The organism is Hafnia sp. HMSC23F03 (assembly GCF_001816025.1).
GTDB classification, from domain to species: Bacteria; Pseudomonadota; Gammaproteobacteria; order Enterobacterales; family Enterobacteriaceae; genus Hafnia; species Hafnia paralvei.
In genome coordinates this window covers 1-57247 of the sequence record NZ_KV824230.1, presented here as the reverse complement: position 1 = coordinate 57247, position 57247 = coordinate 1, and the positions used below count along the sequence as shown (strand labels likewise).

Genomic DNA, 57247 nt, shown 5'->3' with positions numbered 1-57247 from the left:
GATACATCATGTAAGACAGCGCTGCGCCGCCAAACGCCCCTGCGATTTGCGCAATGCTGTAGGGAAGGACTTTCCGCGCAGGGAAACAGGCAAACAGCCACAGAGCAATAGTAATAGCAGGATTAAGATGAGCCCCAGAAATCCCAGCGGTCAGATAGACGGCCAGTGAAATCCCAAACCCCCACACGATACAAATTTCCCACAAACCAAAACTGGCACCGGCCACTTTCATTGCCGCCAGACAGCTAATACCAAAAAACAAAAACAGCCCGGTGCCAAGGAATTCTGCAATACATTGAGCTTTGAGCGAGTCGTTCATAGGATTACCCTGTTAGAAGTTATTATGATAAATAGGTTGTGTTCAGTAATGCACGCTCCTTGACGCCACCACTATAAAGAGGCCGAAAATGAAAGTGTTGTCGTGATTCACGATGAATCAAACAAAAAATAGAGTTCAAATAACAAATTATTGTCCTCGCACTGTGAAAAAAACCATTAAAATCCTGTAAATAAGCAACCTACACATTAATGAAATAATGTGATTTTCTTGTCATTTATTCTTTTCGTTATTGTAAGTACGCTCACAAATTCTCTTTTGGTGTGAACTCGCTCGCATATTTATATGTGTGTGTTTGTTTATCGCGCGCAATTACCAAAAAGAATATCCCGTGTCACGAACTAAATTGTAATTATGAAGTTCTCATAACCAATTATTACCACTTAAACTCTAGCGAACATGCTACAAAAACAATTAGTTAAAAAAAATCACAGCAATAATTTGTTATTTCGTCGCTAATCATTCCCACCAGTAAATTCAACACAACCATTCTTTTCCATTGCTTGTTTGTATATTCACTCTCAGCACGAACCTGACACGTTATTTATGAATATGACAATTCAAGCCAGAACACGGCATCTGATATTCCGTCGAGGTACTTATGCAACAAGAAGCACTAGGAATGGTGGAAACCAAAGGTTTGACCGCCGCCATTGAGGCCGCTGACACCATGGTGAAATCGGCCAATGTGACATTGGTGGGCTATGAAAAAATTGGCTCTGGCTTGGTCACCGTAATCGTACGTGGTGACGTCGGCGCCGTGAAAGCGGCCACAGATGCAGGCGCCATTGCCGCCGCCAACGTGGGTGAAGTGAAATCAACTCATGTGATCCCGCGCCCTCACACCGACGTCGAGAAATTTTTGCCAAAGGGAAATAGCCAATGAACAGCAATGACCTGGTCGATCAAATCATGGCGCAGGTGATAGCAAAAGTCAGCGAACACGCTCCGGCGTCTTCGATACAACCATCCTATAAACAACGAGATACGGCTATGGCTGAGAAAGCTTGCAGTTTAACGGAATTTGTTGGTACCGCCATCGGCGACACGGTCGGACTGGTTATCGCCAACGTAGACAGCGCCCTACTGGACGCAATGAAGCTGGAAAAACGCTATCGCTCGATCGGTATTTTGGGCGCTCGCACCGGCGCGGGGCCACACATTATGGCGGCGGATGAAGCCGTAAAAGCCACCAATACCGAAGTGGTCAGCATTGAATTACCTCGCGATACCAAAGGCGGCGCGGGTCATGGCTCGCTGATTATCTTTGGTGGCGATGACGTTTCGGATGTGAAACGCGCGGTTGAAGTGGCATTGAAAGAGTTAGACCGAACCTTTGGCGACGTTTACGCCAATGAAGCGGGCCACATTGAGCTGCAATACAGCGCTCGCGCTAGCCACGCACTGGAAAAAGCCTTTGGCGCACCGCTGGGGCGCTCTTGTGGCGTGATTGTTGGCGCGCCTGCCTCGATTGGCGTGTTGATGGCCGACACCGCCGTGAAATCAGCCAACGTTGACGTAGTGGCTTACAGCTCACCCGCACAGGGCACCAGCTTTAGTAACGAAGTCATTCTGGTTATCTCCGGCGACTCTGGCGCAGTGCGTCAGGCAGTCATTTCTGCCCGTGAGATCGGCAAAACGGTATTAGCAACCTTGGGTTCTGAACCGAAAAACGACCGCCCTTCTTACATCTGATGCCACAGTGAGGCTGTTTCATGAAATCGAAAAGATTTGAAGCATTGGCGAAACGCCCCGTTAATCAGGACGGTTTTGTCAAAGAATGGATCGAGGAAGGCTTTATTGCCATGGAAAGCCCGAACGATCCGAAACCATCCATCAAGATCGTCAACGGTGTCGTAACCGAGCTCGACGGCAAGCCGCAAAGCAGTTTTGACCTGATCGACCACTTCATCGCCCGCTACGGCATTAATCTGGAGCGTGCGGAAGAAGTGATGCAGATGGATTCCGTCAAACTCGCCAATATGCTGTGTGATCCCAATGTGTCACGCCGCACCATTGTGCCACTGACCACCGCCATGACACCGGCCAAAATCGTCGAAGTCGTCTCCCACATGAACGTGGTTGAAATGATGATGTCGATGCAGAAAATGCGCGCCCGCCGCACGCCGTCACAGCAGGCTCACGTTACTAACGTCAAAGACAACCCTGTACAAATTGCCGCCGATGCCGCTGAAGGCGCATTCCGCGGTTTTGATGAGCAAGAAACCACCGTAGCCGTGGCTCGCTATGCGCCATTCAATGCGATTGCACTGCTCGTGGGTTCCCAAGTCGGTCGCCCTGGCGTTCTGACACAGTGTTCTCTAGAAGAAGCCACCGAACTGAAGCTGGGGATGCTGGGCCACACCTGTTACGCAGAAACCATTTCGGTGTATGGAACTGAACCCGTCTTTACCGATGGCGATGACACGCCATGGTCTAAAGGTTTCCTCGCTTCGTCTTATGCATCACGTGGTTTGAAAATGCGCTTCACCTCCGGCTCAGGCTCCGAAGTCCAGATGGGCTACGCCGAAGGGAAATCCATGCTGTATCTGGAAGCGCGCTGTATTTATATCACCAAAGCCGCAGGGGTTCAGGGATTACAAAACGGCTCCGTGAGCTGCGTCGGTGTCCCTTCCGCAGTGCCATCAGGCATTCGTGCCATTTTGGCGGAAAACCTGATTTGTTCAGCGCTGGATTTAGAATGCGCATCCAGTAACGACCAAACCTTTACCCATTCGGATATGCGTCGTACCGCTCGCTTGCTGATGCAATTCCTGCCGGGCACTGACTTCATCTCCTCCGGTTATTCAGCGGTGCCTAACTACGACAACATGTTCGCTGGCTCCAACGAAGATGCCGAAGATTTTGATGATTACAACGTGCTACAGCGCGATCTGAAAGTGGATGGTGGCCTGCGTCCCGTACTGGAAGCTGATGTGGTCGCGATTCGTAATAAAGCCGCCCGCGCACTGCAATCCGTATTTGCTGGAATGGGGCTTCCGCCTATCACCGACGAAGAAGTGATTGCCGCGACCTACGCTCACGGCTCCAAAGACATGCCAGAACGCAACATCGTTGAAGACATTAAGTTCGCTCAGGAAATCATCAGCAAGAACCGCACCGGTTTGGAAGTGGTGAAAGCGTTGGCACAAGGCGGCTTTGAGGATGTGGCGCAAGACATGCTGAACATCCAGAAAGCCAAGATTGCCGGTGACTACCTGCATACCTCGGCCATCATCAAAGGCAACAACCAAGTGCTGTCCGCGGTGAATGACGTCAATGACTATGCAGGACCAGCGACCGGTTACCGGCTGGAAGGTGCACGTTGGGAAGAAATTAAAAATATTCCAAACGCGCTTGATCCGAATGAGCTTGGCTAAGGGGTTCACGAAATGGTGGATATTAACGAAAAACTGCTACGCCAAATTATTGAAAGCGTATTGCAGGAAGTGCAAGGAGACCAGAATACCGTCTCCTTTAAGCAAGAGAACCAACCTGCGCCAGCTGCTACCGCCGTTGCATCAGGGGATTTTCTCACTGAGGTTGGTGAAGCGCGTCCCGGCACCCAGCAGGACGAAGTCATCATTGCCGTCGGCCCCGCTTTTGGCCTGTCGCAAACCGCCAATATCGTTGGCATACCACACAAAAATATTCTGCGTGAATTAATTGCGGGTATCGAAGAGGAAGGCATCAAGGCGCGGGTTATCCGCTGCTTTAAATCCTCTGATGTGGCCTTTGTTGCGGTAGAAGGCAACCGCCTGAGCGGTTCGGGGATATCTATTGGCATCCAGTCAAAAGGTACCACGGTCATTCATCAACGCGGTTTGCCTCCGCTCTCTAACCTTGAGCTGTTTCCACAGGCTCCCCTGTTGACCCTAGAGACATACCGTCTGATTGGTAAAAACGCCGCGCGCTATGCCAAGCGAGAATCACCACAGCCGGTTCCAACCCTGAATGACCAAATGGCTCGGCCAAAGTATCAGGCCAAATCTGCGATTCTGCACATCAAAGAAACCAAATATGTGGTGACTGGTAAGAATCCTCAGGAACTCCAGGTGGCGCTTTAACAAAGGAAAACACGATGAATTCCGAAGCTATTGAATCCATGGTTCGCGATGTGCTGAGCAAGATGAACAGCTTGCAAGGCCAAACACCCGCGGCAGGTTCTGCTCCAGCAGCCAGTTCGCGTAGTGACGCCAAAGTCTCTGATTATCCTCTGGCGAATAAACACCCCGACTGGGTGAAAACCGCAACCAATAAAACGTTAGATGACCTCACGCTGGCGAACGTGTTGAACGGCAGCGTCACCTCACAGGATTTGCGCATTACGCCTGAAATCCTGCGCATTCAGGCATCAATTGCCAAAGATGCAGGGCGTCCTCTGCTGGCGATGAACTTTGAACGCGCCGCTGAGCTGACCGCGGTGCCCGATGACAAGGTGCTGGATATCTACAACGCCCTGCGTCCATACCGCTCCAGTAAAGAAGAGCTGAATGCTATCGCCGATGACTTAGAACAGACCTACCACGCGACCATCTGTGCCGCCTTCGTGCGAGAGGCCGCTGTTTTGTATGTTCAGCGCAAAAAGCTCAAAGGCGACGATTAATTTGGCGATATCGCACGGAGGGAGATATGTCGTTGGGGTCGTAGCGCGGTAATCCGCCCACTCTCCAAGACATGCAGCCCTTCCCCCCTCAACAAGAAATGAGGGGATTACTATCAGCAACTTAAGGCAGGAAATATGGGTCGGCATCGGTATATAGCAGGCGTGGATATTGGCAACTCATCAACGGAAGTGGCATTAGCGCAAATTGCAGCTGACGGTCAATTGCAATTTGTTGCCAGCGCGCTGACGGAGACTACCGGTATCAAAGGGACGCAACGCAACATTTTCGGCATCAATAAGGCGCTGAACCTGTTGGTGGAAAAAGCGGGGATCGCCCTGAGCGATATCAGCCTGATCCGTATTAACGAAGCGACCCCCGTCATTGGTGACGTGGCGATGGAAACCATCACGGAAACCATCATTACTGAATCCACCATGATCGGCCATAACCCCAAGACGCCCGGTGGACTGGGATTGGGCGTTGGGCTGACCATCACTATAGATGAACTGGTCACTCGTGATCCGACCCAGCCTTATATTCTGGTCGTACCGTCCGCCGTGGATTTTGCCGATGTCGCTGCCGTGGTCAATGCCGCCAACGGCGCAGGATACCGCATTACGGCGATTATCCTGCAACGTGATGATGGTGTGTTGGTGAGCAACCGCCTCACGCAACCACTGCCCATCGTCGACGAAGTGCTGCATATCGACCGTATCCCTATGGGCATGCTGGCAGCGGTTGAAGTTGCCATGCCAGGTCAGGTGATAGAAACCCTATCGAATCCTTATGGCATTGCCACGGTTTTCGAACTCAGCGCAGAAGAAACCAAAAACATCGTGCCAGTGGCTCGCGCATTGATTGGCACTCGATCTGCGGTCGTGGTGAAAACCCCCGCTGGCGATGTTAAAGCCCGTTCTATTCCAGCCGGACATCTGGAGTTATTTGCTGACGGACGCACTGTGCGAGTGGATGTCGCAACCGGTGCGGAGACCATTATGACGGCGGTGAACAGCTTCCGGCATCTGGACAACGTGAGTGGCGAGGCCGGCACCAATATTGGCGGCATGCTTGAGCACGTGCGTCACACCATGGCAGAGCTGACCAACAAACCAGCCAATGAAATCTTTATTCAGGATTTGCTGGCGGTGGACACCGCGGTACCGGTCAATGTCATTGGTGGTCTGGCAGGTGAATTCTCGCTCGAACAGGCGGTGGGTATTGCCTCCATGGTGAAATCTGACCGCCTGCAAATGGCGCATATTGCCAGCGAAATTGAAAAGACACTGAATATTGATGTGCAGGTCGGGGGGGCAGAAGCCGAAGCGGCGATACTCGGTGCGCTAACCACACCAGGGACGCGTCGGCCGCTAGCCATTCTCGATCTCGGGGCTGGCTCTACCGATGCCTCCATCATCAATGCGCAAGGTCAAATCGTCGCGACGCATCTGGCCGGTGCTGGCGACATGGTCACGATGATAGTGGCGTCTGAGCTCGATCTCCAAGACCGATACTTGGCCGAAGACATCAAGAAATACCCTTTAGCCAAAGTGGAAAGTCTGTTCCATCTGCGCCACGAAGACGGCAGCGTTCAGTTCTTCCCACAGCCGCTACCGCCAGAGGTTTTTGCTCGATTGGTGGTGGTAAAACCTGAAGGACTCGTGCCGCTACCCGGGAATTATGCGCTGGAAAAAGTGCGCAATATCCGCCGCTCAGCCAAAGAGCGGGTATTCGTTACCAATGCCCTGCGCGCACTACGGCAGGTCAGTCCGACCGGTAATATTCGCGATATCCCCTTCGTGGTTTTGGTCGGTGGGTCATCGCTGGACTTTGAAATTCCACAATTAGTGACCGACGCCCTCTCCCACTACAAGTTGGTGGCCGGTCGCGGCAATATCCGCGCCATCGAAGGCCCGCGTAACGCGGTCGCCACCGGATTGATTCTGGCTTATCAGCGGGAGAGTGGCCGATGAACTTCCCCAACGATGCGCCAGCCATTGTTATTAGCCTCACCTCATCAACGCCCGAGGCGATTTGGCATCAAGTCTTGTTAGGGATTGAGGAAGAAGGCATTCCTTGGCAATGCCAGCAAGACGATGACGGCGATGCAGTTCAACGTGCTTGGCAGGCAGCCACCCGCTCGCCGTTATTGGTTGGGCTGGCCTGTTCTGCCGACGAAATCATCGTGCATTTCCGAAATCTTCCCCCAGCTAGCCCGCTGTTTCGGCAGGCATGGGGGCAAGACGCAGACCAATTACGGCAGCTAGGCAACAACGCCGCCCGCTTGGTTAAAGGTTTACCGTTTAAGTTTTCACCCAAAAAGTCATTCCCACAACCCCGATGAAGGATAGAGAAATATGAATAATGCACTGGGATTAGTCGAAACCAAAGGCTTGGTCGCGGCAATTGAAGCGGCTGACGCCATGGTCAAATCGGCCAACGTACAGTTAGTTGGCTACGAGAAGATTGGATCCGGCTTGGTCACCGTCATGGTACGCGGCGATGTTGGCGCAGTTAAAGCAGCCGTTGACGCGGGTTCTGCGGCTGCCAGCGCGGTGGGTGAAGTGAAGTCTTGCCATGTGATCCCTCGTCCGCACAGCGATGTAGAAGCCATTTTACCGACCTCAGCCTAAGGGCAATAAGAGGAGCACAGCGTGAAAACGTCACTGGGTTTACTTGAAGTTAGTGGTCTAGCGCTGGCGATCGGTGCGGCGGATGCCATGGCAAAAGCGGCATCCGTCAGCCTGATTGATATAGAAAAAACCAACGGATCGGGTTGGATGTTAATCCGCCTGGCCGGTGATGTGGCTTCGGTTCAGGCGGCAATCAGTACCGGTGCCGCCTTTGCCCAACAACATCATGGTTTAGTGTCGAGCGCCGTATTGGCTCGCCCAGCAGATGCCTTGATGGCGCATTGGCAAGCACCCCAGCGTGAGTCGATAGCCACCGCCCCAACCACCTTGCGTGAACCAGCTCATGAGGTCGCCGCTGAAAGGGGTATCACTGAAATATGCGTACCTGAAAAAGTGGAAACAGCGGCTCCGCTTCCTGTCGATACCATCACCGACGAGACGAGTGACATCGTCATCGGTGAGGAACCACAGGATACACACGGTGAGGCTCCGCCAGCGCTGAGTGTGAGCTGCAATCTCTGTCTAGATCCGGCTTGCCGACGCCACAAAGGCGAGCCTCGCTTTCGCTGTATCCACGCGGCTAAACGAGGAAAAGTCTGATGGAAAAAACGTTACTGGAACCCGTTGTCAGTAAGATCCTCGACGAAATGCGTCTTCGTCCGATCCCGCTTGGGGTTTCCAATCGACACCTGCACCTCTCGGTGCAGGATTACCAACAATTATTTCCCAATCAGCCACTGATTGAGAAAAAAGCGCTGCTCCAGCCCGGTCAATTTGCCGCCGAACAAACGGTAACGCTGGTTGGCCCCAAGGGCAGCCTAAAAAACGTCCGAATTCTTGGCCCTCTGCGCAGCCACAGTCAGGTTGAGATCTCCCGTACCGATGCCCGCACATTGGGTGTTAATGCACCGCTGCGTATGTCTGGGAATCTGGACCAAACCCCCGCTATTCGGTTGGTCAGTCCGTACGGTGAACTGGAATTACCGCAAGGAGTTATTGTGGCGCAGCGGCATATCCATATGTCACCACTGGATGCCCTACTCTATCGCGTCAAACACGGTGACTGCGTGCAGGTCGCCATTCAGGGAAGCGGTCGCAGGCTGATCTTAGACGATGTTGCTATTCGGGTTTCCCCACAAATGAAACTGGAAATGCACATCGATACCGATGAAGCCAATGCCGCAGGCGCTGACGACCCAGCGGCTTTTGCCACGTTGCTACCTTCATCAGCACGGACACAGCAGCCATGAATCTCACTCAGGCGCAAACCGAACAACTGGTCAGCCAGATTGTCACGCGGTTGGTCGAGCGCGAACGCCGGGTTCACGCCTTGGTGTTGCCTCAGCTACGCGCCGGGCTCGACTCATCGGTATTCGTATTGCATGCCACTTTGCACCTGATGCTGCCGGATCTGGCATTTATCCGCCGGTTGGCGCACGACGAAACCCAATGTCCGGCCGTTGCCGCGCTGCACGAAGCATGGTCGTGGGGGATGAAAGTTCATATCAGTTTGCATCGCCAATTGTTACCTGCGCTACCCGCAGCGGCATTGCGTCCTTTGCCTCTGAGTTTCAGCGACAGTCAAGGCGTTGCGGTACGGCTGCATGCGGGTCAGGTATTGAGCTATCGAGATATTGCCGCACTGTCTCCCGGCTGGTTATTGATTGATCACCATACGCTGGTTACACCGCTGGCACAGGACACCTTGTCAGCCCGTCACATTCAACTGTTAAGGCAGGAGTAAAACATGCAACTGGCCCGAGTGGTAGGTTCTGTCGTCTCAACGCAAAAGTCCCCGACGCTGATCGGTAAAAAGCTGCTGTTGGTACGCCGTGTCGCCGGTGACGGCTCGCTTCCACCTGATAGCAATACGCCAGATGAAGTCGCCGTCGACTCGGTCGGTGCAGGTCAGGGGGAATTGGTGTTGCTTTCGGCAGGCTCCAGCGCCCGACGTGTTTTTGCCGAGCCGAATGATGCCATCGATTTGGCCATCGTCGCCATCGTCGATGAATGCTCTTACTGATGAGGCGGTGAGTTTATGAGCATCTATACCAAAACCGGTGATGCCGGCACAACAGCCCTTTTCACCGGACAACGGGTGAAAAAAAGTCACCCTCGAGTGGAAACCTACGGCACGTTGGATGAACTGAATGCGGTGCTCAGCCTGTGTGCTCGCGTAGCACAAGGCGTTGAAAATCTTCAGTTGCTTGATGCCGTACAACACCAGTTATTTTACTTCAGCGCCGAACTGGCCAGCGTTGGCATAGACACCCCACCCGATGGGCAAAAAAGCATTACTGAGCAGGATATTCACGCACTGGAACAGGCCGTAGATCGTTGCATGGCACAGTTGCCGCCGGTACACGGTTTTATTCTGCCCGGAAACACTGAGGCGGGCAGCCGCTTACATTTTGCCCGTACCCTCGCACGGCGCTGTGAACGACGCCTGATCGAACTAGCCGAACAAGTTCCCGTACGCCCGGTGTTATTGCAATACCTAAACCGTTTATCCGATTGCCTGTATGCCTTGGCCCGCGACGAAGATCAGCGCCAACAGTTACAGCAAATCGCCCAAACCGTGGCGGCCCGTTATCTGGCAGCAACAACAGAGAAACCAAAATCTATGATCGCTCATCCTTCCGCAGATGAACTTGGATTTTCCGATGTTCATCAGATCGTTAAGCAGGCAGTTGATGCTGCCATAGCACTAGAGATCGCCGTCGTCGTGGCACTAGTCGATCGCCACGGCAACATGATGATGACCTACCGCATGCCCGATGCCCTGCTGGTTAGTAGCGAACTGGCGCCTAAAAAAGCCTGGACCGCGGTCGCGTTGAAAACCGCAACCCACCAGCTCAATGCCGCGGTTCAACCGGGAGCCGATCTGTACCAACTAGAAGCCAGTACGGGTGGAAAAGTGGTCAGCTTTGGCGGGGGCTACCCCTTATGGCGCAATGGCCAATTGGTCGGTGGGTTAGGGATAAGCGGCGGCAGCGTTGCACAAGATATGCACATCGCAGAAGCGGCCATGTCGGCTTTACATTTGAGGAATGAATAATGAATACCAATGAACTTGAATCTCTCATTCGCACTATCCTCACCGAGCAACTGATGCCCGCAACCGCGTCGGCTTCCAACGCTATTTTTGCAAGCGTTGATGAAGCGATCAATGCCGCTCATCGCGCATTTTTGCGCTATCAGCAAAGCCCAATGAAAACGCGCAGCGCCATTATTAGCGCTATCCGCGAGCAACTTAAACCACAGCTATTGTCACTGTCTGAACGCGGTGCCAATGAAACGGGCATGGGCAATAAAGAAGATAAGTTTCTAAAAAACAAAGCTGCGCTGGAAAACACCCCCGGGATTGAAGATCTGGCCACTACCGCGCTGACGGGTGACGGCGGCATGGTGCTATTCGAATACTCACCGTTTGGCGTCGTGGGTTCGGTCGCCCCCAGTACCAACCCGACCGAAACCATTATCAACAACAGCATCAGCATGTTAGCTGCAGGTAATGCCGTCTATTTCAGCCCACATCCTGGAGCTAAAGACGTTTCGCTGGATCTCATTGCCCAAATAGAAGAGATCGTCTTTAGCAGCTGCGGTATTCGCAATCTGGTGGTGACGGTCGATAACCCGAGTTTTGAAGCCACACAACAGATGATGGCACACGACAAAATTGCGCTGCTGGCGATTACCGGCGGGCCGGGCATTGTGGCCATGGGGATGAAGAGCGGCAAGAAAGTGATTGGTGCCGGTGCTGGCAACCCACCTTGTCTGGTGGATGAAACCGCCGAATTGGTGAAAGCGGCGCAGGATATCGTTGCCGGTGCTTCGTTCGACTACAACCTACCGTGTATTGCAGAAAAAAGTCTGATTGTGGTGGAGAGCGTTGCTGACCGTTTATTGCAACAAATGCAGGCCTTCGATGCATTGCTCATCAGTCATCCGCAAGAAGTCGACAGCCTGCGTAAAGCCTGCCTAACACCACAGGGACATGCTAATAAGAATTTGGTGGGTAAAAACCCTGCTGAGCTGCTGAAAGCGGCGGGGATCACTTGCCCAGCTAAAGCACCTCGCCTGTTACTGGTAGAGGTTGCGGGTAACGATCCACTGGTCACTAGCGAACAGTTGATGCCGCTGTTACCGGTCGTGCGGGTAAAGGACTTTGATGCAGGGCTAACACTGGCGCTGCAGGTTGAAGGGGGTCTACACCATACGGCGACCATGCACTCGCAGAATGTTACCCGACTGAATCTGGCCGCTCGTCTGTTACAGACCTCTATTTTTGTGAAAAACGGTCCGTCCTACGCTGGAATTGGCGTCGGCGGTGAAGGCTTTACCACCTTTACCATCGCCACCCCAACCGGAGAAGGCACAACCTCGGCTCGTACTTTCGCGCGCCAACGTCGCTGTGTGCTGACCAACGGTTTCTCCATTCGCTGAGCGAGGACACATGAAGACTTTTTTCCTGCAAACACGCATTTATAGCGGGGAAGGCAGCCTGAAAGCGCTGCAACGCTTCCATCAGCGAAAAATCTGGATCATTTGCGACGGTTTTCTGGCGACGTCACCCGTGCTGGATCACCTTAAGCAAGCGCTACCGGCTGACAATCATATTAGCCTGTTCAGCGATATCACCCCAGACCCCAGCATCGCTACGGTGGTTAAGGGGATTGAACAGATGCAAGCGCTACGCCCCAATATTGTCATCGGTTTTGGCGGTGGCTCAGCGCTGGATGCCGCCAAGGCCATTGTCTGGTTTAGCCGCAAACAAGGGCTGGAGATAGAAACCTGTATCGCCATCCCCACCACCAGCGGAACAGGTTCGGAAGTCACCAGCGCCTGCGTGATAAGCGATCCGGAAAAAAGTATTAAATATCCTCTATTTGACGATGAAATCTATCCAGATATCGCCATTTTGGATCCGTCTCTGGTCGCCTCCGTGCCACCGGCGATCACCGCGAATACAGGGTTAGACGTGCTGACACATGCGCTGGAGGCCTATGTGTCACCGCATGCCAGCGATTTTACCGATGCCTTAGCTGAAAAAGCCGTACAACTGGTATTTCGTCATCTGGCAACCGCCTGTCGTAAAGGCGATTGCTTGATCACTCGCGGAAAAATGCACAATGCTTCGACGCTGGCTGGAATGGCATTCAGTCAGTCCGGTTTGGGGATCAATCATGCCATTGCCCATCAATTGGGCGGTCAATTTCACATTGCGCACGGGCTAGCAAACGCCCTGCTGCTGGCACCGGTGATTCGCTTTAACGCTATCGATACGCGTGCACGTAAACGCTATGCACGGCTGGCAAAACTGTGTCACTTCAGCCCAGCGAATGCCGACGATCGCGCTGCGGTTAATCAGTTAATTCACCAAATAGAATTGCTGAAGCGCCAATGCGGAATACCTCAACCGCTGACCGCAATGAAAGTCACCGAACGCCAGTTGCAACAGCGTATTCCAGACATGATTACCGCCGCTCAGGCCGATGTAACTTTGCGTACGAATCCGCGTCCTGCTGACGACAAGGATATTCGTGGCATTATCGAGGCGCTTTATGAGTGATATTCAACTATCAGATGCCCATGCGCTGAGTACGCCCCCCGCCTATGGCGAACTGATGCAATGCGATGCAGCAACGATCCAACAGCGCGTGCGCGATGCTGGTGTGGTGGGCGCGGGTGGTGCGGGCTTTCCTACCGCGGTGAAACTTCAGGCGCAGGCGGAGATTTTTCTGGTCAATGCCGCCGAGTGTGAACCTATGTTAAAAGTGGATCAGCAACTGATCCCACGTCAGGCGGCACGGCTGGTTCGTGGCGTGCTGTATGGCATGACCGCAACCGGTGCGCGCGAAGGCATTATTGCGCTCAAAGCCAAATATAAGGAGGCGATTGCGGCACTAACCCCGCTGCTGCCTGCGCAAATTCGGCTGCATATTTTACCCGATGTGTATCCCGCTGGAGATGAAGTCATCACCATTTGGTTGGCGACAGGTCGCCGGGTTCCTCCCGCCGCCCTGCCAATCAGCATCGGCGTGGTCGTGAATAACGTACAAACGCTGCTCAATGTGGCTCGGGCGGTAGAACAACAATGGCCTGTCACTCGCCGCACCTTAACGGTCAATGGCGCGGTGGCTCGACCGTTAACCCTGACAGTACCGTTAGGCACAACGCTTAGGGAAGTTCTGGCGCTGGCCGGTGGTGCAACTGTTCCTCATCCGGCTTATATCAACGGCGGCCCGATGATGGGTCATGCGCTGCATGATCTCGATCACCCCGTCACCAAAACAACGGGCGGCCTGCTGGTACTACCCGCCGATCATTTGCTGATCACCCGCCGCGCTCGTAGCGATCAAGACGTGCTCGCTATTGCCCGCACCGTCTGCGAGCAGTGTCGCATGTGTACTGAACTGTGCCCGCGCCACCTTATCGGCCATGAATTACCGCCGCATCTGTTGGTGCGAGCCATTACCTATCAACAAGTTGCTACGCCCGACATCTTACTGAGCGCCCTCACCTGTTCAGAATGCAGCCTGTGTGAAAGCTATGCCTGCCCGGTCGATATCTCACCCATGCGCATCAACCGCCTGCTGAAAACACAGCTACGCGCCCAAGGAGCCCGCTATCAAGGAGAGCTACGAGAAGCCGACCCGATGGCAAATTACCGCATGGTGCCGATATCACGCCTGATTGCCCGTTTGGATCTCACCGACTGGTACCAAGCCGCGCCGTTTAGCGAGGAAAGCTATCTGCCTCAACAGGTCATTTTACCACTGCGCCAGCATATCGGTGCTGCGTCTGAAGCCGTCGTCACCGTGGGAGAGCGGGTCGTACAAGGCCAGTTGATTGGAAAAATCCCCGATAACGCCTTGGGCGCACCACTCCATGCCAGCATCAGCGGCGTCGTGACGGCCATCAGCCAGATCGCCATCACGATTAGTCGGGACTGACTGCGTTTTTTAAAGAGGAATGTGCATGTCACAAGCCATTGGAATTGTTGAATTAAGCAGTATTGCCAAAGGGATGGAAGTCTGCGACCTGATGCTGAAAAGCGCCAATGTCGACCTGTTGGTAAGCAAAACGCTGTGCCCTGGCAAATATTTGCTGATGGTGGGTGGCGATATCGGCGCGGTGAAACAGTCGGTACAAAATGGTGAGCGCCACAGCGGTCATTTATTGGTCGACAGCATCGTTTTGCCCAACCTTCATCCCTCCGTGTTACCGGCTATCAGTGGCCTGAATACGGTAGAAAACCGCCAAGCCGCTGGCGTGGTAGAAACGTGGAGCGTGGCGGCCTGCATCACGGCAGCCGACCGTGCGGTCAAATCCGCCAATGTCACTTTGGTGCGCATCCATATGGCGTTTGGTATCGGTGGCAAATGTTATCAGGTGCTCAGTGGCGATATTGCCGATGTGCAAACTGCGGTAGAAGTGGCCAGCCAGTGCGCCGGTGAAACCGGATTATTGGTTTACAGCTCAGTGATCCCGCGTCCCCACGAAGCGCTGTGGCGTCAGTTAGTTCAAGAGGCATGATGGAGGCCAACATGATGGAAGCAAATAATCCCCCCGAGCGCGTGATCCAAGAGTATGTACCGGGTAAACAGATCACTCTCGCGCATCTGATCGCCAACCCAAATAAAGCGCTTTATAAAAAGCTCGGGCTAAACGATGTCAGCAGTGCCATTGGCATTTTGACGATCACCCCGAGCGAAGCTTCGATTATTGCCAGCGATATCGCGACCAAATCCGGTGCTGTGGAGATTGGTTTTATCGACCGTTTCACGGGAGCGGTGGTGTTCACCGGCGATGTTTCAGCGGTGGAGTATGCCCTGAAACAAGTCATCCACACGCTGGGTGACATGATGAAATTTACCGCCTGCCAGATGACTCGGACCTGATGCTATGCAACGCATCATGTTGATTGGCCCCAGCCAGTGCGGAAAAACCTCGTTAATTCAGCGTTTGCGCGGAGAAGACCTTAATTACCAGAAAACTCAGGCCATTATCTGGCAGGACAATGCCATTGATACGCCCGGAGAGTATTTGGAAAACCGGTGTTTATACAGCGCGTTACTGGCAAGCGCCTGTGAATCAGATGTCGTGGGGTTGGTACAAAACGCCGATGCCACACAAAGCTGGTTCGCCCCCATGTTGGCGCAGGTTTTCAATAGACCGGTGATTGGCATCATCAGCAAAGCCGACACGGTTATCCATCCAACACAGTTGGACTGGGCGGCGGATTGCCTTGCTCAAGCCGGTGCAGAGCACATTTTCATCACCTCGTCGCAGACCGGCGAGGGGCTAACTGACCTTATGACCTATTTGAATCATTCTGGAGAGTAGTATGTCCGGTAAAATTATGGCGATTAACGCCGGCAGTTCTTCGTTGAAATTTCAGTTGTTTTCTATGATAAATGCGCAGACTGGCCAACAGGACGAGCAGGTGCTGTGTCAGGGGCTTATTGAGCGCATTGGTATGGATGATGCCATATTTAACCTGCGGGTCGGTGATGTGAAATGGCGGGAAACGCTCCCCATTGCCGACTGCCGTCAGGGGGCTGAATACCTGCTTAAAGCGCTTATTAGACACAATGTCATTGAGTCGCTAGATGAGATCGTCGGCGTAGGTCATCGCGTCGCCCACGGCGGCGAAGCCTTTGCCGATTCGGTGTTAATCACGCCGCAGGTGCTGGATAAAATTGAGCAGCTCAGCACATTAGCGCCCTTACATAACCCGGTTAATGCATTGGGCATTCGGGTATTCCAACAAGCTCTCCCACATGCCTACTCGGTAGCGGTGTTTGATACCGCATTCCATCAAACGCTAAGCCAGACCTCGTACCTTTATGCGCTGCCATGGCGCTACTATGAGGAACTGGGAATTCGCCGTTACGGCTTTCACGGCACCAGCCATAAATATGTCAGCACGGTCTGCGCCGAACGCATGGGCCGCCCTTTGGAATCGCTGCGCATAGTATCCTGCCATCTTGGCAATGGCTCCAGTATCTGCGCCATTGGCAACGGACGCTCGGTCAATACTTCCATGGGGTTCACCCCACAGGCCGGTGTCATGATGGGTACCCGCAGTGGTGATATTGATCCTTCCATTTTGCCGTTTATTCAGCAAACGGAGGGAAAAAGCTCAGCCGAAGTTAACCATCTGATTAACAACCAATCGGGCTTGCTGGGCATCTCCGGTATTTCCCACGATTATCGCGACGTAGAACAGGCCGCTCACGACGGCAACCCGCGCGCAGAAGTGGCTTTAGCATTATTTGCCGAGCGGATCCGCGCCGTGATAGGCAGCTATATTGTGCAACTGGGTGGGATTGACGCGCTGATCTTTACCGGTGGCATTGGTGAAAATGCCCGTAACGCACGTCAACAGATATGCCGCGACTTAGCATTTCTTGGGATTGAACTGGATGAAGATAAAAACCTTAAAAATCAGGCTTTCATTCAGCAAGATCATGCTCCTGTGCATATCGCCATCGTCAATACCAACGAAGAATTAATGATTGCTCGCGATGTCCTGCGTGTGGCGCTTAACCAGCCGATCCTCACTACACAATGAGAGAGAATATGAGAAGTGGTAAAGTTTGGCTCGTGGGAGCAGGCCCCGGCGATGCAGCGCTGATTACGGTAAAAGGCCTGCACGCCATTCGTCAGGCAGAAGCCTTGGTGTATGATCGGCTTGTGAGCGCAGAACTACTGGCAGAAGCCCCTGACGGCTGTGAAATGATTAATGTGGGGAAAACACCCAATAACCATTTGGTGCCGCAGCCGCAAATCAATCAAATCTTGATCGATTGTGCCCAGCGCGGCCTGAACGTAGTACGGCTAAAAGGCGGCGATCCTTATGTGTTCGGGCGTGGAGGAGAAGAAGCTGAAGCGCTAGCGCTGGCAGAGATTCCGTTTGAAGTGGTGCCGGGGATCAGTTCCGCTATCGGCGGACTGGCCTACGCGGGTATCCCTGTCACGCATCGTGACTATGCTTCTGGGTTCCACGTGGTCACCGGTCATTTACGGCAAGGCAATGAACCGCAGGACTGGGCAACACTGGCAAAATTGGAAGGCACTCTAATCGTCCTGATGGGAATGACACAGTTGTCCACCATTTGCCAGCAACTGATTGCTGGGGGCAAAGCCCCGACGACGCCCGCCGCGGTGATCATGTATGCCAGCCACCAGCAACAACAAATCGCCAGCGGTACTCTGCTCACGTTAGCCGATCAAGCATCAGCGCAGGGATTATCCGCTCCGGCACTGATTGTTATTGGTGATGTCGTAAACCTGCGCGATACTCTCGCATTCACGCCACAGGCGTTATCGCTGGACGTAATTCCTGCGCTGACACCCGATATCCTTGATGGGAATGGCAATCTAGTACACAGCCAATAGAGGTAGCAGTGGCAATGAGTCAACAAGGTAGAGATGGGCTGGAAATAGCCTTGAAAATCGAGGCTAGCGCAGAAAACATCGTTGATACCGTTGCCCATTATCCCGCGCTGACGCGTGATCGCTTCCAAGCGGCTATCAAAGATACGGCAGATAGCCCGCTGTTGGTCAGCGTTTTACCACAGGGATCTCACTATGGCTGAAGCTCGCTGCCCCGCTTCCTGTGGCGAATTGATTCAGGGCTGGATACTGGGGGGAGAAAAACTCATCTCTTGCCCAATCGATTGGTTCAGCACCGTATCGGTCACCGACGGATGCCCAGACCACCTTGAACGACCGCGTATGCGCCAAATGCTGAAGGCGGTGCTGGCTTACTTCGACCAACCTGCGGATATGGAGCAAGGCCTGCATATCAGCTTCGACTCCACGATCCCGGTATCCAAAGGCCTTGCCAGCAGTACGGCTGATATTGCCGCTACTGCATTAGCGACGGCTCGTCATCTGGGAGAAACGCTAGATGAGACGACAATTGCGAAGCTGTGTGTCTGTCTTGAGCCCACCGACAGTACCGTGTTTCATCAACTAACATTGTTCGATCATCAAACCGCCGCCACGCAGATTTCGTATGACTGGCAGCCCTGCGCGGATATTCTGCTGCTCGAAAGCCCAAATACTCTGAATACCGAAGATTATCACCGTCGTCATCGTCTGCCCGCGCTGCAGGCAAGCGCCCCATCGTTAGCGCAAGCATGGCAGCTCTTTACGCAGGCCGCCGAACAACATGATTACGCCCTGCTCGGACAATCCACCACCCTTAGCGCCAAAGCCAGCCAGCATTTAGTGGTCAAGCCGGATTTTTCTACCCTGTTAGATTTAGTGGAGGATCTGGACTTGTATGGACTCAACGTTGCACACAGCGGTAGCGTAGTCGGCTTACTGCTGGACCGCCACCGCCACGACGTTGAACAGCTATACTGGCAACTACGACAGCGTAAAATCCATCAAAACTATCCAAACCAACATCTGTTAACGATGGTTTCTGGCGGAGTGCGATAGTCCTAAACGCGCTGATTCATCCGCATAGAAATCCTCTCTATCCTGTCATAGTCAGCCCGTTCATTTTTTCTAAACTTATTGTCTTCAATAACTTGATATTTTGTATAGTGCACAATCGATATAATACTGACCATAAACTAATTTTTAATTTAGCCTATAAAGGTCAGCATATGAACAAAGAAAAATTTGTCACCCAAAGCTTCCCTACCGTAATAGGTTGGATTAATGAAAACCTCTGCCGAGGAATAAAAGCAGACGATGTTATAAAAATAACCGGTTATTCACGCTCCTATTTTCTGCGTGAATTCCAGCTAAGCCAAGGTGTTAGCATTTCATCCTTTATAAGAGAAAAACGATTAACAGCCTCTGCAGAAATGCTAGCTCACACCAATATGAAAATTTGCGAAATTGCCCGCGAATTAGGTTTCCCAAGCCAAAGCACCTTTTGTCAGATATTTAAAAGTTATTTTAATATGTCACCAACAGAATTTCGTTATCGCTCAATTTACCAGAGTGAAAAATTTGAGCATGAGAATTTGCATGCCACTCGAACATCAAGCGAGCGTTCTGCGGATCCCGCATAAAACGAGAGCAAGACAATGTTCCCGCTGTGATTATGGCGTATATTAGCGTGGATGCAGATCCTCTCCGGTGATGGATTTTTGATTATGTTTACTATTAATCCTAGACTCAACGGCGAATCTGCGTAACATCCAAAATAATAAAGAGGCTGTAAATGACAATCTCTCTGTTTAACCGTAATAAACCCGCTATTGCACAGCGTATTTTATGTCCTCTGATCGTGGCTTTATTCTCAGGTTTACCGGTATACGCCAGTGATACCGCCCCTGCTGGGTTACAGTTGGAAAAGGTTGTTATCCTAAGCAGACATGGCGTACGCGCGCCAACCAAAATGACACAAACGATGCGCAACGTCACACCTCACCAGTGGCCTGAATGGCCGGTAAAACTCGGCTATATCACGCCCCGCGGTGAACATCTGATTAGCCTGATGGGCGGTTTTTATCGAGAGCGCTTTCAGCAACAAGGCTTATTACCTAAGGATAACTGTCCTACACCAGATGCCGTGTATGTTTGGGCAGACGTCGATCAACGCACACGTAAAACCGGCGAGGCCTTCTTAGCGGGTCTTGCTCCCCAGTGTGATTTAGCGATCCACCATCAGCAAAACATTCAGCAGGCCGATCCGCTGTTCCATCCTGTGAAAGCCGGTATCTGTTCGATGGATAAATCACAGGCACACGCCGCCGTTGAAAAGCAGGCAGGCACACCGATTGAGACGCTCAATCAACGCTATCAAGCCTCTTTAGCGCTGATGAGTTCGGTACTCGATTTTCCAAAATCCCCCTATTGTCAGCAGCTCAATATTGGCAAACTCTGCGATTTTTCACAGGCGATGCCTAGCAGGCTGGCGATAAATGACGACGGTAATAAAGTGGCTCTCGAAGGTGCCGTGGGACTTTCATCGACGCTGGCTGAAATTTTCCTGCTGGAACACGCTCAGGGAATGCCTAAAGTGGCTTGGGGGAATATTCACACTGAGCAGCAATGGGACTCTCTGTTGAAATTGCATAATGCGCAGTTTGACTTGATGTCGCGCACGCCCTATATCGCCAAGCATAACGGTACTCCACTGCTGCAAACTATCGCCCACGCACTGGGTTCCAATATCACGAGTCGCCCACTGCCGGATATTTCGCCAGACAATAAGATCCTGTTTATTGCCGGTCACGACACCAATATTGCCAATATTTCTGGCATGTTAGGGATGACATGGACACTTCCGGGACAGCCAGATAACACGCCTCCGGGTGGCGCTTTGGTGTTTGAACGCTGGGTAGATAACGCGGGGAAACCGTATGTTAGCGTGAATATGGTGTATCAGACACTGGCACAGTTGCACGACCAGACGCCGCTTACGTTGCAGCACCCTGCGGGCAGCGTACGACTAAACATACCAGGTTGCAGCGATCAAACGCCCGATGGCTATTGCCCGCTCTCCACCTTCAGCCGTTTAGTCAGCCACAGCGTTGAGCCTGCGTGCCAGCTTCCTTAACCCGCTTGCAGGTAGGCTATGCCAATAGCTAAAGCGTAAAATTAGGGCAAGTACACCGATGAGCTCTTCGCGATAAAACGCATTACGGTGCACTTGCCCAACGTGTTTCGTCCTCTTCCCCTTTCCGCGTTTTTTCACACAACCAACAGTTTGAACAGAACGCTTGATTCCTGACTAGGACAGAAAACAGACCTTAGACTGGTTGGTCACCTGCAATGTTGCACGGCACAAAATAATCAGTTCGGCGTTGCTTTTGATATTAAATTTTCGCATCACCCTGCGTTTATGTGCGCTGACAGTTTTGACACTCAGCCCTAAAATATTCGCAACACGTGCCAGAGTAAAACCATAGGTGATATAACTCATGATCTTAAGTTCCTGCAAGGAAAGCTCCACGCTCGAGCAACTGCGACATCCCCGACGACAGCCGTGCAGTCTCTCCGTCATCACTCTCGCTTGCGCCCAAGCATAAATAAACTTTTTAGCCAGTATTTTAAGCCGCTCGGTGCGATGGATAAACATTGTATTATCAAAGCAGTGTGGTCGTGATGACAGCTTCAGCATCTGTATATCTCCTTCATAAATGCTGATAAGCAAACTGCCTAATTTGCGCCCGACCAATTCTGGATGGCAAAGCGTTTCTGCTCCTGCGGGAAAAACACGGATAATAATATCGGCCTTCGATAGACTTTTCTCTTGATGTAATAAATTGATTTTTTGATCTGTATGATGCCCAATTATTTCATTTAGAAAATGTAGCAATCCAAACTTATAATATTCGTTCCTGTCATCTACATATATGTTAATCACTAGACAAGCTCCACGGGCAATACATAGCATTACCTCGCTCAGTCGGCAAAATGAACGGCTTATTTTCTTGCTATATCAATCACTATCATTTGGGTATTTGAGCATTGTTCAAACACCCAAATAGGGTTATACCGAAGGCGTGACAATAACCTCATAGGTGCCGCTATACGTTCCCAAAGGATAAGTTTCGCTGCGCTTTGCTGAGGTAAACTGCACCTTAACCCCCTGCGAAGGATCTGGAATGTCCTGCACTGTCGGATAAACGGCTTGGTTATTCAGTGGATACGATGCTGATACTTCCCCACCATTGACGCGGATCCATGCTGGATTAATCTGCATCGGGTCCCCATTCTCAGAAATCAGCTGATTTGCTACTGGAGTTTTCAGTGACAGAGATACTGCGCTCGCGTTACCCACGAAATTAAACGCTGGTGTAACGCCATACATATAGCCATTTTTATCATTAAGCTGCAGGCTAATTGAGCCGTTGGTTACGTCATTACCCGCCACGTAGACCCGCACGCTGGTGCTTATCTCAGCCTGTAAATCAATGCTGGTTCTCACCGGAATCGCCGCCTGCGAAGAACTTACGCCGATCAACGCCAGTGCCAGCGTGGTTAACACTAAAGAATCTTTCATCGGTTTATCCTTAACTATTCGGCGTAATAACGGCCGTCAACGTATCAATCAGTCGTGTACCCGCGGCTAGCCCTCGGGTTGCCTTACCACTCAGCGAGAATTTTATATCCACCCAATCCACCGTCGCGGTTCCGCTAGGTAGCGTTCCTCGATATTGAAAGCCGGGTTCTATTTCACGCCCCGCTATGCTTATTTGATAAGGAATTAAGTTCGCCCCCACCGAAGACCTGAGTTGATAGTGGCTGTCTTTTTGCTGCGTTGACTCAAAAGTCACACTATAAGGCAGTGCCTCATCGCCCGACTGCAAAGTTTTAGCCACTTTCAGGCGGGCAGTGGCGGCGGCATCATTCAGCTCTCCCACCAGCCCCAACGACAATGCGGGTTTGTCAAATGTGGCCTCAATCGTCGCCGATTCAGTCTGTAACGCCGTAAGATCCAGATAGATTGGATAGCTCTCGCTGCCTCCTCCGTCTTCAATGTTAAAATTCACGTTACCTATCTGCACGCGGGGAAATGAACTCGGTATGGTAAATGAACGTTCCCGTTTAAAAGTACGATTCACGGTCCTCACCCCCACGCGTTTTTCACTCGCCGGTGGAGCAAACGTCACTAGGTCGCCACATACCACCTGACGTTCATCCATAAAAAACTTCAGAGGGAAACGCAGCGCGCCAAGCATTAAATCACCGCCTTCACAGCGCCCACCACCTGCAGGAGAAACCTGTAGCGTCAGCGATTTGTCGGCGGGTTGACGCACAGTAAGCGTATCCGCGCCGCTCGCATCGCTAATCCCTTCATGCAACATGCGGATTGAACCGTTCGGCTGAGGCTGTATTACCCATGCTCCCGCCAATACATAGCTAGACTGGAACAACGCTACCGCTAATAACATCGGGTATTTCATGCATCACTCCTTAAGCTGACATTTCTCATAGGAATAGAGCTTGCCATCCATGTTAAACGCCAAATGGCTATGTACCGTCAGCGCTCGCGTATGCTCTGGATAAACGTTGAATACGGCTTTGTCTTTACGCCCGTCAATCACCAAATCGCGCATTTCACTACGTACGTTACCTGTCGCCGTAAGTGTCCACTGGTTACCATTACAGCTAACAGCCAAGCCTTGAGTGCGTTTTCCCTCCGGCAAATAACGCAGCAACACGTCATAGCCAATAGCAAAACGAACTTTCCCCTTATCAATTTCTTGCTCTGGATAGCTAGGACGTATGCGCAAACGATATAGCGTCTCTCGTTCAACCGGCTTCAACGGCATAATTCTAACCTTGCGTTCTTCACCAAAAGGAATAATCAATTTAGTGGGCGAAAACACCAGAGTAGGATCCTCTGCACCCAGCTCTTTAACCATGTTTTCTTTGCTGTCACCAGGATTAGTAATATGGAAAAGCTCTAGCGTCACGAATTCATAGCTCTTATTTTCTGACTTGGCGGTATCAACGCTATCAACTGCCCGATACATCGATTTAACGGTCACATAGTTGTCACGCGGTGACTCTTGCTTAATGTCTTTAATGATGGGAAATACTTCAATAGCCTGTGAAATATTCGTAGACGTAAGCAAAGCTATTCCCAGTGGCAACATTGCCAATTTATTCAGTTTCACAATTAACCTCACGTATTTGCATAATGCCTTGAGTCATTTTGACGTTCGAATTATTTAGCGGGCAGATATAGCTCAGCCCCTCTTTACTCACCTTCAACTTTTCTAACTGGCTCTCGGTATCTAGAGTAAAATCACCAACAAATAACCCTTCTGCATCGGTCATCGCATTACCACCCACTACACGTGCGTTTGCCAACGGCACTCCGTCGAGATAGAGGCGACCGGTGACGGTCTGGTTTTTTGTCGCATTGACTTTGACGTGATAGACCTGCCCCGGCATGGCCCAAGTAGAAGACGATTGGGTCGAGAGGTTGTAAAATGCGTTAGTATCCGTGGTATAAACCTGTTCCGCTTTGGGGGATATTTTCTGGTATGGCTGAATAGTCAGCGTTGTTTTTTTCCCACCTTCCACCACGACCGGTTCATTACCGCGGTTACGCACCTCGAAATATTGATCTTCAGGCAACGAACTGGCATCCACAATAAGCGCTGCGGTGTTATCCACTTTGCCATAGCCAAACTCGCCGTCACCAATGGCAAAGCCGCTACGCTGCGAAAGGTACTGTTGACTGTAATGGTTATTACCAAAAGATTTGGATACGCCAACGGCGGTATAGCCATAGCCGTTATCCATCACCAGACCGGCACCGCTGTTATTCTCACTATTTGGCCCATGATTCACGCTGGCATTTACCGTATATTTCCCACCGCGGTCGAATTCAGGGTTATCCAGGTTCAATGTATAATCGGCGCTATAAATATTTTGTTTACTGCCCTCATCGCTCATGCGTGAACGTAGATAGAGGGATTGGTAATGGTTATAACTGCGCTCACGCATTCCCAAGGTAAACTGCGCAAATATTTTGTCTTCTGCCGTCGTATTATGAGAATACCGGCTGGTCATCTCGTTAATGCCACGGTGATAGCCAAGATCGACACGCAAATTTAAATAATCCGACAAGGTAAAGTCACGATTTAAATTGACGTCCCAACTTTCAAACTCCGTCTTATTTTGGCGGCCATAATCCTGATAGAGGGTATTTAAACCAAAGTTAATCCCTAACCCAACGTTCCACGGCAAAAACGTATTGGCGCCAAATTGTAAATATTCAAAATCATAAGCGGGCACCAAGCCAAAGCGATGATAGTCCTCCTCATCCCCTTTGAAACGGTTGTCGCGATAGCTCACGTTCATGCTCAGGGCATACAGGTTTTTCATCAGCCCAACCTGATAGCCGGAGCTACCGTCAAGCCCCATCACACCATCGGCATATAAGCGTTCCGCAAACCAGCTATTGATCGGCAAGTCTAGGCTGGCATTGGCATAGCCATCCTCGTTATCCATCAGAAATCCACTCCCCAGAGAGACTACGGAGTCGGTGGTGTAACCCAACGACAGCCCAGCAAAATGGCTTGGACTGGAATAACGATCGCGATCATTCCCATCAATGTCGCACTGACGGCAAGAATAACGATTAGATGAAAACTGCCCCTGATGATCGTCATAGCGGCCTAACTGAACCGCATACTCCAGATCGCCAGAGCGAAATGAGCCATTACGCTTCAAAAAAGGCTGGAGCTTCTCCTCGCGGCTACCGTTAACCAGCTTGGATACCAACAAAACATCATAGCCACCAGACGGCCACCCTTCGGTGTTTAAGTGCTGCAAGCCCGCAGGAAACTGCTGCAGATCGATTAAACGCCCGTTACGATACACCTCAACCGTTCCTGCCTGTGGTAGATAGACGGTGACGGGCGAGGCCGCGCCGTCACCAGGATTGAGGTAGTTATCGGTCATATACCCCAACGAAATACCGTCAAAGCTAACAGGATTGAAAAAACTGTAGGTCACCGAAGGCGTACTCGATATTAGATTATCGCTCAGTCTCTGCCGGCCAGCTTTAAAACGCGTGTTTTCGTGTTCCAGATACAGCGCCAGTTCATCAAGATTAAAATCAATCTCTTTGGAATAACTCCATGCTCCTTTAACGTAGCTGTTGCCCGTAATATTGAGCGTGTCATTTGAAGATAAACTCAGGCTATCGCCATAGGTATCAGAGAGGTAATTCAGATTATGGCTATGCACAAAACCAGGGCGATTGCGGTGTGGAATGTAGGTTTTGTCATAAGCCTTATCTCCCGTTTTAAACAGGGAGGCAGGAAAAATGAGATGCAATGACGCGTCTGATTCATTTACCGTGGCTACAATCTCATCTCGAGAAAACCCCTGCTTATTCACTCGACGCAAAGGAGCTGAAAGTTTCTTGAGCAACTCTTTCGGAGAGACATTCAGCGCAGGCATATCCACGGCGGTTATTTGCTCAACAATGACCTGTGGCGACATCAGAAAAACATCGTTTTGGTCGTACTCAACGCCAATGGAGCCTATAGAAGAATCCGCATAAATAATATCAAGCACACCACTTTGCTTGGCGTTAAAAATGTCTTCAAACCCTTCAGGCAGTGGAATCGAAGAGGCCATTAATGGGGTAAATGCACAGCCAAAACCGACACCAAGAATAACAATGCTGGCAGTTATTTTATTATTCATTATTCTCTGTCTCTATCTATAAAATAGGCATTACGATTAATGTAAATGTATTCGCGTATTTACCCTTGGTGTAATTCCCAGCCAAAAACTCAGAAATAAACTTAACCTTGACGCCATTGGAGGTTGTCGCCTGGCTAATATTTTTTAATACAGGAAGTCGCAGCTTTTTAGTAGAGTCCGTTTCTACCCCCTGATGAATAAAACTTCCATCCAAATTAATATGTGTATCTCCACCAAAAACCTGCGGCAGCACAAACTGATTTTCTAAAAAAACAATCTCAGCGTTATCAACATTACCTATCAGATGAAAGAAACTCGACGTATTTTCAAATTTCTGAGAAATACCATTAATAGGTAATGGGAAATCAAATTCCTTTCCGTTGAGAGGCCTATCTTCATAATACAGGGCGATTCTTGCTATCGACTCGGCAGAGATATCCAAATCAACCTGAGAATTGGGTATTGAAAAAACTGCCTGACTCCATAACAACAGCGCGGCGACAATACCGACGGCACAGTTATTTTTAATCATGTTTAAAACAGGGCCAGCCTAACGCTGACCCTGACCTGATTTAATAAAGAATATTAAGGTTTAGCATTTACGTTAGCGTATACAACGCCGGTGTAGTTGCCTTGACCCAGTGCGTCATACTTTTTATCAGAAACAAACTTGAACATGAGTGGCAGTTCACCATGTGTACCGTTTGCATTCAGGGTGTAATCTTTTGAATCACCAGATGCGGCAAATTCTTGGCTGCCCGCAGCGGTAATCGTACTGATTTTATAAGTCATATCATTAAGCGTGCCGCCCTGAGTGCTATACAGAGTAAACGCATCACCGGTGACAGACTGGCTATCATCCAAAGTCAAAGCGACTTCCAGCTTGGTTACGTCATTATTCCACAGCTTTAACGCCGTGGTTTGCGCCTCCATGTAGCCTGACGCCGCTGGCGTTAGTTCTACGTCCATATCCGTGATAGGACGGCCACCCGGATCGGTAATGGTTGCACTATCAGGAACGTTCGCACTCACGTTGAACTTCGTATCATAGCTCGCTGGCGTCGATGCCATTGCTGAAGCAGACATCACAAGACCAGCCAATACAGACAACATAGTTTGGGTTTTCATTAAAAATTAAATCCTTGTTATAAAAAATGAATCTTTAAACGGAATAGCGTAATACACGATGAATAGTGTTAATGGCCGAGACCATTAAATACATTAATCGGCGGTATTGTTGATAATGCCATTCCGTTGTGCTGCGTAATGAACAGAGAACGATGAATACTAAAGATCTTGCGCACACTGAAATACCGTTCAGTGACGCAATGTAAAGTTCCTTATTACATATTCACTCTTTAATAAGCACGCCCCGCCACATTACGGAAGCCATAGTAAATTTCGCCTAAAATAAATTCTTGAAAAAAATCTCAGTTTTCCTCACAAAGCATCAACGGCAATTATTCCCATAGTCGTGAGAGAGATAAAATCAGATGAAATTAATTATCTTTAAGAATATTATGCCCAACTTCTTCAAACACGGCTCGGCGGAGATCTTCCTCCAACTCATCAATGGTTTGAGGTAAATAGAAGTTTTTATCTCCAACGCAACTTTTCCAATCTACCGTTGGATAATAGGCAATGCCAATAAATGAAATTTTCCCCACTGACTCATCCGTGCTTAACACCTGTCTAATTTTATCGCACATGCCCGCGTTGATAAGATTCGGTGTAATCATCACATTTTTGGGATCATCAGTACCATCCGAAACAATCACCATAACCTTGCGTGAGGCGGTACCTGAGGCTAAATAAGGCACGCCAAGCAATACGCCAGAGCTAACCAACGTTCCCCCTTCGGCACTCATGTCGTTAATTTGATTTATTTCAGCAGGGCTACTGGTCAACGGAACCTTCCATGAATGACTGTTGCGTAGGCAGGTACTCCCGTTAACGTTGGAAAGTGGGATCTGAATATCATGAACTGGATTCGGTATTGCTGCTACGCTGCCTGAAATATCGATGTATTTCTCTAATGCCTTGTAATTTCCGCCTGCTAATATATTCGAAGGAACAGGCCCATGACTCACGAACGGAAAATCACAGTTTGTCCCCTCTTTCCCTCCCCAACCAAAAGGGACAAAACCAACTTTATTATCAATATTGTAGGAAAACAGCTCATCCGACAGCTTTAATACAATACGTTTTAGTTCGGCTAGTTTGGTACTACCGCCAAAACCTTCGTTCATTGAACCTGAAAAATCGGTAACAAAAATAACGTCCATGTTGGAACGAAACTTACGTGCTGCGCCGTTATCACCAATAACCACCTGTTTGTCAAAACTGGGGAAGAACGTAGAAGAAAACCACGAATCCTGAAGCGTTTGTCCGCTCACCCGATATTCTACATACGATAAATTTTGGTTATTGGGTGAAATACCGCTTTTCACAATCACTGTGGGTTTAAAAACCTCCACATCGTGACGCATATAGGCTCGGAAATAATCACTCGACAACGTATAATTTCGCTGTGCTCCGTCACCGTTATCTTCTGCCGTTAATGCCAACGCGGCTTGTTCCATGGCATCAGAGAGCCTAGCTCGCTCAGTAATATAGCGTGAACCCTCCAGCCCAAACGCCGCCATACTGAGCAAAAAACCCGACATCATGACAAAACTAATGGCAAATGCGCCACTGCGATCCTGTTTAAAGCGTCGAATACTGGCTAACAGTGGTTGCTGCATAAACATAGTTGCTCCTTATTATTTAAGGTTCCACGACTACCCGCTTTATTGTCGTTAAAACAAATAAGATAAGGTAAAGGACCTGGGCGATATTTCGCCACCGCCTGCCCCGTTCGGTCATGGATATATTTTATTTCCCCGATAAACTCTGGCCCTGCGGGGTTAATATCGAAAACATCAATTTTCATTTGTGATCTCAACGTTGGGCTCAAATAAAGCATCTGGTTTATTTCATCGATTAAGATCGGCTGATTTGGTTGAGCCGAATCGATAAATATCACCGCCTGTTGCTGCGCAGCATGAAGAGGAAACAGAAGCCATAGCAGGCTAAATAACACACCGAGCCTCATCATCTAGCGCAGCATCACAATGGAGAATGAAGACATCACAGGCTTTTCCTCGTTTGACGTTAAACGGGTAAACCAGCTAAACGTGGGCAGACAAACAGTAACCTGATAGAGCGGCACCCATCGTCCATAGCTACCGCGTGGCGTCAGTTGCTGCAATTGATTTAGTGGCTGCGGTGGCAGGCATTGCCCCGCGCTGCCACTGTCCCAAGACTTATACAGCTTGATCTGCTTTCTATCGTCGCCTAAACGAATGGGATCTTCGAAATGCATTTCTTCCACATGCAGGCTCATTTGCGAAAGGTCGATCGTGCTGTTCATATCGGTAAGTATTCGTCTCGCTAAATCGGCAACGGCATTAACGTCTTGTTGGTTCAACGTTTCACGCGCGTCATAGAGTTGGATGCGCTCCCGTAAAATACCGGCGATGGAATAAGAAACACGATCTAACTTCCCAATTGTCGCCTGACGAATCACTAAATCCGTCAGGAAGAAAATAAAGAAGATGAGCGCAATTGAAATCATGACAAACTCAACCGATACCGAGGCTCGTCTGTCAGTCCATAAACTTGGAACGTTCATATTCTTGAACAAAAATCACCTCGCGATTTAATAAGTTGTTGGCCCAAATATCGGGAAAGGGAAAGAACATAGGATGATATTGATATTCCAATTGATAACGCGCTAAAGGCTTATACCGCGAATCACCGCTGGTGCCGCCTGTATCAGTCATTTCTCGAATAGAACCCGCATAGGTAATATTCATCGTGACGGCGTCCGGCCGAGTCAGGAATCCCCAAATAGCGCCGCCTTGCTCGGTGATACGCTTTTGGAAACGATTGTCGTAACCTCCGCCATCAGCGGCAGAGGCATTTTTAGATTCTTTAGCGGCCTCAGAAACCGCCAAATCAATTACCGCAGAGATATAAGACAGCCGCGCAATCTCAGCGACAAACAGCACTAAGAAAATAAATAGTATTATCGTCAAAGAAAATTCAATTGAGGCTGCGCCCTCATTATCTCGGATAAAGCGTTTGCGTAATGCCATTACCCCATTCCTTTTTCTGTCGGATTAATCATGGCTAGCGCATCAATCAACTCATCGCTGCGCTCCGATAGCCCTTCATTTATAATGATATCTCTGGCGTAGCGGCGATCGCCGACCTTAACCAACGACAGCACTAGGTTGTGAAGCAGTTGAGACTGCTTGCGTCCACGTAAATACTGCGGTAGCAACAAGCTGACGGCATCCTGATAGCGATGATCCAACACCGCTACCATGGCCATATTATTAATAGCCACATCATCAGCGATAAACAGGCTGCGAGCCTTTTCGATAGACTGCAATCCTTCCGTTAGTTTTCCCGACTGTGCCTGAGCCACACCTTTCAGGTTATATGCTTCCGCACTTTGCGGTTCGCGCTGCAACATTTTTTCAGCCACTCTGATGGCCTGTGGATAGTCACCCAAGGCAATCATATTTTGTGCCTGTAACGTATAAATGTTTAGGTCCGGTGTTTTAAACAACGGCTGCATAAAGTAGAGCGACGATTTGTAATCACCTGATTGATAGTAATAGCGTGCTAATTTAAGTCGTACCGCTGGATCTTCTTTCTGCTTTAGCCAACTACGATAAAGATTAATTAATCCGTTATAATTTTTTGCCTTGAGCAATATATCTTCACGATAATTCATATCGCTGGCAGAGCTAGGCACTCGTTGAATACATCCTGATAATAACGTGGCACACATCAACGCTATAACAATATTTTTAGAAATGTGCATTTTGCATAATCCTTAAAATGCCTGGTGCGGCGATTAAAATAGTAATAGGGAACATAATAAATAGAATTAGCGGCACACTCATTTTGGCGGATAGTTTGCCTATTTTCTCTTCCGAACTCAGTAGCTGCATGTCTCGAATATCTTTCGAAAGCTCCATCAGATTTTCATATAACGATGTACCATAGTGCACACTCTGCTGTAAGGTGGCGCAAAACATGCGTATTTCCGTCATATCCATCGAACGATAGAGATCCATGAGCCCTTCTTCCAACCCGCTCACTTCAGCGCGTTTAACAAGATGCGACATTAAATCCGCCAGATTTTTATCGAGATCGGCGGAACGCTCAGCAATAAATTTCACCGAACTTTCAACCGTCATGCCCGCCTGCACACATACCGCAATGAGATCGACAAAATAAGGCAACGCATCCAGCATCAGCTTAATGCGAGTATTAATCGCTGGATTTAGCATCATGGCTGGCAGTACCAATACAATCATAAAAATAAAAAGCATGATCATGGCTAGCGCTTTCATACTGATGGAAAAGACACCAATAATATTTAGAACCAGTAATGCCCCTCCAATCACACCGCAAATACGCGCCTTGAGTGGAAGGCTTTTTTCTAAATCATTAAGAAACGTTAGCCACCGACTGTTACTTATGATCAACGCTCGATAATCGATGGTTGAATACTGATTCTGTTGCTTACCCTCAGCTTTAGGTGCGACAATTTCCCGCTGTTTTTTCCAATACTGTTGATGGCGTATCGCCAACAGCACCATGAAAATACCTAGCAGCACCATGACTAAATATGGCATCACCATTAAAGTGCCCTTCTTAACAGAATCCAGATAATGATCATGCCAATCGCCTCACTGGCAATCACATAATAAAGAATGAGTCGACCGACAGGATCGTGAACGACAAAGTCAAAATTCTCCGGACTGAAGTATTTCATTCCACAGAAAAACAGCAGCGGTAAAGATGCAACGATTTTGGCCGATGTCCTCGCTTCAGAGGTCATCGCCGATTTACGCCGAGCCATATTTTTACTGTTGTTCACAATCCGCGATAACCGACCAATTAACGTGCGTAGCTGGCCACCATGCTGAAGGCTCACCAACATCACCACGACAAAAAAATAAAACTCACGATAGCGATAGTTTTGCCACGCATCGTTGAAGACACGCTCGGGATCTTCTCCCAAATTCAAGCGGCGATCGATGCGATGAAATGTGACGCCTAAATCGCCATCAATTCCTTCTCCGCAACGGTGCAACGCCTGATGAATACTGTTACCCGCAGAAACCGCAGCATTGACTACAGAGAGGATTTCAGGGAAACGGTCTTCAAAATATCGTCGATGCAGGCTACGACCAATTCTCAGTTGAGCAATAAACATCACCATTAGCGTCGTTGGCAGGAAAAACATCACGTCAAACTGAAGCCAATTAGCATTAAGGAATAACAGTACGAGCAAAAGCATTAGAGCCACCATCGCTCCTTTCATTCCTTTAAGGCTTAAATCACCCAACGCATATCGCTTCCACTCCAACCAGAGATGCGTCACATAATTTATGACCAACGACGGCTTTGGGTGCGAGTTACTCTTTGACGCAATCTTGGTCAATTTTCGCCAGTTAAATAGATTAAAACCGAAGATCGCGAGACCAATAAATAGGATCAGGAAAGCCATGCCTCACTCCATGCCGAATATGTGTTTTAGCTCATCACTAACGTCAAACATCACCGCATTGCGCATCACGGTAGAACGAATTAAAAGACCATGATTAACAAACTCACCTTTAATTTTTCCATTTTCATCACGCTCTGATTGACTTTGGAAAGTAAAAATATCCTGCAAAATAACCCTATCGCCTTCAATACCCATAACCTCACTAATGTTCATTATTTTTCGGCTACCATCATTTAATCTCGATACTTGAATGATAATGTTAATTGCGGAAACGATATTTCGGCGTATCGACTCCATCGGGATATTCATCCCAGCCATCATCACCATATTTTCCAAGCGAGAAATAGCGTCACGAGGATTATTCGCATGCAGCGTAGACATAGAACCATCGTGCCCAGTATTCATCGCCTGTAGCATTTCGAAGGACTCTTCGCCACGGCACTCACCGACAATAATTCGGTCTGGTCTCATCCTGAGTGAGTTAATCAGCAAGGCTCTCATGGTGATTTGACCGGTATTCTCCACCCCGGCTAAACGCGTTTCCATTCTCAATACGTGGGGCTGCATCATGCGCAACTCTGCCGCATCCTCCATCGTGATAATACGTTCACTCGGATCGATGTATTTTGACAGCGCATTCAAAAGCGTGGTTTTACCTGAGCCAGTTCCCCCTGAGATAATAATGTTCACTCGACAGCGAGCGGCAATAATCAGGAAATTAGCCATCTGCCCACTCATCGCTCCCATACGAATGAGATCGGATAACTCGATATTACTTTTTCCAAACTTACGAATAGAAATGGAGGTGCCATCGAGCGCAATAGGTGGGATTGCTACGTTCAAACGGCTGCCGTCATGCAACCGAGCATCTACCAGAGGCCGTCCTTCATCAAGGCGTCGTCCCACCTTTTGAACCAAACGTTTAGCAATATCGGTCAACTGATTATTATTAATAAAGCGGCACGTGGTCAGTTCCAATTTACCGAAACGCTCTACGTAAATACGTTCCGGCCCGTTAACCAAAATATCACTGACGGTTTCATCTTCAAGCAGAGGTCTTAATGGGCCATAGCCCAAAATTTCGTCAGCCATCATTTCAGCAAAAGCATTCTGAGTTTGGGAACTTAAATAGATATTTTGCTGCTCCGCAACCCCTTCCAACACACGATTCATTTCTGCGAGTAGCTGAACACGATCGTCAACTAAGGTTTCGATAGTATTGATTTCGATATTTTGTAAAACGCCTTCACGTAGCACTTCTTGAATTTCAATACTGATATCCATTATACCTCCTGGCGTTTCTTCAACAGGCGATTAATCAACGAGCCCTTATTACCCGACGCTCCGCCAAGAATTAAGCGGGTTAAACGATCGATAGGGGCCGCTTTGCGGCTAAATCCCGCTAAACGCGTGACACCGTCTTTTTGTTTGTTATAAGGAAAATGCACGTCCAACGGACGTCCCAACAACGACTGAATATCTTCCATGCTCAGCATATTCATGGTGAACGGCCTGCTGTCATTCAGACAGATAAACAATCTACGTGGAGCAAGCTGGGAGCGATTTAATGACTCAATGACCTCAATCATGCCACGCGCCACCCGTACAGAGGCCATGGAGCGATCCATGACTAAAACCAGACAGGATGAGCTTTCGACTAATTGGCGTAGCGTTTCTTTATTGACCGTATTTATTGCTTCTTCAAATAATACAAAGTTATATTTCTGAAAACTGTCCTGCGAGAGATCGGGATAAAACGCGCTATTACTACTCATCAGATCGAGATTTTTTTGCCCAGCCACAATCTCCTGCACCATTTTCTTGCCGGTCAGTAGATCAAGATCGCGTGATCCCGCCGCGCCTTGCACAAATAAGGACGGCATGTCTCGTAACTGAACAATATTGCTGATGGTTTGGTAGGCAATGGAACTATTTCCCACCCCACCTTTACAGCCCAAAATGCTAATACTGACTGCCCAGCGAGTCGCTTTAAGATTGGTTCCTAAAATCGCTGCCTGCACAAATAACTCGCGCTGAGAGTTCAAATTAAAATATTGAATACCCTGGCGTAAAAAGGCCTGCGCTAGCATGATAGAATCACTATCGCCCACCACACAGCACCATACCCCCCGCGGAACCATCGCTAAGATCGTGGGTACGATATCTTCAATGTATTCCTGATGGCCTATATCAATGACGATGCCATAGTCTTTTTCAGAAATAGTCAGCGTTTTAGTCGCATGTAAATCTTGCAAAACGCTTTCTACCTGATTAAAACCTGCCAGTCTTATCAGTTGACTTAATTCCTCATTGATAATTTTACGTGAGGATAAAACATAAAAAGCCTTCTCATTGAGAGATGACTTCACATCACCCTTTTGCGGGAATAACAGCATGCTTGCTCGTCCTCAGAAATAATATTTATATGGACTAACTAACGAAGAACCGAGATTATTATTCAGTGCACATCCCGTATCGTCATAAAGGCTAAACTTATAATTCTGCGCCAGATAACGACACTCGGGTAATTGCAGCACTATTTTCTGGACATGAGCCTGAATACCTGACGCTTGCTGTGTTCTATAACCACCGCCGGTATACGCAAGTGTGATACGCTCAGGCACAATACCCTTGGTAATTAACTCATGTCTTATCTGTTTCGCTGTTGCTGAAAAACTATCATCGAACCATTCAAGACGAATGTAGCCATTGAATCCACCGCTAGCCTGACTCAATATTTTTCCGATACCAATTTCTTTTGAAATTTGATCGCTTGAAGCAATCTCAATGATCTGTTCTGTTATTTGCGGAGAACCCTGTTTCTCCAACTGGCTTGCCAAGCTTTGGGATGTGGTTAGCAGCAGCGATACCGCTAATAATGGCGTGATAATTCGTAGTTTTGAGAGCATCATTTAATAAATCCTCCCTGCTCTACAAATTCCTGAGCCAGTTTTCTGTCTCGCAAATTGCTGATGGCATCAAAATTTAAAAAACGGCTCAGCGTAGACGTTCGTTGAAAATCAGGCATCACGATGTCGCGCATGGTGACCGGCTTAACCAGATTCACTGTCGCCACGACCACCAACTCGCCGCGTGAACGCTCAGTTTTAGCATTTCTAAATAGCGCCCCAAGAATAGGGACATCGCCGATGAACGGCAGACGAGAAAGCTCTTCGCGCTCGTTATTGCTAATCAGGCCACCTAAGAGGAAGCTTTCACCATCTGCCAACTCAACGGTGGTTTTTGCTCGTCGAGTCTGGAAGGCTGGGAATGAATCGCCCGCGTTAGTGCTATAGGTACTATCGACATTGCTGACCTCTTCGCCCAAAGTAACGCGTATCCGCTTATTGCTGCTGACTTTAGCGCCTACATTCAGCTTGATCCCAAAGTCCTTGTACTGAACGTTAGAGCCGTTTGCTGAGCTTGTAACCACAGGGACTTCGCCGCCGACCAAAAATTCTGCAGATTCGCCCGATAGCACCGACAAATTCGGTTCCGCCAATACGCGCGCTACCGAATCATTGCTGATGGCGTGTACCAATGAACTGAGCGTATCAGCGTTAAATTTCACAAAGCGGAAAGTACCTGGCGTGATATTCCCGCCGCTACCGCTAATGGTGCCCCAATCAATCCCTACGTTATCGCTGAAAGTCTTCGTGACCTCAACAACAGAGAGTTTCACGTTAACCTGATTTGTCATCGGCAGCTTTAACTGATTGATGACCTCTTGATAGACCACTTCATCCAACCAAGAATTACTATTCTCACCGTTTCCACCACTCCCTCCATTCGTGCTGGCCACATCCTTCTTATTGGTGGTGCGTGTCGCACCGACGCCCTCACCAACAATCTGATAAACACGATCGCGGTCTTCTTCTGTCGCGACATTGCCGCTGAGAATATACGTCTTCCCCATTTTCTGCAGGGTGATCTGACTGTCAGGAACTAAACTAGCCACCTGTTTTTGCACCGAACTTAAAATCGGATCGACGACAAGCGTCGTTTTTACTAGCTGGTCACCATTCTTGTCGAATGCAATAAGATCGGTCTTGCCTTCACTCTTGGCATACACCATCACTCCGCGTTCACCGATAATTTCATAATCGGCAACCTTGGGAGCAGAAATGAAAATAGTGTCAATATTTCCATTCACTTGAATAACCTGAGATTCACCCGCCTCCATATAAAGCTCCTGAGCACGGGTATGCCCTGAAAAAAACAATCCAGCGAGACTAAGCAACCATAACGCTCCGATGCCGGCACGTCCTGTTTTGCTATGTGTTTTACGCTGCTCCGTTAAGCTAAAACTCACTCTCCACCTCTCAACTCTTTAACTGAATTAAACTGGGGTAAAACCTCATCCATTCTTATTTTCTGGTTACTCTCATCCTCATATTCGTCAAAGGGGAATAACAACAACTCACCGGCTTTCTCAACCACCTTAAGTTCGGCAAGTTGTTGGCTATCCAGTCGCAATACGATCGTTCCCACGAAATCTTCATTGCTATAGGATTTCGTTTTTTCTTTAGGGATTTTTTTTATATCAACAATAGAGAGCGGCCCCATCACTCGACTAATCGCATATCTTTTCATATTGGCATCAGGAATATTGCTACCTTCCGTCACCAGTCCAACGTTGTTTTTTTTACTTTTATCAACCTCAATCAAACGAAGATAGAGAGAAACCTCATCACCAATTGATAGCGATGAAAGAAGATACTCATCTTCTGGCTTAACCTTATAAGAGTAAGGTGTCTCATTGCTTCTCAATGAATGAGCAGCAAATGTCGAGCTACTCGGCGACTCAACCATATGAGGTAAAATAAAGCTGCCATTGGAAATATTGTGCCTCACTAAGTATCCCTGAAGATCTCCGTTATCTAATGAGGAAATATCACGACGATCTTTTATATCTTGGGCAACCTCAATAGAGGTTAGTGTGTAATCATCACGTTTTAAGATGTCATAAGGTTTTAGTTCTCTCACTGCCTTAGCCACTGTAATCGTGTTTACGGCGGTAACAGCATTTTGTTTAACTTCATTTTCCGGCGCTTTCTTTTGAACAAAAATGCCAGCAATACCGACGGCAATAACAACAATTGAAAGAAAAAAAAGCATTCGATGATTCATTGAGATGTCCTAAGTTATATTAATAAAACAAAGATGGCAGCGGATAAACAAAAATAAATGCCAAAGAAATGGCGACACCATAGGGAACGCCGTGACTACGCAAGTTATTACGAAAAAAAACAAGACCAAAGATAGCAATAATGCCACCTAGAAAAGCGGTCAAAAAAAGAAAGTCGTAAAATAGTGCGCCTTGGAATGCTAGGGCTAATATGGCAACCAGCTTAGCATCGCCTCCGCCCCATAAGCGTGCAACAAAAAGCAGGAAGCCCCCCATCAAGGTCAGAATGGCAAACATGACGTTCGGCCATTGCTGTTGTAGTAAAATAAGTGGAATTAAAGACACGAACAGCAGTAGCAGACTAGAATGAGTGATTTTTCTAAAGAAAATATCCTGCCACATGATAAAAACCAGAATGATACATGTAACAATAAAATTAAGTTTAATCATCCAAGTCATAACTTTGCTCGTTAAATTTATTATGGGAATTAGCGACAAAAATGCAGCAAGAATATCATCCATGATGTTCTTGCTGCTAAACAGAGAGTCTTATAAAAAACGCGTTCTAACTGACGATGGCAGCCTTAAGGCGCGGTTTTACTGATAGTGACGCTTTTGATTGCTTCAGCAATTTTATCAAATGCCTCTTTCAGTGCTCCCAAGAAACCAGAATTCTGGTCACCCAAAATGAATGCCAACAGAGTAGCCATTGCCACACCAATTAATGCATATTCAATCGCAGTAACACCGCGTTGGTCTTTACCAAACTCATGAAAGCGAACATGAGCAGCCACATAACATTTAGTTAAAAAGTTATTCATTATTTTTCCTTGTGAATGAATATCCATCCATTGTGATGGACATATTGATTACTATCTTACTTAGCCGATTCCCCAAAGGTTACGACCCAATCATTAGATAATATTCCACCTTTATAGTCCTCATTGAGGTCACATTTGTTTTTATAATTTGTTAATGATAGAAAACATAGGCCAATCACTTAGCCAAAAAGAAAATAACAATCACGATCAGCGTTGATATCCAGCACACCGCGAGCAGCGCCAATACCGAGATAAAAATATTCCAGCGGCGAGAGTGATACCATTCTTTGCCTGTTCCAGAAGGCTCAGAATGGGTCGGATAACCCACGCTGTCCAACGGTGATATCAGCTCTTCGGTAAAACCTGTGGCTGTCGCCAGTGGCATCACATTAATTCGATTTTCAGTGGCAAGGTCAGGTTTCGATTTATTTTCACGTAGCACGCTCCCCATGTATTTGACGCCTTTCCTCGGAATTGTTTTTATCAACGAACTCGAAAGCCCTATCTGATCAAAGGACTTTCTCAGCATATAGATTTGGCCATAATAACTGCTATCGCTTACAGATCCCCGCTGCTCATGCCAAACCTGATTGATAATATTTTGTTTGTCCGTTTCTCCTTCTAACAAAAGAAGTAAAAATCGATAACTATTTTCAGGCAGGTTAATGACTGTTCCAAAATCATTTATGAGGCAACGCTTCTCAGGCTCAAACCGGATACCATCCCCAAGGATGAATATCGAATCATCCTTACTTACATCATTCATTAGTCGTAAGCTCCAGTGTGACTTTAATCTTCACCATTATTAGCTTTTACTGTCAAAAATAGAATCTCAATATTCTCATCGATCTTATTGGATGCCGTAATTAAGGGCGAAGTATACAAGAGAGATATTGCCTAAGAAACCCCACAAACCTCATTTAATCTCATTCATGAAAAATAAGAATAATATACTAAAACATACACTAATATATCTTTTAATAAAGAATGTAAGATCGCGAGCCGAATAAAAGAAGAATTAATCATTATCCTAAAGAGATAATCCCCATGAATAAACCAGACTTGATAAAAAATATAATCACTATAAACTCAGATATATCGTATAAGTTTAACCAAATCGCCCGATTAGAATATGTGGTACCTCGGCCTCATTAAGAAAATACCCAATTAGTTTATCAAGACTGATAATAAGAAAAAACTTAATCCACTGAGAATAATCGTTGGTTAGTAAGAGTTATTGAAAGTAATAAACATAGGCGTGTATGTATGAAGAGTTTTCGCTCGGGATTATGCCATGATGTGGGGTGTTGCACATCGTAGTTTTAGGGAAAACCCATGAATGATAGGGCTGCCGTGAAAGCAAAAAAAAAGCTGCAAACTTAAAGTTTGCAGCTTTTACACTTGTTAAATTGGTTTTAAGGTGACGCGACGATGACATCGCGAGCAATAATGCAGCCCGCATAAGCGAGCTAGCACTCCTGAGATAACAACGCTATAGCAAGATTCGCGAGTTGCTATCTCATTTTGTATAGAAAGGATTGCGGGAAAACCTCAATGCTCAGATTCCTCCTTCACATACCAACGTAGAGAGTTAAGAAGTGATTTAGGTGATTTGATCACTTTCCCCTCCTCAACTAACTGTAAAAGAATGGCACGAGTCGTATAAATACTCACACCGCAGCTATCAGATAGCTCCCTCGTTTTTGGCCAATGCTCTGGTTCAGGTAGATAACCTTTTCCTCCTTGAACTGATGCTCTATTTTTGCAAAGGCGATGTAGAGTTTTCAAAATTTCCTGCTTTTTTAGCTGGCGTGGTAACTTCTCGCTTCTCATAGTACCTCCCATTAGGTAAATCCATGCCTAAAATACCGGCTGACGGTATTCCTTTACATGGCATTGCTGTGGCATAAAAACACAAATCGTCTGACTCTTTTTAATTTATGTGGTTTGGCGCGCGGGTTATTCGTCCTTAGTGCTGCTAATTACCTTTCTGATAAATTGAACATCGTTACTCACACCTAATTTTTCATAGGCGCTGCATTTTTGAGCACTGATGGTTTTGATACTTCTATTGAGGATCTTAGTGATTGTGGTTGTGGTGATACCTTTCATTATCAGATAAACCACATAGCGTTCCCGCTCGGTTAAAGCAGCTTCCGCACTGAGCCTATTAAAGTTGTCCGCTAATTTACTCGATATATCATGAGAGTCCATACTACCTCCGTATAAAGCAGGTGTTTTATTCATTCACTCAGTTAACTTTACTGTGTGTTCATTATTTTTTACGAATAGATATGCTAAGAACTTTCTCTTTAATATAAGTAGAGAGTTTGTTCTCAATATAGATGTAAGATAAGTAAGACAGAAGATAAGTTATAATTAATGTAATAACTAGTAGATCAAATCGATGGTTAAAAGTATCAAAATAGTTATCAGAATTGATACTCTTTAATACGTATATTGAAGAAAACATTACAGCCATATGTAATAGATACATTGAGTAAGATATTTCTCCGGTGAACATCAACCATGATGGGAAACGGCGTGTCCTAACTTTTTCATACTTAAGTCCCGCCAGCAGTAACATAAAGCATGCCAGGCTATATCCACCGAGGTGACCACTTTCCATTGATTGCCACGGAGAATAAAGTGTATAGCAAGTAAAACAGAAATATCCTACTGCACATAGCATAAGCGCTCGGCTGAGCCAGGTTATTTTTGAATTCATTCTAAGGTAGAGAATTGCGGCAATAATTCCCAATAAAAACTCTAGGATAATTGGATTAGTCATCATTAATCCATACTGCCAAATGAATGCGCCATGCCCCTCTCTAGGCGTTATGGCGCCCCACCAGTAGGGCGAACTGAGCAGCGCGGCAAATAATAAAAATAGTACTGACCAACGGTAATGACGCAACAGCAGCACAAGAGCAACCATTAGATAAAAAAAAACTCATAGTTCAACGTCCAACCACTCTCGACCAAGGCATACCCGAACGCAGGCGCTACGCCCCCGTTTAATGGGATAAACATCAGTGATTTCAACGTATTTAATAACAAACTTTCATTAGGTAATCCCATAACCCAATAAGTTAAAAAATAAGCTATGGTCACAAGATAATAGGTCGGAATAATACGACTAGCACGCTTGGTGAGATAAATAAAACTGTCATGTAATCCACCGCGAAAATTACGCGCTGTGATATAAGCTAGAAAACCACTAATCATAAAAAACAGGTCGACACCGAAATAACCATGTCTTAAAAACGTCTGATCCAATGGAGATATAAACCAACTGTAGTGATAAAGCACAACGGAAAGTGCCGCCACTCCTCTAAACGCCTGAATGACGTCAATATTTTTTCTTTCCTGCATATCATTATCCATACTGCAAACATATAAATAGCTGCGTAAACTGCCTACGGCGTAGAGAACCGTAGGCAGCAATTACGCATCAAGTATTGCGAGCCTAATATTACGCATCAAAACGAAGCTGAAAGTCCTAAGGTATAACTGAACATATCATCGCGATTTTGATTACTGTACGAAGTAGAAATATAACCCTTGAGCGTTTTATTCAGTGGGAAGTTAGCACCGACCACTGCTTTGACTGAATCCTGACGCCCCTTATCCGTAGACGTGGTAAATGAGGTGGCCGTGCTATTAATCGCCGCAGAAACCTTACTATCTCGATCGCCTAGCTGACGTTGATAATCTACCTGTAAATAAGGTTTCACATCGTAGTAGTTCATATCAAAACGCCAGCCTACACTACCCGTTTGCAACGTCTTATTTTGATCAGAAAAGTGCATGGACGTACTACGATTGCCGCTTTCACGGTAGCCATCAACATGAACTTTGTCCCAGGAATATCCCAGTACCGGTCCCGTCGTGAGCCAAGAAGACACGGGAATGTCCCAGCCAGCACCAATGCGCCCGCCATACTGGCGCGCTTTGGTATCGCCGCTTTCGGTTCGATTAGAGAGGCCTAGCGTGATTTGGCGTTCGATATTTTCGAGGTTCGCCGTGGTGTAATGCATATCGGCATTCAGCCATCCCCCCTGCGGGGCCTGCCATTGGGTAAACAGGCCATACGATATACCATGACTGTTATAGCTAAAGTTTTCCGTCGGCGTATTATGATTTAGCCCCCCCGAAATCATCACACCAGCGGTACCATACTCACTCATTTGCCACGATATACCGATGCTGCCGTTATTGGTGCTGTCATTGCTAGGGGCATTAGCAAAAGTAGAATCATTTTTACCACTGCGGCGCAAATAATGAGACGAATAGCCACCAAATACCTGTACATCATTCAACTCATGCTGATTGGTTCTTAGCGTTTGATACTGACCATCTAAAGTTGAACGCGCATCTTCCACCATACCTTCTGTAGCATGGATCAATGAACTGACGTAGAGCGGTGCGTCGAGAATAGAGACAAAATACTCAGCAATAATCTGGTGCAAGTATGGGCTAGGATGGTGTTCGTCCGAGAACATATATAGCTGACTATCGTCGTACCCGTTCATACCTGTATTGCAGTACGGGCCAAATACTTTAAAGCTACAAGGGAATCCAACCGTAGTTTTGAAACCAAATGCCTGTGGCTGCTCTAATACCTCATGAAATAACGTGGACACATCAGCTCTTACGATATTGCCATGCAGCTGACTTAGAGCCTGTTCTGTTTGCTGGTTGTTATACTCCAACATTGACGTCAGCGTATTATGCAGAAAATCATATACAGGACTTATCACTGAATCTGCCAAGCCAGGTAGCCCCAGTCCTTTAGCCATCGCATTAACAATAGCCGTTTTACGCGAGGCTTCATCAGGCGTAGAAGCATTGTTAAGCTCCTGACGAATAACTTCGAGTTGCTGATTAGAAAGTGGCAATATCGTCAACATGATGGTGGGTAAAAACGGAGTATCTGCGATATTCGGAATATTCGGTACAATAACGGTACCCGCACCGTTATCCAATAATGTTTGAGTTTGTTCCGCCACATTGCCCACGGCTCTGTCAATTTCGCCATATGGGCTAAGTGGGTTATTCATTATAGCTAACGATATATCATTTCCGCCGGTCCATAAAATGTACAAGCCATTTTTATCTGCCTTGCCATCATGGTCGGAAAGATAAGTATTAATCTGCTCCTTGGTTCCCATCCAAACTAATGGCTGGTCGACAGCAACCCCGGTGCCCTCCGTTTGAGACCCCGAAATTGCATAATTTCCTCCACCTTGTGTAAACGGTTTAAAGTCAATTCCCATCATTTTTGCAATCTGCTGGTTATACAACAGACTGGTTTGATTATTCGCGACAAACTTATAGGTACTGCCAAAACTTCCCGTGTCAGTGAGACTATCACCAAAAGTATATAAATTATCAAATCGGCCATTTGCATTAGCACCAAATGCCGTTGCCGAAATGAGCGAGGCCAATAATGCTAACCTATGTGGTTGCATAATTCATTTCCTATTTTATTAATGAAAGAGTAGAAATCTAAAATAAGCTTATATTTAGAATATATAGTTAACACCCAAGGAATAATTCACTTCATCACTGCTATTATTACCGCCGTTATAATTAACCACACCGAACAATCCCAACTTGTCAGTTAATTTAGCTGAAGCACCTAATTTAGCATTTACCCATTCTTTTTGTATCTCTGCGCCCTGACGCGTAAATGAAGTGGCCGTGCTATTCACTGCGCCAGCGACGCTAATGGGATCATCATTAAAGTTGCGATGATAGCTAACTTCAAAATAAGGATTCACCGGTAAGGTTCGCGTATCTATTCTCCATCCCGCGCTCACCACGTTTAACTCATGACGCTGATCGCCGAAATGCATAGAAGTACTGTTATTACCCCGTTCGCGATAGCCATCAACCTTATATTTATCATAGCTATAACCCATTACTGGCCCCGTGGTCAGGTAGTCGGTCACGCTATAGTCATAACCAAGATTCAGCGCAACACCGAAGCTGCTCGCCTGCGTGGAGCCTTTTTCGGTACGTACTGCTTTGCCCAATTGGATTTTACGACTAATGCCATTCAGGTCCATATCGCCAAAGCTGGTATCAACGTTACCCCATAGCCCATTATCAGCCGTAGCCTGCATAAATAACGACATGACCTTGCCGTTGTAATCATACTTATAGTGATCGCTGACTTTGAAATCGCCAGCACCTGCACTCATCATCCCGCCAACGGCTAACCACGGTGCTGCTTGAATAGAAAAACCGATATTGCCGCTATTGCTAGTATCTCGACCGTCTAAATCGCTATTACTGTTCTTAGCATGACGATATTTACCGCTATAACCACCAAATACGCTGACCTTTTCCTCTGTAGGATTGGTACGTAAACTTTGTAGTTGCCCCTCTAAAAATGCGCGGTGTTCATCGTTAGCACTTTCCAATGCTTTAGATAGCGTAGTGGCATAATACGGAGCATCAATAACCGACATAATATATTGTGCAATGACGGCGTGCGCTTCTGGGCTTGGGTGGAACCAATCGGAAAACATATAAACCTGATCGTCATGGAAGCTGGCGCTGGTTTCCTTACATTGCGGAGCACCTACCCCAATTTGGCAAACGGGAGCAAGCACATTATCAAAGCCATATTCCTTGCTCGAGGTAATAATCTCGTCAAATAGCTTCCCTACATCAGCACGAACGATATTTCCATTCAACTGCGCTAACCCCTGCTCAGTGCTGTAGTTAAACTGATCGGTTAGCGTATTTTCCATATTCAGAATCATTTCATACACTTTTTCTGTCGCCTGTCGTGGTAACAGAACACCATTCTCAGCTAATACCTGCTCAAGAGAATCAATAACGAACTGCTGGCGCTGAGCTTCGCTATCCACAGGGCCTTTACTGCGTAAAGCGGTATCAAGTTGCTTATACAGACGAGGAAGATCCAGCACATTCTGACCTAAAATAGTCTGCGCGAAGCTAAATAACGCGGTGGCTGTCCAAGGTGTTAACCCAGCTCTTGGCAGTGTTGGAACAATCACATAGCCAGCTCCAGCGTCTAGCAGCATTTGAGTCTGAGCAACCACTGCGTCAGGTGCTGAAGAAAGCAAATAATCATTGCCCGTGCTAAATAAACCACCAAAGTTTAATTTAGCAATCGACTGTTCCACGTCATAGGAAATATCATTTGCCCCGATCCATAACATATACAGACCATTTTTATCCGCCACACCGCCGTTCTGAGACAGATAGTAGTTAATTTGTAGATCGGTACGCAGCAAGCCACTTGCATAGTTATCTGCCGTTGCGCCTGCCTCTGCGTAGTTATTACCACCGAAGGTATAAGGTGCGTGGTTATCGCTAGCGTAATGTTCAGCTAAAATTTCGTTGTAAAGTTTACTGTCTGACCCTGCAATAAATCGGCTCTGTGAGCCAATAAAACCACCATCGCTAAGGCTATCTCCAAATGTATAAAAACTATCAAATGCCTGAGCATGGGCAGAAGCCAATATAGACATGGCCAGTGTTGAATAACACAATACTTTTTTCATTGAAAGACTCTTTAAATGAATAGAAAGAGTGAACGAGAGATTAGTCACGTTCATACGCATAAATTTAAGATATTAATAAAACAAAACTTAATACAAGTAGGTTCTTACCGAGGTAATTTTATTTCTCGAATTCCACTCAACCACATCAACCCCTTTTTTCGACATATTTCTCAAATTAAGTACATATTCGATGATAGAGGCATTATCGTTTGAGTAAATACGCTGGGCGTCAATTCTTGTATCCGAATGGATATCAAGACGTTCTTTATAAAACTCTTTTAGGTTTGCCTTACCCATCATCTTCGTAGCAGCGTCAGCAAGAATGACATCCTCATGGCACATGTCGGAAAGCTTATTTGTTGCATGATGATTGAGACATTGAATGTATTGCACTGCAAGATGGCGCAGATATTCATTGCTATTGAAACGTGATGAAAAAGATTTTATTGCATGGTTATCATAAAAATTGTAATAACCATTGTCGGCCAGAGGTCGTGTCACCACCGAAAGTCCATTAAGAACCAATTCGTTGAGACAGCTGGAGATGTAGTATTCACCGTTGATGACCGCGCCTTTTTTAATCACGCTTTTCGCAGCTTCGATGAAAATACTTCCCTTTCTAAAGTAAAAAAAACCTGCAATAGCATCACGACTAATGGCTTTCTTCTCCGCAGACTCAACGACTTTACCCTCACGATCTTTCTTCACGTAGGCCCATTTAGGATGCAACGACTCAAATGTGAGTACCCCAGCGTCCGCCTTACGCTCACGAAAATCGTTGATGATCTCCTGTGCATTGTCATTAATGAAATGATCCGCGGAAGCAATAATTAACTCATTCTCCGCATCGAAATTATCAATAGAGAGTAAGCAGCTACACAGCGAACCTTGAGTTTCTCCATGCAGAGGAATAACGGTTCCTTTTCCATCGGTCACAATATTCACGATAGCGGAAAGGCCTAGACTTTTATCTTGTTCTACCGGCAGCAAAAAAAGTCGCTGTGCTTCTTCTTCCAGTGAGCGATAAATATCCTGTGAATATTCGAAGAGTGTTTTCTTGTTCACTTCATTAAGCAGTTTGGGATATGAAAATTCAGCAGACATTTCATACAGCGAAGCTCCGCCCATCGGCGTAATGATGGTGATCATTTTGCTGTCTCCTCAATATGAGCAATAAAACGCGAGATATTGTCGTAGTTAACGTCGTGAACCGTATCGACCTCTAATACATGGGCACCACTGGCCTTAGCTGCACGAATGCCATTTTCATTATCTTCAACAATGACGCATTCATCTGGTCGAAAGCCAAGTTGGCTAATGGCTTTATTATAGATTTCCGGATTCGGCTTTCCTTTAACAACATCTTGGTTAGAGAGAAAGAACTCTAGGTGTTGAATCAGGTTCGCTTTAGAGAGCATCACCTGAATAGTATTACGGATTGAATTAGAGGCCACCGCCAGATGGTATCCATCACGTTTTAGCTGTGAGAGCGCAAACTCATGGTTAAACATTGGATTACAAAAGTTATACACCATCTCCATGGTATATTGCTGCTTCATTTCATTAATGAAAGTGTGCAATTCACGTGATAATCCTTTTTCGTTAGACAGCATCTCCAGCTTATCTTTAGTCGGTAAACCATCAAACTTAGTGAGATGATCCTGATGGCTGATGGGCATGCCAAATAACTGAAGAATCTTGTTTAGCGCTTCATAATGCCAATCCTTGGCATCAATCAATACGCCATCCATATCAAAAATCACTGCCTTTATTTTATTCGCCATAAAATATCTCCTTGGCGTCATCGGGAAAATCGGTACATAACATCAAATGCTTCGAGTTAAGTATTAATGGATCAAATGTCTTCATCAGATTCCACTCCTCTTGCGGGGATCTTTTATGCAATTCCGAGGATACAGAGCAAACGTTGAATCCTCGTCCAATGTAATTTCTGATCGTATCTTCATTAACTAAACTGCGCTGAAATCCATCCAACCAAATGCCTTTAGACTTTAATGCCAACGCACTTTCTTGCTCATACTCACTAATACGGAAATAAACCTCAACACCACAACGGTTGTATTCCATCATGTCTGGAATCGACATATCAAAGCAGAAATAGTTGGTTAACCCCCACTCCTCTACATACTGTTTAATCCTTGGCGCCAGCCCGTCTGATTTGATATTCAATGCTAAAGGTAACTTATTATCATAATATGCATGCAACTTTAGAAAATCTCTGAATGACATGCAGTCAGCATCAGGAATATCATGACTAATTACCAGTTCGCCATGGTAATCTCTGATGTCCGTTTCTGTTCCATATCCTAAAGAAAATGAACGTTTAAACGCTTCATAAGTATTCTTCTCACTAGCGTGCTTCCAATATCCACGATGTGAAATAATCTGCATTTCTTGTTACCTATTAATGATATTTTTATATACGCTTAATGCGCTTTCGGTAGAACCGTTATAGACCAGCTTGCCATGATCCATAACCAAGCAGCGAGTACATAACGCCTTAATTTGGTTCTCATCATGGCTAACTAAAACAATGGTTTTCCCTTTTAACTTGATCTGTTTTATTTTCTCGATGCACTTAGCTTGAAATTGAGAATCGCCGACGGCTAATGCTTCGTCGATAACCAAAATATCAGAATCTAAATGCACACCAATCGCAAAGGCCAAGCGTAAATACATACCCGAAGAGTAAAATTTCACAGGGACATCAATGAAATCGCCAATTTCAGAGAAAGCAATAATATCATCCATCTTTTTTTTCACTTCATCGTGCGACATACCTAAGATGGCGCCTGACAAATAGATATTTTCGCTTCCAGTTAACTCATGATGAAATCCGGTTCCCACTTCAAGCAAACAGGAATATGAGCCGTTAACCTTAATGCGACCTGACGACGGTAAAATAATCTGTGTAAGAAGTTTTAATAGTGTAGACTTCCCCGCGCCATTATGACCCACGATCGCTACTGACTCACCTTTAGCAATAGAGAAACTGATATCATTTGCAGCGATAAAGTTCTCTTTATCATGATTTAACGGATTTCTTTGTTTAGAAAAAGAGAAAATTTCTCTCAGGGTTTTATTATGTACTGCCTTCGAAGAGTAAATTTTGCTAACTGCACTAAAATGTATCATTCCAAATCAACCACTTTTCTTTCATTAACTAAAAAGTATATTGTTCCGACAATAGTGATAGTTGCAGCGATTGAAAGGTAATACCCCATGGAAGGCTTTATTCCTCCATTCAGAAATGCATAGCGTCCCAATGAAATAATCCCAGACAGCGGATTCATTTCATACCATCGCTTCATTTGCTCTGGAACAATCGATTGTGTATAAACAATCGGAGAGGCATAAAACAGCATTTGCATCGCAAGAGGAACAATATGCTTAAAGTCTTTATGTTTAACCTTCAAAATTGCCATAAAACAACCCAATCCCCACGCCAGTAACAGCGTTATCATCACGCATAGAGGGAAATAAACCAGCATTGTGACAACATCAAATCGTATTCCCATATAGTAAAGTATCGGGATAAAAAAGATGACGGAGATAAAGAAGTCGATTAGCGATACTGTCATACTCACCAAACTCAATATCAGTCTTGGAAAATATATTTTCTTTATTATCCCCATATTATTTATCAGTGAATCACTCACCGAATTCATACAGCCAGAAAAAAGATTCCAAAGCAGAATGCCAACCATCAAAACTGCAGCATAAGGCGCCTGGTATTCGGGTGTAGGTAGCTTAACCAAAATACCAAATACAAAAAAGTAGAGCAGTATACTGACTAGCGGGTTGATGACAGCCCAAATAAACCCTAGGGCGGTTTGCTTGTATCTCACAGTAAAATCTCTTTTGACCAATTGCCAAATGAGATATTTTGCTGAAATTATTTCTGATAGGCGCGTAATGCTATACGGGGTAGAGACAAATCCTTTCATTACTAGCACCTTTTACTAAATAATTTTATTGCCATATGTCGAACGTAGGGGATTTTAAGCAGCGAAGTTCTGATATAAAAATACCCTTTCATCATTTGAGTAATCAATACATGAACTCTATCGCTAGCACTCAACGGAATTTTTACTCCGAATAGATACAGGTTATAAAGCTTGAGCCAGTCAGAATACCGATAAATGCTATGCAGCCCCTTCGAAGCATATACGTCTTTATGTTTACTCCACTCAAAACCCAACTGCTCCGCGGTGTAAGGAATATAGTTTGATACATAGTATCGTTCAGAATCTGATACTAGTTCGCTGGTTCTTTCTGCATTTCCGCTGAATACCATGCGTCCCGTTTTCTCTTTTATGCAGTTCACCCAAATATACTGCTCTGGTGCAAAATTCATAACGCTAAAGAAAAATTTAGAGGCGCATATTTTAAACAAGTCGCTATTCGCCAAATCAATATCGAATAAACGCAGTAGATCCTGCTTGTAGCCGATCAACATAATATCACCGGGGTGAAAGAGATAAGGTAAATAGCCGCGTGCATCACGTGCAAATAAATTGCAGTTGATGACTCTGCGATCAAATATGCTATAACCCTCTTCACGTTTTAAGTTGTCGTCTTGCTGAAGATGTTTCTCGATGAGTTGAATGGCATCATCGTTGATCAAGCACGAATCCGAACGAATTTTAATCACAATAGAATTGCGAGCCTCACTAATACCGGCTAAGGAAGAGACTATCATCCGGTTAATATTACTCTTCAGCTTTGCATCTCCATCATCGAAACTGATAGAACCAGGGTCTGGGCTATACACTAAGCGTACATCCCATTCCTTCACTGCGCTCTCCAACTGCCTAATCAAATCTGGTTTTACTGCCCAGGTTGAAATGATAATTTCTGACAGAGGATAACTACTGCGCGTTATTGCGAGATTATCAATCAGTGATTGCTGAAGTATTCCATCACAGAAGAAAGGTCCCTGAATAACTATGCTCAGGTTTTTCATTTATTCCTCTTTGCTTCCAAGAAAAGTTTTGCCTAGCCAGCCATATAATTTCAGCAGTGACTCCGTTTTCTTAACGCCAAGATAACCCATGCAAATATTTTTTAAAATTGCCCCCCGCTCTCCTAAATGGGCAACGCGTGTATAGCTATTGCTCATATTGAAAAATGACCAGAGTTCATTTCTGTAATCGTCGTGCTTAGCCGATACGATGAAAATATCGACATCAAACTGTTCATTCTTCTTACTGAGAATAAGCATTTTGACTAAAGTGATAAGGTGTTCTCGATAAATATCATATTCTTTGTTATTACTCACTTTTACAAAGACCAGATAATGGCTGCCGGTCAAATCTAAATCGAAATTTTTGGTTAACTCCAAATCAAACCCCATATTTACAACAATATAAGGTTTTGATAAAAGCATGGGTATTTTGGTCAGTGTACTATTGTTACGCCATAACCCATACTCTTCTTCAGTAACACCTTCAACACTTAAATTCATTTCTTGTTCCTCAGCGTAAGTATGGTGTGCTGATACTTAGCAACTTGGCTATCTCGCTCACTTTCATCGGTAAATGAGTTCCCTTATAAAAATGTTTAAGATAGAAGGCCGAGATCCATGTACAAAGCGCTGTGGTACTATTTTTCTTAATAAACCAATCCGTTTTCTTACGGTAGAATGGTGAATAAACATACGAATGGAACAGTTGGTTGTTCAGAATAAAGCTGCCTACCAACACCCCTTTTTTCGTGTCGGGACTTGCGGAGGAAAATATAATTCTGACAACTTTAATGAGTTCATTGGGTGCCATTTCTTCGCATAAAATATTGCGGCTAAAATCGTCGATAAACTCTGAAACACACGAAAGCTGTACCGTGACCTCTTTCATTACTGCTTTAATCAGTAAATAGCGCCCCATTCCGCTCATTTTTGCCGACGTCACTTTGAGTAAAGTTTGCTTCGTCACACCGTATTTCTTAGCGAACGCATACATCCGCTTACGTGCATCTTCATCAGAGATACGGAATAGAGGCTTACGGCCAACAAACGGTAAAAGCTCCATCAATGAGCGACTCATTTGCTCTTTGCCACGATAGTCTCGAATGCTGACGTAGCCATAATAGTGGATCACCGAGCGCGCATTCATACTTTGCGTAATCGTGTGCGGATTGATAATCGACGGAATGCCTGCGGCGCTAGCCCTTATTCCATGCTCAATATCTTCATAGTCGTTCCAGTACAATGCTTCATTCTGGGGACAAAATTGCCAGAGTGATTTTTTTGCAATGTACAGGCTACCCGTTAAATAGTCGTGACCAAACTGAGAGCGAGCCGGATGCTGATAGCAATAGAATAGCTTACTGATCAGCGGAATATCTTTTTTGCTGACATGATGAATGTCTAACTCTCGCGTTAAATCTTGCTCAATGGAGTTGAAATCAGAATATTTACGCGGAATAAGATTATGTCTATCAACAAAGTAGAAAGACTGTAGGCCCGTAAGTGGATAGTGATCGCCAAACGCTACCATCGCAGACCAAAAATTGCTGGGCAACAAGACACGGTCATGAATGATGCATAGATTTTCATAGCGTGCTTCCTGCGCCAAGACATTTTTCTTGCGCGTGATATGTACCGGTGGTGCAGGTATATCAGTACCCACAATACGTACCTTATCGAAATACTTGAAATCTGGATGAGGCATTCCGCATAGCAAGATTTCTTTTTGCGGTACATCCAGCTCCAGGATGCGTTCCACACAAGCATTTAAGAACGTTGGTTCATCTGGTCCAACAGGAATACAGAAACTCCATTGATCCAACCCTTGCTCTTTTTCGACCGGCAGCAGTTGTACTTTTTCATAAACATCAAATTCTGACTCACCCGTCTCAATCCGCTGGAAAGCGTCATGATAGTAAGCGCGTTCTAGCATACTTTCAGTGGCAATCGCCTCTTTGATGTAGAGGTATTGGCCAACTTTCAGTTGATGTGCAATGTCCCACAAAAGATGGGCGTACAAAGCTGAATCATTTTGTACGTTAATCAGTGCCACATCACCGTCAAACTCATTCATAAATCGTGACGTACCATTCACGATGAATTTGCGCGTACTGATATTGCCTTCAACCGGTGAAAAACTAATCAATATGGTATTTTTCGGCTGCCTAAACATCGTTTCATTAATGCAAAAACGACGCTTAACAAAAACGTGTTTGAGTTTTTTGTCGTGTACGTATTGGATGAGTTGCATGACTGGTCAACTTGTTCAGTATTTTGACTTAAGAATTAGAAACTGAGCGCTTTTTGGCAGACAGGAAGTGATTTAAATAGATCCAAATCTTCCGGAGTGCCGAGCCCGTACATGCCATTTGCTTCTTCACCGACATTAAATACACCGATACGCGCGCGATCACGCTCATACATATAGGTATAAACGGGGGCGACATAGAACTCACCATTAGATCGATCGTTGCAGGTAATCATGGCTTCAGCGAGTTCACAGAAATCACGTCCTGAGCGATAGTTATAAATTCCAACGGTTGCCTCATCAGAAACCACCTGTTTCTCGACTACGCGCTTAACCAGTTTTTTATTATCAAATTCTACATAAGACCACTTCGGATCATTGGCCTTCATCGTCATAATTAGGCCATCAAGATTTTGTCCATCCATAGCAGCCAAATAGCTATCAATGTTGACATCAACCCACTGATCTGAATTAGCAATCATCAGCGGATCTTTATTACAAATAAAACGTTTAGCACAAAGCACCGTACTTGCTGCTCCCTCAGTGATTCCGTCAATGGCAACCACGATGCATCCAGGCGCTAATTCCTCAAGAATCTCTTTAAGCTTGTAGGCTTTGAGGTGTTCTTTCTGGCAAATAAAAATAAACCGATGTAAACGACGAGGACGCAAATTGTTAATGACGAGCTCGATCATCCGACGATGCCCAATCTTGATTAACGGTTTGGGATCAGAATAACCTGCTAAGGCAAAACGGCTTCCACGCCCAGCCATAGGGATAACAATGTTCAGCATGCTTCATCCTCTACAATATATTTATCGTTTAACGCGCCAGGTAATTTGACGACGGTAGTCACAGTGTCTTCGATGGCATAAAAATCCGTCGCTTCGCCGGGGGCTATCTCTATAATATCGCCTGCAATATATTCCACTCCAGACATCCGAACTCGGCCTGAAACTATCACCGTAATTTCCGTTGCAATTTTGTGAAAGTGTCGGCGCTCGTGTTCTCCAGCGCGGAAATGTTGTACAGCAACTTCAACGTTTTGGGTGCGGAAAAGCGAAGGCGTAAAGTCGCCAACAAACCAGCCCCTAGTCATTGATTCAATGCGTGTTTTTTTCATAAATTTAAAGATAATTGATTGAATTTAAATATGTTATACCAAGCAATTCCGCACTCTTGCCGCAGGCTTAGTATCAACTCATGTTAGTGCCTGGTTTCATTCAATAATTCATCGAGTAGTGCAAGAAATGCATAGGTTCTTTTGATCGTATTTTCGTTGGTAATTAAAGACCTTAGCCGCTCTTTTAACTCCAAATACTTCTCGTCTTGCACCTCTGTATCCGCTGGCGCAATTTGTGTATAGGTTTGAATCATCAACGCATCAATAAGTGCCTTGGGCAACGCTCTAGGCTCATCGCCATAACGCACAAAATAGCTAACGCCTGGTGATGAATTAACACTAGATATATTTACCTTAAGCGGATCAAACTCAACAAATAGGTAAGGTTGGAACATAGGCTCTATTTTCACTCTCACGCCACCAGAGTCTTTCCTCTTCTTCTCTATCCTCATCATAGGGCAAAAAGTTCTAACACCGAGCAGCGAAAGTGTGGTTTTAGCCTGTTCTATCTTCCCGCGTTTACAGCAAACTAAATACCATCCCATCACGGTTTTGACCCTTACTTTTCAACTAAAAATTAAGCAACTAGCTATAAATCAGAAAAGCTCCGCCGTGATCTATCCATGTGGATATACCTAGATAAAATATAATTTTTCGCTGTCTATTTAGCAGAATCCATTAGGGTTAAATGCCAAATTTATACAGACAAATGCTAAGCAAAACGACTAGATTCAGAATACTACTCAGCCTTTTAGACCATGTAAACACCAAATGTCAGATCAAACAACCAATCACCAACAAACAAACAGAATTAAAAACCATGAAATCATGGTTTTTAAGAGTATTTAATTAAAATACAAGCATATTCACAAACAAAAAGATCGCCAATAGCTAATTGAGTGGTTTTTTACTTTTATTATCCAATGAATTAATAAGATTTATGGGGCACGATAAAATAATTCTTTTCCCGAGCATAGAAAATAAGCATATGTCTATAAAATCAACGTACAACCGGCCTTATTTCTCATACTAGGAAAAAGTAACCCTCAGAAATCAGTAATTTCTATAATCAGCTTTTTTCCTGAAATTAAAACCGTAAATCCACCGGTCGCTAAAAAGATGATTAGCGATACATAAATCTATATCGCGAAAAAAAAGTGTAAAAAAACGATACTTCTGTTCGTACGCAATCGGTTAAATTATCCACATAGGAAAATGTTTAGTAAATTTATAAGGTAATCTGCTACTGGTTGTCTTACGGCGGAGCTTTGCCTAAATAAAGCTAGCGTATACCCAATTATCACGATCCTGCGTACTTCTTTCGTTCTACCTCCACAACATAAACATCCAATTATTCATTTTATCCCGCTCTTATAGCGGCCTTTGGTATTTCTTTTTCGGAGTCTAGCTTATGTATAGATCGCATAACGTCTATTTATCTATTTTCGCGACTACACTGATATTTTCCCCTCATAGCGCGTTTGCCGATGAGAGCCCTTCTGCGGCCCCATTAATTTCTATTTCAGATATCGCTAAAATAGGAACCGATATCGCAACCGGCAACATACCGGGGCTGATTTCTGATGTCATAAAAATACTGCCTAGCAATATTCATCTAGGGCCTGGCTCTACATCATCAGGAACACTCACCGCCGCAATCGGCAATAAAGCCTCATCAGACGGTACACTCACTCTCGCTCTCGGAAACAAGGTCTCAACCAAAGGGGTGGCGACGATTGCTGCGGGAAGTGAGGATAATGCATCCGGCCTTTTGACGTCGGCTATTGGGATAAAAAATAACGCTGGAGGACTATTAACGTCCGCGCTAGGTATATCGAACACGAGCTCCGGCGTAGCCACTCTGGCCCTTGGTATGAATAATACGACTTCAGGATTCATGAATTCAGCCGTCGGCATAGGAAATACCGCCAAAGGCGCGTTCGGACTGGCATTGGGAAAAGATAACACTACTGATGGTGTCGCAAACATTGCGCTTGGATCGGGGAATACAGCTAAAGGCCAATTAGGCGTTGCCGTCGGCAAAAACAACACCACTGACGGCACCGCTAACCTTGCTCTCGGCTCCGGTA

At 46.5% G+C, this 57247-nt stretch carries 63 protein-coding genes and 2 pseudogenes (1 of these 65 cut by a window edge); 26 read left to right on the top strand and 39 right to left on the bottom strand.

Features of this window, described 5'->3' with window-relative positions; translation table 11 throughout:
- Positions 1-319: the start of a propanediol diffusion facilitator PduF gene (pduF, locus tag HMPREF3091_RS11415; RefSeq protein ID WP_004090396.1), read on the bottom strand. The gene continues 482 nt to the left of window position 1, outside the view; the window shows 319 of its 801 coding nt (coding positions 1-319); the start codon lies at positions 317-319; its stop codon lies off the left edge, out of view.
- A 619-nt stretch (positions 320-938) separates the two neighbouring features.
- On the opposite strand from pduF, the gene pduA reads away from it, so the two are divergent.
- The 25 genes from pduA to HMPREF3091_RS11290 all read left to right on the top strand — a co-directional run bounded on the left by pduA (position 939) and on the right by HMPREF3091_RS11290 (position 21111).
- Positions 939-1223, top strand: a complete 285-nt coding sequence (gene pduA, locus HMPREF3091_RS11410) for a propanediol utilization microcompartment protein PduA (protein ID WP_004090398.1) — start codon at positions 939-941, stop codon at positions 1221-1223.
- Complete coding sequence (pduB, locus tag HMPREF3091_RS11405; protein ID WP_070715963.1) at positions 1220-2032, top strand: propanediol utilization microcompartment protein PduB; 813 nt, start codon at positions 1220-1222, stop codon at positions 2030-2032. Before pduA ends, pduB begins: the two co-directional genes overlap by 4 nt.
- 20 nt (positions 2033-2052) lie before the next feature.
- Positions 2053-3717, top strand: coding sequence for a propanediol dehydratase large subunit PduC (pduC, locus tag HMPREF3091_RS11400; RefSeq protein WP_004090403.1), 1665 nt, complete (start codon positions 2053-2055; stop codon positions 3715-3717).
- 15 nt (positions 3718-3732) lie between these two features.
- Positions 3733-4404, top strand: a complete 672-nt coding sequence (locus HMPREF3091_RS11395) for a propanediol/glycerol family dehydratase medium subunit (protein ID WP_167510560.1) — start codon at positions 3733-3735, stop codon at positions 4402-4404.
- Between the two features lie 14 nt (positions 4405-4418).
- A complete protein-coding gene (pduE, locus tag HMPREF3091_RS11390; RefSeq protein WP_070715961.1) occupies positions 4419-4943 on the top strand; it encodes a propanediol dehydratase small subunit PduE in 525 nt (174 codons plus the stop codon).
- A gap of 135 nt (positions 4944-5078) precedes the next feature.
- Positions 5079-6914 carry a diol dehydratase reactivase subunit alpha gene (locus HMPREF3091_RS11385; RefSeq protein WP_070715959.1) on the top strand — a complete coding sequence of 612 codons (1836 nt, stop codon included), beginning with the start codon at positions 5079-5081 and terminating at the stop codon, positions 6912-6914.
- Positions 6911-7285: a glycerol dehydratase reactivase beta/small subunit family protein gene (locus HMPREF3091_RS11380; protein ID WP_004090413.1), complete on the top strand. Its 375-nt coding sequence runs from the start codon at positions 6911-6913 to the stop codon at positions 7283-7285. Before HMPREF3091_RS11385 ends, HMPREF3091_RS11380 begins: the two co-directional genes overlap by 4 nt.
- A 13-nt stretch (positions 7286-7298) precedes the next feature.
- Positions 7299-7574 carry a propanediol utilization microcompartment protein PduJ gene (gene pduJ / locus HMPREF3091_RS11375; RefSeq protein ID WP_004090424.1) on the top strand — a complete coding sequence of 92 codons (276 nt, stop codon included), beginning with the start codon at positions 7299-7301 and terminating at the stop codon, positions 7572-7574.
- 21 nt (positions 7575-7595) lie between these two features.
- Positions 7596-8174, top strand: a complete 579-nt coding sequence (locus tag HMPREF3091_RS11370; RefSeq protein WP_070715957.1) for a BMC domain-containing protein — start codon at positions 7596-7598, stop codon at positions 8172-8174.
- Positions 8174-8824, top strand: a complete 651-nt coding sequence (locus HMPREF3091_RS11365; protein WP_004090428.1) for a phosphate propanoyltransferase — start codon at positions 8174-8176, stop codon at positions 8822-8824. The genes HMPREF3091_RS11370 and HMPREF3091_RS11365 overlap by 1 nt, the downstream gene beginning before the upstream one ends.
- Positions 8821-9318 carry a microcompartment protein PduM gene (gene pduM / locus HMPREF3091_RS11360; protein ID WP_070715956.1) on the top strand — a complete coding sequence of 166 codons (498 nt, stop codon included), beginning with the start codon at positions 8821-8823 and terminating at the stop codon, positions 9316-9318. Before HMPREF3091_RS11365 ends, pduM begins: the two co-directional genes overlap by 4 nt.
- A gap of 3 nt (positions 9319-9321) precedes the next feature.
- Positions 9322-9597: a EutN/CcmL family microcompartment protein gene (locus HMPREF3091_RS11355; protein ID WP_008813238.1), complete on the top strand. Its 276-nt coding sequence runs from the start codon at positions 9322-9324 to the stop codon at positions 9595-9597.
- Positions 9598-9612: 15 nt separating this feature from the next.
- The gene (locus HMPREF3091_RS11350; protein ID WP_070715955.1) at positions 9613-10632 is read left to right on the top strand and encodes a cob(I)yrinic acid a,c-diamide adenosyltransferase; all 1020 of its coding nucleotides are present in this window, start codon (positions 9613-9615) and stop codon (positions 10630-10632) included.
- Positions 10632-12020, top strand: a complete 1389-nt coding sequence (locus HMPREF3091_RS11345) for an aldehyde dehydrogenase family protein (protein ID WP_070715952.1) — start codon at positions 10632-10634, stop codon at positions 12018-12020. Before HMPREF3091_RS11350 ends, HMPREF3091_RS11345 begins: the two co-directional genes overlap by 1 nt.
- Before the next feature lie 10 nt (positions 12021-12030).
- Entirely contained in the window at positions 12031-13146 is a 1116-nt protein-coding gene (locus HMPREF3091_RS11340; protein ID WP_004090442.1) for a 1-propanol dehydrogenase PduQ, read from the top strand.
- The gene (locus HMPREF3091_RS11335; protein WP_070715950.1) at positions 13139-14530 is read left to right on the top strand and encodes a 4Fe-4S dicluster domain-containing protein; all 1392 of its coding nucleotides are present in this window, start codon (positions 13139-13141) and stop codon (positions 14528-14530) included. The genes HMPREF3091_RS11340 and HMPREF3091_RS11335 overlap by 8 nt, the downstream gene beginning before the upstream one ends.
- A 25-nt stretch (positions 14531-14555) precedes the next feature.
- Positions 14556-15113, top strand: coding sequence for a BMC domain-containing protein (locus HMPREF3091_RS11330; protein WP_070715948.1), 558 nt, complete (start codon positions 14556-14558; stop codon positions 15111-15113).
- A 14-nt stretch (positions 15114-15127) separates the two neighbouring features.
- Positions 15128-15478 (top strand): ethanolamine utilization microcompartment protein EutS, encoded by a 351-nt coding sequence (gene eutS / locus HMPREF3091_RS11325; protein WP_008813232.1) that lies wholly within the window; start codon positions 15128-15130, stop codon positions 15476-15478.
- Between the two features lie 4 nt (positions 15479-15482).
- Complete coding sequence (locus tag HMPREF3091_RS11320; RefSeq protein WP_070715946.1) at positions 15483-15923, top strand: EutP/PduV family microcompartment system protein; 441 nt, start codon at positions 15483-15485, stop codon at positions 15921-15923.
- Between the two features lies 1 nt (position 15924).
- Positions 15925-17154: an acetate/propionate family kinase gene (locus HMPREF3091_RS11315; protein ID WP_070715943.1), complete on the top strand. Its 1230-nt coding sequence runs from the start codon at positions 15925-15927 to the stop codon at positions 17152-17154.
- Positions 17155-17162: 8 nt separating this feature from the next.
- On the top strand, positions 17163-17981 hold the full coding sequence (cobA, locus tag HMPREF3091_RS11310; protein ID WP_070715939.1) for a uroporphyrinogen-III C-methyltransferase: 819 nt from the start codon (positions 17163-17165) through the stop codon (positions 17979-17981).
- A gap of 14 nt (positions 17982-17995) precedes the next feature.
- Complete coding sequence (locus HMPREF3091_RS11305; RefSeq protein ID WP_070715937.1) at positions 17996-18181, top strand: hypothetical protein; 186 nt, start codon at positions 17996-17998, stop codon at positions 18179-18181.
- Positions 18174-19034 (top strand): GHMP family kinase ATP-binding protein, encoded by an 861-nt coding sequence (locus HMPREF3091_RS11300; protein ID WP_070715935.1) that lies wholly within the window; start codon positions 18174-18176, stop codon positions 19032-19034. Before HMPREF3091_RS11305 ends, HMPREF3091_RS11300 begins: the two co-directional genes overlap by 8 nt.
- Before the next feature lie 170 nt (positions 19035-19204).
- Positions 19205-19618 (top strand): helix-turn-helix transcriptional regulator, encoded by a 414-nt coding sequence (locus tag HMPREF3091_RS11295; protein ID WP_083321423.1) that lies wholly within the window; start codon positions 19205-19207, stop codon positions 19616-19618.
- A gap of 152 nt (positions 19619-19770) precedes the next feature.
- Entirely contained in the window at positions 19771-21111 is a 1341-nt protein-coding gene (locus HMPREF3091_RS11290) for an AppA family phytase/histidine-type acid phosphatase (protein ID WP_070715932.1), read from the top strand.
- 174 nt (positions 21112-21285) lie between these two features.
- On the opposite strand, the gene HMPREF3091_RS11285 is transcribed toward HMPREF3091_RS11290, so the two are convergent.
- The 38 genes and pseudogenes from HMPREF3091_RS11285 to HMPREF3091_RS11095 form a co-directional block, all read right to left on the bottom strand.
- Entirely contained in the window at positions 21286-21921 is a 636-nt protein-coding gene (locus HMPREF3091_RS11285; RefSeq protein WP_246839986.1) for a helix-turn-helix transcriptional regulator, read from the bottom strand.
- Between the two features lie 126 nt (positions 21922-22047).
- Positions 22048-22560: a hypothetical protein gene (locus HMPREF3091_RS11280; protein ID WP_004090483.1), complete on the bottom strand. Its 513-nt coding sequence runs from the start codon at positions 22558-22560 to the stop codon at positions 22048-22050.
- 10 nt (positions 22561-22570) lie between these two features.
- Positions 22571-23464, bottom strand: coding sequence for a hypothetical protein (locus HMPREF3091_RS11275; RefSeq protein WP_070715928.1), 894 nt, complete (start codon positions 23462-23464; stop codon positions 22571-22573).
- 3 nt (positions 23465-23467) lie between these two features.
- The gene (locus HMPREF3091_RS11270) at positions 23468-24181 is read right to left on the bottom strand and encodes a hypothetical protein (RefSeq protein ID WP_070715927.1); all 714 of its coding nucleotides are present in this window, start codon (positions 24179-24181) and stop codon (positions 23468-23470) included.
- Positions 24168-26732 (bottom strand): TcfC E-set like domain-containing protein, encoded by a 2565-nt coding sequence (locus HMPREF3091_RS11265; protein WP_070715925.1) that lies wholly within the window; start codon positions 26730-26732, stop codon positions 24168-24170. The genes HMPREF3091_RS11270 and HMPREF3091_RS11265 overlap by 14 nt, the downstream gene beginning before the upstream one ends.
- A gap of 16 nt (positions 26733-26748) precedes the next feature.
- Entirely contained in the window at positions 26749-27264 is a 516-nt protein-coding gene (locus tag HMPREF3091_RS11260; RefSeq protein WP_070715923.1) for a hypothetical protein, read from the bottom strand.
- Between the two features lie 53 nt (positions 27265-27317).
- Positions 27318-27860, bottom strand: coding sequence for a hypothetical protein (locus HMPREF3091_RS11255; protein WP_004090491.1), 543 nt, complete (start codon positions 27858-27860; stop codon positions 27318-27320).
- 371 nt (positions 27861-28231) lie between these two features.
- Positions 28232-29482 carry a TadE/TadG family type IV pilus assembly protein gene (locus tag HMPREF3091_RS11250; protein WP_070715921.1) on the bottom strand — a complete coding sequence of 417 codons (1251 nt, stop codon included), beginning with the start codon at positions 29480-29482 and terminating at the stop codon, positions 28232-28234.
- On the bottom strand, positions 29458-29814 hold the full coding sequence (locus HMPREF3091_RS11245) for a hypothetical protein (protein ID WP_246839985.1): 357 nt from the start codon (positions 29812-29814) through the stop codon (positions 29458-29460). The genes HMPREF3091_RS11250 and HMPREF3091_RS11245 overlap by 25 nt, the downstream gene beginning before the upstream one ends.
- Positions 29815-29829: 15 nt before the next feature.
- Positions 29830-30348, bottom strand: a complete 519-nt coding sequence (gene tadF / locus HMPREF3091_RS11240) for a tight adherence pilus pseudopilin TadF (protein ID WP_004090495.1) — start codon at positions 30346-30348, stop codon at positions 29830-29832.
- A 31-nt stretch (positions 30349-30379) separates the two neighbouring features.
- A complete protein-coding gene (locus HMPREF3091_RS11235; protein WP_004090496.1) occupies positions 30380-30871 on the bottom strand; it encodes a TadE/TadG family type IV pilus assembly protein in 492 nt (163 codons plus the stop codon).
- Positions 30871-31608 carry a tetratricopeptide repeat protein gene (locus HMPREF3091_RS11230; protein ID WP_035502401.1) on the bottom strand — a complete coding sequence of 246 codons (738 nt, stop codon included), beginning with the start codon at positions 31606-31608 and terminating at the stop codon, positions 30871-30873. The genes HMPREF3091_RS11235 and HMPREF3091_RS11230 overlap by 1 nt, the downstream gene beginning before the upstream one ends.
- Entirely contained in the window at positions 31595-32434 is an 840-nt protein-coding gene (locus HMPREF3091_RS11225; protein WP_004090498.1) for a type II secretion system F family protein, read from the bottom strand. The genes HMPREF3091_RS11230 and HMPREF3091_RS11225 overlap by 14 nt, the downstream gene beginning before the upstream one ends.
- The gene (locus tag HMPREF3091_RS11220; protein WP_070715918.1) at positions 32434-33306 is read right to left on the bottom strand and encodes a type II secretion system F family protein; all 873 of its coding nucleotides are present in this window, start codon (positions 33304-33306) and stop codon (positions 32434-32436) included. Before HMPREF3091_RS11220 ends, HMPREF3091_RS11225 begins: the two co-directional genes overlap by 1 nt.
- 3 nt (positions 33307-33309) lie before the next feature.
- Positions 33310-34590 (bottom strand): TadA family conjugal transfer-associated ATPase, encoded by a 1281-nt coding sequence (locus HMPREF3091_RS11215; RefSeq protein ID WP_070715916.1) that lies wholly within the window; start codon positions 34588-34590, stop codon positions 33310-33312.
- Positions 34590-35702 carry a tight adherance operon protein gene (locus tag HMPREF3091_RS11210; RefSeq protein WP_070715914.1) on the bottom strand — a complete coding sequence of 371 codons (1113 nt, stop codon included), beginning with the start codon at positions 35700-35702 and terminating at the stop codon, positions 34590-34592. The genes HMPREF3091_RS11215 and HMPREF3091_RS11210 overlap by 1 nt, the downstream gene beginning before the upstream one ends.
- 12 nt (positions 35703-35714) lie before the next feature.
- A complete protein-coding gene (locus HMPREF3091_RS11205; protein ID WP_070715913.1) occupies positions 35715-36218 on the bottom strand; it encodes a hypothetical protein in 504 nt (167 codons plus the stop codon).
- The gene (locus HMPREF3091_RS11200) at positions 36215-37618 is read right to left on the bottom strand and encodes a type II and III secretion system protein family protein (RefSeq protein WP_070715911.1); all 1404 of its coding nucleotides are present in this window, start codon (positions 37616-37618) and stop codon (positions 36215-36217) included. Before HMPREF3091_RS11200 ends, HMPREF3091_RS11205 begins: the two co-directional genes overlap by 4 nt.
- Positions 37615-38436 (bottom strand): SAF domain-containing protein, encoded by an 822-nt coding sequence (locus HMPREF3091_RS11195; protein ID WP_083321421.1) that lies wholly within the window; start codon positions 38434-38436, stop codon positions 37615-37617. The genes HMPREF3091_RS11200 and HMPREF3091_RS11195 overlap by 4 nt, the downstream gene beginning before the upstream one ends.
- Positions 38437-38455: 19 nt before the next feature.
- Positions 38456-38956, bottom strand: a complete 501-nt coding sequence (locus tag HMPREF3091_RS11190) for an A24 family peptidase (RefSeq protein ID WP_083321420.1) — start codon at positions 38954-38956, stop codon at positions 38456-38458.
- Positions 38957-39018: 62 nt separating this feature from the next.
- The gene (locus HMPREF3091_RS11185; protein ID WP_035502407.1) at positions 39019-39255 is read right to left on the bottom strand and encodes a Flp family type IVb pilin; all 237 of its coding nucleotides are present in this window, start codon (positions 39253-39255) and stop codon (positions 39019-39021) included.
- Between the two features lie 175 nt (positions 39256-39430).
- Positions 39431-40021 (bottom strand): winged helix-turn-helix domain-containing protein, encoded by a 591-nt coding sequence (locus HMPREF3091_RS11180; RefSeq protein WP_070715907.1) that lies wholly within the window; start codon positions 40019-40021, stop codon positions 39431-39433.
- 785 nt (positions 40022-40806) lie between these two features.
- Positions 40807-41100: a FaeA/PapI family transcriptional regulator gene (locus tag HMPREF3091_RS11175; RefSeq protein WP_004090518.1), complete on the bottom strand. Its 294-nt coding sequence runs from the start codon at positions 41098-41100 to the stop codon at positions 40807-40809.
- A gap of 114 nt (positions 41101-41214) precedes the next feature.
- Complete coding sequence (locus tag HMPREF3091_RS11170; RefSeq protein ID WP_008813204.1) at positions 41215-41469, bottom strand: helix-turn-helix domain-containing protein; 255 nt, start codon at positions 41467-41469, stop codon at positions 41215-41217.
- Between the two features lie 61 nt (positions 41470-41530).
- A pseudogene (locus HMPREF3091_RS22905) lies at positions 41531-42630 on the bottom strand (acyltransferase family protein).
- A gap of 107 nt (positions 42631-42737) precedes the next feature.
- Positions 42738-44729, bottom strand: coding sequence for an autotransporter outer membrane beta-barrel domain-containing protein (locus HMPREF3091_RS11155; protein WP_070715903.1), 1992 nt, complete (start codon positions 44727-44729; stop codon positions 42738-42740).
- Positions 44730-44783: 54 nt separating this feature from the next.
- Positions 44784-46799 (bottom strand): autotransporter outer membrane beta-barrel domain-containing protein, encoded by a 2016-nt coding sequence (locus tag HMPREF3091_RS11150; RefSeq protein ID WP_004090527.1) that lies wholly within the window; start codon positions 46797-46799, stop codon positions 44784-44786.
- Between the two features lie 87 nt (positions 46800-46886).
- Positions 46887-47948 carry a sugar phosphate nucleotidyltransferase gene (locus HMPREF3091_RS11145; RefSeq protein ID WP_070715901.1) on the bottom strand — a complete coding sequence of 354 codons (1062 nt, stop codon included), beginning with the start codon at positions 47946-47948 and terminating at the stop codon, positions 46887-46889.
- A complete protein-coding gene (locus tag HMPREF3091_RS11140; protein WP_004090531.1) occupies positions 47945-48583 on the bottom strand; it encodes an HAD family hydrolase in 639 nt (212 codons plus the stop codon). The genes HMPREF3091_RS11145 and HMPREF3091_RS11140 overlap by 4 nt, the downstream gene beginning before the upstream one ends.
- Positions 48573-49211, bottom strand: coding sequence for a PI-PLC domain-containing protein (locus HMPREF3091_RS11135; RefSeq protein ID WP_070715898.1), 639 nt, complete (start codon positions 49209-49211; stop codon positions 48573-48575). The genes HMPREF3091_RS11140 and HMPREF3091_RS11135 overlap by 11 nt, the downstream gene beginning before the upstream one ends.
- A gap of 6 nt (positions 49212-49217) precedes the next feature.
- Entirely contained in the window at positions 49218-49955 is a 738-nt protein-coding gene (locus tag HMPREF3091_RS11130; RefSeq protein ID WP_004090536.1) for an ABC transporter ATP-binding protein, read from the bottom strand.
- The gene (locus HMPREF3091_RS11125) at positions 49952-50767 is read right to left on the bottom strand and encodes an ABC transporter permease (protein WP_070715896.1); all 816 of its coding nucleotides are present in this window, start codon (positions 50765-50767) and stop codon (positions 49952-49954) included. The genes HMPREF3091_RS11130 and HMPREF3091_RS11125 overlap by 4 nt, the downstream gene beginning before the upstream one ends.
- 2 nt (positions 50768-50769) lie before the next feature.
- A complete protein-coding gene (locus tag HMPREF3091_RS11120; RefSeq protein WP_070715892.1) occupies positions 50770-51786 on the bottom strand; it encodes a WavE lipopolysaccharide synthesis family protein in 1017 nt (338 codons plus the stop codon).
- Positions 51787-52287: a hypothetical protein gene (locus tag HMPREF3091_RS11115; RefSeq protein ID WP_004090545.1), complete on the bottom strand. Its 501-nt coding sequence runs from the start codon at positions 52285-52287 to the stop codon at positions 51787-51789.
- Between the two features lie 10 nt (positions 52288-52297).
- On the bottom strand, positions 52298-54037 hold the full coding sequence (locus tag HMPREF3091_RS11110) for a hypothetical protein (protein ID WP_070715891.1): 1740 nt from the start codon (positions 54035-54037) through the stop codon (positions 52298-52300).
- Between the two features lie 35 nt (positions 54038-54072).
- Complete coding sequence (locus tag HMPREF3091_RS11105; protein WP_004090549.1) at positions 54073-54828, bottom strand: glycosyltransferase family 2 protein; 756 nt, start codon at positions 54826-54828, stop codon at positions 54073-54075.
- A complete protein-coding gene (locus tag HMPREF3091_RS11100; RefSeq protein ID WP_070715889.1) occupies positions 54822-55157 on the bottom strand; it encodes a cupin domain-containing protein in 336 nt (111 codons plus the stop codon). The genes HMPREF3091_RS11105 and HMPREF3091_RS11100 overlap by 7 nt, the downstream gene beginning before the upstream one ends.
- Positions 55158-55240: 83 nt before the next feature.
- Positions 55241-55702: a transcription termination/antitermination NusG family protein gene (locus HMPREF3091_RS11095; RefSeq protein WP_070715887.1), complete on the bottom strand. Its 462-nt coding sequence runs from the start codon at positions 55700-55702 to the stop codon at positions 55241-55243.
- An 866-nt stretch (positions 55703-56568) separates the two neighbouring features.
- Between HMPREF3091_RS11095 and HMPREF3091_RS11090 the strand changes: the two are divergent.
- Positions 56569-57247 (top strand): annotated as a pseudogene (locus HMPREF3091_RS11090) (hypothetical protein); the annotation flags it as partial.

What these genes read in the sequence shown, in the direction of transcription:
- HMPREF3091_RS11355 (WP_008813238.1), top strand. Translation starts at nt 9,322, where the DNA reads ATGCAACTGGCCCGAGTGGTAGGTTCTGTCGTCTCAACGCAAAAGTCC.
- HMPREF3091_RS11335 (WP_070715950.1), top strand. Translation starts at nt 13,139, where the DNA reads ATGAGTGATATTCAACTATCAGATGCCCATGCGCTGAGTACGCCCCCC.
- HMPREF3091_RS11195 (WP_083321421.1), bottom strand. Translation starts at nt 38,436, where the DNA reads ATGAATCATCGAATGCTTTTTTTTCTTTCAATTGTTGTTATTGCCGTC.
- HMPREF3091_RS11100 (WP_070715889.1), bottom strand. Translation starts at nt 55,157, where the DNA reads ATGAAAAAAACACGCATTGAATCAATGACTAGGGGCTGGTTTGTTGGC.
- HMPREF3091_RS11215 (WP_070715916.1), bottom strand. Translation starts at nt 34,590, where the DNA reads ATGGATATCAGTATTGAAATTCAAGAAGTGCTACGTGAAGGCGTTTTA.
- HMPREF3091_RS11260 (WP_070715923.1), bottom strand. Translation starts at nt 27,264, where the DNA reads ATGATTAAAAATAACTGTGCCGTCGGTATTGTCGCCGCGCTGTTGTTA.
- HMPREF3091_RS11210 (WP_070715914.1), bottom strand. Translation starts at nt 35,702, where the DNA reads ATGCTGTTATTCCCGCAAAAGGGTGATGTGAAGTCATCTCTCAATGAG.
- HMPREF3091_RS11330 (WP_070715948.1), top strand. Translation starts at nt 14,556, where the DNA reads ATGTCACAAGCCATTGGAATTGTTGAATTAAGCAGTATTGCCAAAGGG.
- HMPREF3091_RS11145 (WP_070715901.1), bottom strand. Translation starts at nt 47,948, where the DNA reads ATGATCACCATCATTACGCCGATGGGCGGAGCTTCGCTGTATGAAATG.
- HMPREF3091_RS11115 (WP_004090545.1), bottom strand. Translation starts at nt 52,287, where the DNA reads ATGAATTTAAGTGTTGAAGGTGTTACTGAAGAAGAGTATGGGTTATGG.
- HMPREF3091_RS11320 (WP_070715946.1), top strand. Translation starts at nt 15,483, where the DNA reads ATGCAACGCATCATGTTGATTGGCCCCAGCCAGTGCGGAAAAACCTCG.
- HMPREF3091_RS11230 (WP_035502401.1), bottom strand. Translation starts at nt 31,608, where the DNA reads ATGCACATTTCTAAAAATATTGTTATAGCGTTGATGTGTGCCACGTTA.
- HMPREF3091_RS11205 (WP_070715913.1), bottom strand. Translation starts at nt 36,218, where the DNA reads ATGATGCTCTCAAAACTACGAATTATCACGCCATTATTAGCGGTATCG.
- pduM (WP_070715956.1), top strand. Translation starts at nt 8,821, where the DNA reads ATGAATCTCACTCAGGCGCAAACCGAACAACTGGTCAGCCAGATTGTC.
- HMPREF3091_RS11105 (WP_004090549.1), bottom strand. Translation starts at nt 54,828, where the DNA reads ATGCTGAACATTGTTATCCCTATGGCTGGGCGTGGAAGCCGTTTTGCC.
- HMPREF3091_RS11150 (WP_004090527.1), bottom strand. Translation starts at nt 46,799, where the DNA reads ATGAAAAAAGTATTGTGTTATTCAACACTGGCCATGTCTATATTGGCT.
- HMPREF3091_RS11280 (WP_004090483.1), bottom strand. Translation starts at nt 22,560, where the DNA reads ATGAAAGATTCTTTAGTGTTAACCACGCTGGCACTGGCGTTGATCGGC.
- HMPREF3091_RS11255 (WP_004090491.1), bottom strand. Translation starts at nt 27,860, where the DNA reads ATGAAAACCCAAACTATGTTGTCTGTATTGGCTGGTCTTGTGATGTCT.
- HMPREF3091_RS11305 (WP_070715937.1), top strand. Translation starts at nt 17,996, where the DNA reads ATGAGTCAACAAGGTAGAGATGGGCTGGAAATAGCCTTGAAAATCGAG.
- HMPREF3091_RS11235 (WP_004090496.1), bottom strand. Translation starts at nt 30,871, where the DNA reads ATGGCATTACGCAAACGCTTTATCCGAGATAATGAGGGCGCAGCCTCA.
- HMPREF3091_RS11135 (WP_070715898.1), bottom strand. Translation starts at nt 49,211, where the DNA reads ATGCAGATTATTTCACATCGTGGATATTGGAAGCACGCTAGTGAGAAG.
- HMPREF3091_RS11175 (WP_004090518.1), bottom strand. Translation starts at nt 41,100, where the DNA reads ATGGGAGGTACTATGAGAAGCGAGAAGTTACCACGCCAGCTAAAAAAG.
- HMPREF3091_RS11250 (WP_070715921.1), bottom strand. Translation starts at nt 29,482, where the DNA reads ATGTTTATGCAGCAACCACTGTTAGCCAGTATTCGACGCTTTAAACAG.
- HMPREF3091_RS11295 (WP_083321423.1), top strand. Translation starts at nt 19,205, where the DNA reads ATGAACAAAGAAAAATTTGTCACCCAAAGCTTCCCTACCGTAATAGGT.
- HMPREF3091_RS11140 (WP_004090531.1), bottom strand. Translation starts at nt 48,583, where the DNA reads ATGGCGAATAAAATAAAGGCAGTGATTTTTGATATGGATGGCGTATTG.
- tadF (WP_004090495.1), bottom strand. Translation starts at nt 30,348, where the DNA reads ATGATTTCAATTGCGCTCATCTTCTTTATTTTCTTCCTGACGGATTTA.
- HMPREF3091_RS11155 (WP_070715903.1), bottom strand. Translation starts at nt 44,729, where the DNA reads ATGCAACCACATAGGTTAGCATTATTGGCCTCGCTCATTTCGGCAACG.
- pduE (WP_070715961.1), top strand. Translation starts at nt 4,419, where the DNA reads ATGAATTCCGAAGCTATTGAATCCATGGTTCGCGATGTGCTGAGCAAG.
- HMPREF3091_RS11095 (WP_070715887.1), bottom strand. Translation starts at nt 55,702, where the DNA reads ATGGGATGGTATTTAGTTTGCTGTAAACGCGGGAAGATAGAACAGGCT.
- HMPREF3091_RS11120 (WP_070715892.1), bottom strand. Translation starts at nt 51,786, where the DNA reads ATGAAAAACCTGAGCATAGTTATTCAGGGACCTTTCTTCTGTGATGGA.
- HMPREF3091_RS11275 (WP_070715928.1), bottom strand. Translation starts at nt 23,464, where the DNA reads ATGAAATACCCGATGTTATTAGCGGTAGCGTTGTTCCAGTCTAGCTAT.
- HMPREF3091_RS11180 (WP_070715907.1), bottom strand. Translation starts at nt 40,021, where the DNA reads ATGAATGATGTAAGTAAGGATGATTCGATATTCATCCTTGGGGATGGT.
- HMPREF3091_RS11125 (WP_070715896.1), bottom strand. Translation starts at nt 50,767, where the DNA reads ATGAAAGGATTTGTCTCTACCCCGTATAGCATTACGCGCCTATCAGAA.
- HMPREF3091_RS11185 (WP_035502407.1), bottom strand. Translation starts at nt 39,255, where the DNA reads ATGAATAACTTTTTAACTAAATGTTATGTGGCTGCTCATGTTCGCTTT.
- pduJ (WP_004090424.1), top strand. Translation starts at nt 7,299, where the DNA reads ATGAATAATGCACTGGGATTAGTCGAAACCAAAGGCTTGGTCGCGGCA.
- HMPREF3091_RS11345 (WP_070715952.1), top strand. Translation starts at nt 10,632, where the DNA reads ATGAATACCAATGAACTTGAATCTCTCATTCGCACTATCCTCACCGAG.
- HMPREF3091_RS11265 (WP_070715925.1), bottom strand. Translation starts at nt 26,732, where the DNA reads ATGAATAATAAAATAACTGCCAGCATTGTTATTCTTGGTGTCGGTTTT.
- eutS (WP_008813232.1), top strand. Translation starts at nt 15,128, where the DNA reads ATGGAAGCAAATAATCCCCCCGAGCGCGTGATCCAAGAGTATGTACCG.
- HMPREF3091_RS11315 (WP_070715943.1), top strand. Translation starts at nt 15,925, where the DNA reads ATGTCCGGTAAAATTATGGCGATTAACGCCGGCAGTTCTTCGTTGAAA.
- HMPREF3091_RS11290 (WP_070715932.1), top strand. Translation starts at nt 19,771, where the DNA reads ATGACAATCTCTCTGTTTAACCGTAATAAACCCGCTATTGCACAGCGT.
- HMPREF3091_RS11385 (WP_070715959.1), top strand. Translation starts at nt 5,079, where the DNA reads ATGGGTCGGCATCGGTATATAGCAGGCGTGGATATTGGCAACTCATCA.
- HMPREF3091_RS11130 (WP_004090536.1), bottom strand. Translation starts at nt 49,955, where the DNA reads ATGATACATTTTAGTGCAGTTAGCAAAATTTACTCTTCGAAGGCAGTA.
- HMPREF3091_RS11350 (WP_070715955.1), top strand. Translation starts at nt 9,613, where the DNA reads ATGAGCATCTATACCAAAACCGGTGATGCCGGCACAACAGCCCTTTTC.
- HMPREF3091_RS11225 (WP_004090498.1), bottom strand. Translation starts at nt 32,434, where the DNA reads ATGGTGATGCCATATTTAGTCATGGTGCTGCTAGGTATTTTCATGGTG.
- HMPREF3091_RS11190 (WP_083321420.1), bottom strand. Translation starts at nt 38,956, where the DNA reads ATGGATGATATTCTTGCTGCATTTTTGTCGCTAATTCCCATAATAAAT.
- HMPREF3091_RS11170 (WP_008813204.1), bottom strand. Translation starts at nt 41,469, where the DNA reads ATGGACTCTCATGATATATCGAGTAAATTAGCGGACAACTTTAATAGG.
- pduA (WP_004090398.1), top strand. Translation starts at nt 939, where the DNA reads ATGCAACAAGAAGCACTAGGAATGGTGGAAACCAAAGGTTTGACCGCC.
- pduB (WP_070715963.1), top strand. Translation starts at nt 1,220, where the DNA reads ATGAACAGCAATGACCTGGTCGATCAAATCATGGCGCAGGTGATAGCA.
- HMPREF3091_RS11380 (WP_004090413.1), top strand. Translation starts at nt 6,911, where the DNA reads ATGAACTTCCCCAACGATGCGCCAGCCATTGTTATTAGCCTCACCTCA.
- HMPREF3091_RS11220 (WP_070715918.1), bottom strand. Translation starts at nt 33,306, where the DNA reads ATGGCTTTCCTGATCCTATTTATTGGTCTCGCGATCTTCGGTTTTAAT.
- HMPREF3091_RS11110 (WP_070715891.1), bottom strand. Translation starts at nt 54,037, where the DNA reads ATGCAACTCATCCAATACGTACACGACAAAAAACTCAAACACGTTTTT.
- cobA (WP_070715939.1), top strand. Translation starts at nt 17,163, where the DNA reads ATGAGAAGTGGTAAAGTTTGGCTCGTGGGAGCAGGCCCCGGCGATGCA.
- HMPREF3091_RS11300 (WP_070715935.1), top strand. Translation starts at nt 18,174, where the DNA reads ATGGCTGAAGCTCGCTGCCCCGCTTCCTGTGGCGAATTGATTCAGGGC.
- HMPREF3091_RS11365 (WP_004090428.1), top strand. Translation starts at nt 8,174, where the DNA reads ATGGAAAAAACGTTACTGGAACCCGTTGTCAGTAAGATCCTCGACGAA.
- pduC (WP_004090403.1), top strand. Translation starts at nt 2,053, where the DNA reads ATGAAATCGAAAAGATTTGAAGCATTGGCGAAACGCCCCGTTAATCAG.
- HMPREF3091_RS11340 (WP_004090442.1), top strand. Translation starts at nt 12,031, where the DNA reads ATGAAGACTTTTTTCCTGCAAACACGCATTTATAGCGGGGAAGGCAGC.